We start from the raw sequence: 57671 nt of genomic DNA on the forward strand, positions 1-57671 counted from the left end.
CTCTCTACACTTCCCACTGATATACTGGTGAACACCGGTTTTTCGGCGGAATGCAAGCGAAAAGTGGCGGTTTCATACTCGTAAAAGTGAGTGGTGAGCCGCCCTTTTTCATGCCCGTGCGGGGCTCCGATTCAAAAACTGGCGCACAACCACACGACCCGCTCAACTTTCGCGCCTCCGACTCACGCGTTTTTTGTTCCAGCCGCACGACTTTCCACACTGTCCTGCTGGGGCGCTCCACTCTCAAGCGCGGCGGTCGTGGACTGGCTTCCGGTGCCGGTCAACCCAACCGTGTTCGTCTTAGCCGCAGGGACTTTCGCCCTGGCCTGCTGGGACGCTCCGCTCTCAAGCGCGGCGGTCATGGACTGACTGCGAGTGCCGCCAGCCAGCGACCTTCGCCTTATCGCCTACTCGGGTTCTGGCTCACTCAACTTTCGTGCTGGTCAACCCGAGCGTTTTGTTCCAGCCGCAACTGGTAGTTCCATGAGTTCTTTTCAGCCACGCAAACCAGCCGGATCCACCCAGGGTGGCCAGTTCGACACCAAGCCCCACGCTGCGATCGACATGGGGGATGTCATCAGTGATGCCCGCCCCATCATAGCCGGACAGTGCTTTGACAATAGCGAAGTCGGGAACTGGAGCTACGAGCCGTCCATCGTCCACATCTGCTCCATGCGCGACTCAAAACTCGCAGGCGGGTGGGGAGGAAGCACCTTCATCGAATGCGACATGAACGGCGCGCAATGCACGCAAACCGACTTCAGTGACAGTGAAATCAGCGGAACGTCCCTCATGAACACCTCTTTCACGCGCGGCCAGTCGAAAAAACTGGCACTCACCAACACGCACGCTGACGGGATGAGGTTCACCAGGATGACCAGCCCCGACATGCAGTGGACCAGTGTGAAGGGCGGCTACATCACGATCCGCGGTTGCGAAATGTACGGCCTGAAAGCGCTCTCGTGCGACCTGGCTAACATGGACATCGCTGACACCATGATGGATCACGCCGGTTTTGATGACACGATTATTGCCTGCGCAACCATTCATAACGTTTCGATGCAGGACGCTGAAGTCCGTGGCGGAAGCGCGAACGCCATGAAAGTGTCCGACTCGGACATCAGCCAGTTCGCCCTCATGGACACGACGGCGTGTGACTGTACGTTCACCAACACGAACGTGCAGAACATGTACGTGAAAAACACTGACATGCGTCGTACCACTTTTGAGGGCGAGTGCCCAGCGGCGGGAGCACAGTTCGTTGGCAGTGACCTGCGCGGGTCGAACATGCACGGAATGCTGTTCGAAGAAGACGATCATGCACACATTCGTGACTGCAACGTGGATGGTTTAAGGCTGCGCCGCGACCAGGAGGAGCGCTTCACATTCACGAACTGCACGGGGTACATCATTTGGAGTTAGCCGCACGGTGCGCGACCAGGCGACCAGTCCCACAAGGAGGGTCATGAGGTTTGCAAACGGGTTGAAATGGATCGTGTCGGCACTGATCGTGCTCGGCATGGCTATTTATCTCACGCATACGGGAGTGTGGCGCGACGTGTCCACGGCTCTCGGTTTCGGTAACCCTGATGCCATTGTTGACCCGCCTGTCGTGACTGCACCCAAGACGGGTGGGGCGCCCGACGTGGACTGGGATGAGGCGAAAAAGAAGGCCGAGGAGGCTGGCACCAGTATTATCACGCAGGTTCAGCAAGCTCTGGATGACGTGGATGTGAAGGGGAAAGCTCCGAAAACCGGGTATGAGCGGGACGCGTTTGGCCCCGCGTGGTCGGACGTTGACCATAATGGGTGCGATACGCGTAACGATATTTTGGCGCGCGACCTGACCGGAGTGACGTTCAAGCCTGGGACGCATGACTGTGTGGTGACCAGTGGAGTGCTGGATGACCCGTACACGGGTAAGACGATCCGATTTACGCGCGGGAATAAGACGTCGAGCGCGGTGCAGATTGACCACGTGGTGGCGTTGTCGAACGCGTGGGTGTCGGGGGCGAACGCGTGGGACGATGCGAAACGGCTCCAATTTGCGAACGACCCGGTGAACCTTTTGGCTGTAGATGGTCCCGCGAACATGGCGAAAAAGGATGGGGATGCTGCCACGTGGCTCCCGTCGAACAAGTCTTTCCGCTGCGAGTATGTTTCTCGTCAAGTGGAGGTCAAAACTAAGTATGGCTTGTCGATGACGCGCGCCGAAAAACGTGCCATCGACCGCGAACTGGACAAGTGCGCAGGCTGATCGGATGCACACCGCACTGTTTGTCGCATTACGTCAAGTAGGGAAATGAGTTGGAGGCTTTATCGTGAGAAAAACTGGTTTTGGTAAAATCCTTGCGGCCTTGCTTGCCACGTCCATGGTCGGAACCATGCTCGCCAGCGTGACACCGACCGCCCAAGCGGCTCAGCAGTCGTACGCGTTCAGTACGATCCAGAAGATTTACGACGGGACAGGCCACGGTACCCCCGCTCAAACGTTCATTCAGACAAAAAACGGGTTCAGCCCGGCTGATGACACTCCCACTGATGGGGTAGTGGCAACGAATGACTTTGTGCAATACGAGGTGACCACGCAGTTTGCCGCAGGACCCGAGAGGGAAGTGGTCGTCGACTTTCAAGCCCCCGAATTTCTAACATTTTCCCAGAAGGATAATTCGAGCCTGTGCGCGTCCAACCAGTTCGTGTCCTCCCGATATACGGGAAGCAGTACGCACGGGCAGTGCACGTATTCGCTCAAGCGCGGTGTGCCGATCACTGTGAAAGTGCCGCTGACCATGAGAGGTGGAGACACTGCCGGTGTGGCGGTATCTGGTCAGTCTATGGGCGTGAAGACAGGCGACGAGCTTGCTGAAGCCCCGTCAGTGACCGTGGTGAGCGCCCCCAGCGCCGACATGGTGGTATCCACAGATACATGCAACCGCGCCATGTGTACATCCAAAGAAGCAAGCCAAACCAGAGGCTCGGTCATCCTCACCCCCGAAGAACTGAGAAGAGCTGGATCCACAAAAGGCTCGACAGCTTCCACACCGTGGTCAGGAACACTTGACACGGGCGGAATGCCGGAAGCCACATGGACACTCGACGGTAAAACACTTGAAGTTCGTGACGGGAAAGTTATTGTCCCTACCCACAAGGGGGAAGCCCGGCTTGAATACTCGGTGAAATCATGGGGCGACCTCGCTGACGGAGAATCGAAAGTTTTTACCCCCCACTTCCAGTTGGATAAAAACGCGTTCGCGACTGACATATACCGCAACAACGGGGACGGGTGGCAGCCTGGAGATGGGCTTGGAGTGAAGGATTCCACCGCGAACCTGCGGGGGACAAATTCCATACAAGGCTTCGGTGTTGGAAACAACGACTATGTGAGACTGGCCGTCTACAAGCCGCTGCCGCCACCACCGGGGAGAATTTTCGGCAAGGAGCTCTACCGGCCATTCGACATGGGGGAAACACTATGGGACCCCGGCAACAAGGTGATGAATAATCATCCGACACTCGTTCGCAACCACGCAACCAGCCTGGTTGCCGAAGGAACGGAATTCAACACTGTTCTTAAAGTCTACCCAACCCAGGGGACACACACCTATACGGTGACCGACCAGTGGGACCCGCGACACGTGTCAAGCCGTGGAGAATCCACCATATACTGGGGTGGCCGGACCCCATCCGGCGTGAAGGTCGAATGGTCACTGTCAGCCACCGGAAGGCAAGTGACATCCGGCTCAGGCGAATGGGTCGAGTCCATGGAAGCCCCCAAGGGTGCCAGAGCTGTCCGCGTCACATTCACGAACGTTTCTGGCGGGTCTGCGAACCCACTCTCGTTCACGATGCCTCAGGTCGTCAACACGTTCACCGAACCAATACCCGCAGCAATACCAGATACTGCCACAGGACTGGTAGACGGGAAGACTGATAACAGGGTAAACCAGCGGGAATTGGTCCCAGCATTGCCATCCCCCATGGGTATTGACCTTCATGTCGGATCCAACAGAGTGAGCAAAGTGGATCCTGTCGACAGGACTGTTACCTACACTGTTGAGTCTGTCATCAAGAACCAGGCGACCGTCAAACAGCTTTTCGGTCCTTCAGTCATGCGACTGGCAACAGACCCATGCCTTCTCAACATTCGCGACATTCAAGAACCGTGGACTGTTGTCGAAAAGACCGACGGAACAGGATGCGGAACGCCTAACGCGAAGCCCGGAAGCCTCGTCCTCTCGATCGATGACCCCATTCAGGTGAAATCTTTCTACCAATACAATGGTGAAAGCATGGGAAGCCTTCCGAAAGTCCGACTGACAGGCGACGTGTCCCTGATAGCGGCAGACTCAGTGTCACTGTCGGCTACGGTCACGACGAACGGGCACCTTCCCAATGGAAAAACACACCCCCTGACAGCCAGAGGAGAACACTCCCTGATAGTTGACCGGATTGCCACCGTCAGCGAGTACTTACAGCAAAAGGTTAAGGAAGTCGAAATCGGTGACCTGCTGTCATGGGATGTCACCATTTCCGGCGCGCACGAAACAGGCGCTTACAAGACAGACACCGTGGTCGTCCTGCCAGGCAAAGGTAATGACAGCCAGTTCATGGAAACGCTTCGCCAGTCGGGCAGTACAGGCTACGACGGTCCGGTCAAGTCCAACTTTCATGGAACCTATGTCCTGAAGAAAGCCAGTATAGACCGTGGCAATTCGGACGCATCGTCAACACTCATGTGCACTAACACGCCTAACCCTTCGCTTGATCCAACTGACTCACGCACACGGTGGTCAACAACGTGTGACGCAGATACTACTGCCGTGAGAATCCATCAAGATGGCGGAAACGGCAAAGTTGGCGTGACCCGCGTCAATATCGACCTGGAGCCGGAGGGGAATAAGACTGGCGACGAGTATCTTATGTGGGTGGGTCCGGTCCATGCCACCGGCATTGGTAATAACAAGGTCATGGCATGGCCAGCCGACATCAAAGTTGTCTCCTCGTCAGTGTCCGGGCACGTCTTCTGGAACAACAAGGAGGACGGATCTGGCGTTTACAGTGCGGGCGAACCTATCAGTGGTGTGACAGTTGAACTCCTGGACAAGGATGGGGCAGCTGTTGGAAAGACGACAACAGACAGTGATGGTTTCTACGAGTTTTCCGAGCTCCGCTCAGGCATGTACGTAACGAAGATCAGCGATTATCCAACTGACCGTGAATCCGATGCCCAAAAGGGGGTGAAAAACCCGTCCTCAATCGTGTCGTCACCTCCACGGGTTCGGGGCATTTTCGCGTCAAATAGGTCAATGAATCTGAACGTCGCCAAAAATTCCCGCGTCGACTCCATGGATTTCTCGTTGTTTGCTGCTGATCCCTACGCTGACGTGAGGAAAAACCCGGCAGAAGCAGTATGTTCCGGCAGGCAGACGGAGTGCGCGGTGGAGTGGAATGTCACCGTCAAGAACGGTGGAAACGTTCCGTTAGTGAACGGTGTCTTCTCGGACGCGACGTCCAGTAACGTTGCAGGGATTACCGCCTCAACGGGAGTAAAGGTCGTGGAGTCTCTTGACTCCAATGGCGCCTATTACCGCAGGAGCGACGGAGTTATACTCTATCGGCCTCATGGTCTAGAAGGCGAAGTCACAGCCGTGACGACTGTGGACGGGGTGCCGATCCACTCGATGGGGGTCGTGGTGGATCCGTACAGTGGTTGGAGTGGCCAGATGATAAAAAACTCCGAAATCTATGTGGTTTCCGGCGGGATCCCGTACCTCGTGAAGGACGGTGTGGCCAGGGTCGCCAAAGTACACCAACTGTATGCAGGCACCGACGCACAAGCTGTCAGGCTTGTTAAATCCAACATTGATAAAGAAGTTCCTGTTGTCATTTACGACAACGGGGATATTCGTCCTGTGAATGCTGACTCTAAATCCTGGAAGATGAGAGGGCAGGACTATTGGGATGCCAACTGGGGTAGGACCAGGGTGAGCCTCGACAATGGTGTTGCGTACTTGATATCTAAGTCCAATCCGAAGCTTCGAGCCATTGTCAAGGAAGACGGCGGCCTTGCTCGACCTCAAGATATTATCGGCGAAGGTCCCGAGGGGCCTGTCATGAGTATTCGTAATGGTCTCATTGTGACAGCCGGTGGGCGTGCCTTTGCCCCGGACGATTCGCTTTCTATGGAAATAAGGAACAGCCCGCCTCTTGGTTACAGCATGTACTGCGACAAGACGAACGTGTGGAAAGCCATGGAGCCAAAAACGTATATAGGCACTGACGGGCGACTCTATACACGTCGTTCTAGCAGCTCAGCTTCTGGCTGTGATTTCGATGTGGTTAAAATATGGTCCGACACTCTTGGTAAGACAGCTGGTCCCCTGGACAACGTGGTGGACTTTGATCCCTACAACAGCGCTATCATAACGGGCGACGGGAAGGCATATACATTAGACGGAAGAGGTGCCCGCGAAAGCTTTGTCGAAAAGCAGGAAGGTGTGTCTAGCACTCTCGTAGGCTTTGAGAAAAAAGACGACAAGCTTTACGCACGGGCATCTGACGGCACACTGTATCAGTATCAGATGAAAGGTTGGTACACGAGATTCCCCGATTGGGCACCTGTACCGCCCGAAGGGGAAAGAACCGTTTCCGTATCCCAAGGGACGGACACCGTTGCCGAGTACTACTATTACGTCACCGACAAGGGAAACGTGTACGAGTTCACCAGTTCGGGCATCTATCGTCAGGTTGATGGTTTTGTGAATAGTGTTCAGTCAATCACCCCCTCCTCCACGGTGAACGACGGAAAGAACACGACCCGCACGTACAACGTGCCGCTGTTGAAGCCCGGCGAATCCATAACATACACGGTGCGTGGAACCGTGAACCGGAAGGACGCGGGGCAGGTGGTCACAAACCAGGCGTTCTACACGCAGGCCCGCACTCCGCGCGATACGCCTACAGCGGCGAGCACGCCTGCCTTCGACGCGAAAAACCCCACCGGGTTCGGCAAGCTGACGGGCAACCGGTCGTGTACTGCAACCAGTGACTGGGAAACACCGGGTGATGCGTGCGATCAGGTGTACGCGCAGGTTCCGAAAGCTGAAGTCCCCGTGGGCAGTATTACCGGCAACGTGTTCTGGGATCAGAACCGTGACGGTCGCTACACCAATGGTGAGGGGCGCGTCGCGGGCTCAACTGTCACACTCATGCAGGGCGACACCCCCGTGTCCACGCAGGTGACGGACCCGAACGGGCGGTACACGTTTGACGGCCTGCCTATGGGGACGTACCGTGTGGTGTTTAACGCGGGTGATAATCCTGATCCTGAAAAGTCGTGGGCGTTCACCACGAGGGCACAGTCATGTTCGGCTAACGTGTCGTGTGCCGATACGGCGAGCGGCGCCAGCTATGACATTACGCTGACATCTTCTGCTCGTACGAAGACAGACGTGAATGCGGGCCTGGTGACGTATGATGCGGCGATCAGTGTTCATAAGGGTGTGGCGCTCAACGACACGGAGACCGACCTGGCGAAACTTTCTCAGGACTCGGTGGTCGAGGATACTGACAAGCCGTTCCAGACGATCGTGGTGACGAACACGGGTGAAGAACCGGTCGGCTCACTGTCGTTCAGTGACGTGCTGGAGAAGGGTCCTGCCGCTGATTATGCGGGCGCGACCACTGCTCAGTGCGCGATCGGCAATCTGAAGACGGCAGACCAGACGGCAACGTTCACGGATGCGAGTAAGACCGTGTTGAAGCCGGGTGGCACACTCACGTGCCGTATCCCTCTGGCCTTGTCCCACAAGGAAGGTCAGGACGAGCACCGCGACACGGTAACCGTGACGGGAACGTCAACTATTACGAAGACTCCGGTCAGTGATTCGTCATCGATGCGGGTGCGCCTGCGCGAATTGCCCGCCCCGATGCTCACGGTTCAGAAGGGCCGCCTGGTTGATGGCGTGTTCGAGACGAACATTCCGGCTAATGATGGGCAGGACGTGGCTGTGACCGTGCGTATCACGAACAGTGGTGGCGAAGACCTGAAGAGCGTGGACTGGTCGGATCACACGATCGTGGGTCGTGACCAGGTGCGGGACTTCACGTGCCAGTGGCCTGGCGTGGAGGGCGAGTTGAAGAAGGGTGAGCACGTGGATTGCGTGGGCACGCTGACGGTGACGGCGCCTTCGAAGCATGTGGATCAGGTGTTTGCCGTTGGTGTGGGCGTGACGAGCGGGAAGCTGGCGCAAGATGATGCGGAGTTCAGCGCGTATGCGAATGTGGTGTTCCCTGCTTCGGGTGCGCCCGGCTACGTGGCACTCATCATGCTGGGTGTCCTGATCGGCGCAGCGTCCCTGCTGGTGGTGCGTAGAAGGTCGTGAGTTGGTTGTTGAGTAGTGGAGAGGTTGGTGGTGCGTGGCGCGGATAGTGTTTCCCGCCAGGTGTTCTGGCGGCTGCCCGTGGCGTGGCGCTGTGGGCAGACTTCAACAAGGTAAGGAGTTTTCTCGTGAAACACTTCTGGAGGAGTAAGCCTCTGGCGGTAGGTGCCGCGTGCGTGATCGCGATGACCGGCCTGGCGGGTGGTGCCGGTGGCGCAATGGCCGCTGACCACCCGAGCATTGACAAGGATACGGGTTCGCTGACGGTTCATAAACTGGCTCAGCCGAACACTCAGCCGGAGCATGGTACGGGTCTTGAGGATAAGTCCATTCAGGGTGATCCGATTGACGGGATCGAGTTTGATGTGATTCCGCTCAACGGTATCGACTTGAAGACGAACGCGGGGTGGACTGATCTTGAGGGCGCGGTGAAGGCCGTGGAGGACGGTTCTGCACTGCCCGGTACGATTACTGAGGGTACACCGGTCAAGCAGACTACTGCGTCGGACGGTATTGCCAAGTTCGCTGATCTGCCGGTTGGTGCCTACAAGGTGGAAGAAAAGCTGACCACCGAGCAGATGCAGAAGTACACGGGTGTCGCCCCGTTCGTCGTGACGATCCCGATGACGCACCCGACCGACCTGAACAAGTGGGTTTACGACGTTCACGTCTACCCGAAGAACGATGTGCGTTCGGCTGAAAAGGACGTGAAGGATGCGGCTGCGAACTTCATGGGTTCGTCTGATGTTGTGTGGAACGTGACCACATCTATTCCTGGCGGTGAGGCGACCGACCTGTACCGCGTGACTGACCAGTTGGATCCGAAGCTGACCTACCAGAAAGCCACCGTGACTATCGGTGGAAAATCGGCAGAGCAGGCTGACTACACGGTGAAGGCTGAGGGTCAGGCTTTCACTATGGAGCTGACTGAGGCTGGTCGCGCCAAGGCTCTGGAAGCCATCAAGGCTGACAAGGATGCGAAGGTTGTCACCACGATCGTCACCCGCGTGAATGCTGCGGGCGAGATCAACAACCAGGCAATGTTCTACCCGAATGCTGCGTCCGTGGAGAACGGTGGAACCCCGACTGATATTCCGCAGACCAAGTTCGGTGGCGTGAAGCTGCACAAGACGGGCCAGGAGAACAAGCCTCTTGAGGGTGCTGAGTTCGCGGTGTACGCGTCGTCCACCAACGATTTCAAGACCGCAACCGAGATCATTAAAGCCAAGGCTACCGACCAGGACGGTTCTGTGACGTTCGACGGCCTGCGCTACTCGAACTTCGCTGATGGCGCGGCAGTCGAGAAGGGTGCTACTGGCTACATGTACTACTGGCTGGTTGAGACCAAGGCTCCGACCGGTTACGAACTGCTCGCCGAGCCGATCCAGTTCGATGTGGCCGGACAGCTTGCTTCCGCCACTGCGATCGAAGTGAAGAACGTTCCGGCCCACGGTGGCGGGTTCCTGCCCCGTACCGGTTCGACCGGCTTCTACGTTCTGATCGTTGCCGGAATCCTGGTTGCTGCTGGTGGCGCACTTGTCGCCGCCCGTTCAGCCAGGAAAGCCGACTGACCTATATTCCCTAGCGTGGTGGGGGTGGTTCGCCTGTGCGGGCTGCCCCCACCATTGTGTTGCCGACCCGCGCGGGAGTCGCCTTGGCGTTCCAGGTGCGTGGTGTGTGTCCCACAAGGATGGGTGTGAGCGTGAAAGCAGGGCCGAGACATGTGCGGCGCGCCGCGTCCCACCGGCCCGTCATCGTGGGAATCGTGGGGATGCTGATAGGCGTGTGCCTCGCGTTCTACCCGTTTGTGGGCGGCTGGGTGGCCAGCATCGTCCAGTCTGACCAGATCGCGTCCTACTCGCAGGAGTCGACCACTGTGGGGTGGGAGAAAGTTGTGGAGGCTGCGCGCGCCTACAACGCGTCGAAAACAGTGATGCCGTCGGCTGGTGGCGGGGATGAGGAGTATCGCAGCCAACTGGTGTTTGGTGTTTCGGACGTGATGAGCCGCGTGGTGGTGCCCACCGTGGGTATTGACTTGCCGGTCTATCACGGGACGGAGGCTGGCACGTTGGAGCGGGGTGCGGGGCATTTGTTCGGCTCTGACCTTCCGGTGGGTGGGGTGGATCGCAACAGTGTGGTCACGGCTCACACGGGGTTGCGCGCGTCCCGCATGTTCGACCGGCTCAAAGACGTGGCGGTGGGTGACGTGTTTTATGTGCGGACCGGTGGGTGGACGGGTGCGTACAGGGTCACGATGAAAGAGGTGAAGACTCCTGAAGAGGCGTCGCTCATGTCGCAGCGCGTGGCTGGCCGTGACCTGGTGACGCTGGTGACGTGCACGCCGTACAGTGTGAATACTCACCGCCTGGTGGTGGTGGGGGAGCGCACGTGGTTTGACGAGTCGCATGACCCGATTCCGATTGAGGGGCGTCGGGAGAGTGTGTGGCCGGTGTGGGCTGCTGGCGCGACTGTCCTGGTGGTGCTGGGTGTGGGCGTGTGGTCATGGAGACGCGTGTCCCACAAGGAGGAGCATGAGTGAACATGTGAGGTTTGTGACCGACGAGCAGGTGGAGTCTCGGATGCGTGAGATTCTGGAGCGCTTGAACATGAGCGAAGCTGAAATGTTCAGGCGGGCTGACGCGTATCTGCTGGACCGCGAGGAGCGGCACCTGTTTGACCAGTACGTGGCGTTGCGGTGGTTGGCGGGCGGAGACTAGCAGGAGCCTTGATGTGTGGCGTTGCGCTCCACCCGCTGAGTGTAGTCGTAGCGCCATTGGAGGTACGTGTTCGTCTAACGTGTTCTTGTGGGACGGGGCGCGTCGTCGGGCTACGTGTCCCACAAGCAGGGGTATGAGTGAGACAACAAGCACGGTTCGCGCACTTCTGTCAGGTATTCGCAGTGGGCGCGGGCATGTGGAATTGTGGGCGTTGCTGACCCCGCTGAACGTGGACGAGGTGGCTGAACGCATGTGGGTTCGCGTCTTGTCGTGCGTGGAGTTTGTTGGCCCTGTCCGACTGTTGCGGGCTTTGCCACCGTGGTACCGGATGATGTTGCGCATGGTGTTGTCATCGAATGTGGATGCGATGGTGCGCGAGTTGGGCGTGGAGGATCCGCGCGCGTTGGTGTGGAGGCTGACGGAACTGTCGATCCTGTGTGAGCGGGAAGTGATGCGCGCAAGGGTGCGTGCGGCATGAGAACTGTTGCGTCATGTGCGGGATGAGGATTGACCGTGACTTGATTCCTCCCCACGCCTGAAGGCGGAGACTTCCCGCGCTACCCGGTGATGCGGATGGCGCGTGTTAGAGTGGGTGTAGCTCGTCGGCCATGTTGCCGGAGGGGGTATCTGGTGCCGTCAGGGCAGCGTACCTGCCCGGCCCCGCGTACATGACGATGGTTTGTTCGCATGGTGGTGCGAGAATCAAGCACTGCGTTAAGGGGGCGGGTTCCTACCGTGGCGGTTCCTGCTTGACCAGCCCATGACCAGTGCTTGAACTGTGTTTGACGCTGCGATATGGCGGCACGTTGACCGTTTCTTGACGCACGTTTACCCAGGCGTGGCTGAAGTATTACCGGTCTTTGGAGCGCTTTTGACTGTACGGAACCCGGTTTGACTCGAGCGTGACCGTATCGTGGTGCTTAAAGAATTCCGAGGCCGCGCAGCACCCACCAGATCAGGCCGATACCCACGACAGTTCCCACAATGGACAGTGTGGTTCTGACTCCAGCGCCGAGCAGCTTGCCTAGCATGGACCCGATGGACGCGACGAGCGCGATCACGAACACCCACATGAGGATTTCGTTCGACCAGATCAGATCCCACACGCTCCAGAACGCGTTTGTGAGCGCCTGCCAGGATCCTTCAGCTCCGTCACGACCGTTCATCGTGCCATACTCCATTCACATTCATCCACTACCAGCGTGCCCGTGCGGGCTAGATTCTCTAGTTGCGGCTGGAGGCTGCGGTCAAGGCGGCAGGACACAAACCTGACACCATTTAGAGCCTCCACGTCTACTCTCGCTGTTAAGGCTGTACAGGGGGGTCGGCGTTGAACGTGCAGCCTTCCATCTGGATACGTCCGGCGGCTTCAAGGTCGGTCAAGTAGTCCTTGTCGGCAATGTTGAACCTGGTGCCGGAGAACGTGGAACCATCCAGCGTGACATGTTCAAGCGTGCTGCGGGAGAAATTGCAGTAGGTGAATGAGCAGTCGGTCATGCGGGTTGTGTTCAAGTTGGCGTGGTTGAACGGCGTGTTGGTGAATGTGCAGCCGGTGATGGTGGTGTTATTCATGTTGGTGTAGTTGAAGTTTGACGCGATGAATGTGCAGTCGGTCATGGTGGTGTTGGTCAGGTCGGCGGAGTGGAGCCAGGAGTCCTCGAATACACTGCCGTTGAGGTGAGAGTCCGTGACCGTGGAGCTGATGAATTGTGTGTTCTCGAAATTACCGCCGGTGACGGTCAGGTTGTCGGCCTGGAGAGCGTGGGCGTCAACGCTAGTGAAAATACTCTTGTTCAGGGCGACGTTGGTGAGCTGGTTTTTCGTCAGGCTCGTGTGCGCGACGTAGGCGTTATTGGCGGTCAGGTTGGCGGCGGTGGAGTTGCAGATGAAACTGTCGTGGATATCGACCTTGTTGAACGTTGACCCCTCGACGTGGGTGTTGTTGGTGCTGAATTCACGGAGTTCAACTTCGGTGAGGGTGGCGTCGTGGAGATTAATGTCGCCGGTGACGTTCATGACCGACTGGTGGTTGATGTCGAGGTCGTGGTAGTGGCCGCTGATGTCCTTGTTACGGATGTCAGTGCTGGTGTTGTTTACTGGGTCGGGGAGCGTGGCGTGGGTCTTGGAATCGAACTGGCCGCCCTGGGGTGAACCGGCGGGCTTGCGAGGTTGGAATGTGCTCATGGGGGACTTAGTTGCGGCTGAAAGTCGCCCAGCACATTTAAGGCACAGCCCCAAAGATTTTTGTTCGCTTTCCACCCGCATGTTGCTGGTCGGGCGTGGGGTCATCTTGAGCGCGAACACTTACCCAATCACTGCGCTTGAGTGGAGCGGCGCGAAAGTTAGGCGGGAGAACGTCCGAACGCTCGCAGGTGTGTGACAGGTTACGGTTCGGGCTGTGCTGTGAGGGTTGGCGACACACCGGGAAACCATATATAGCCGTGTATCAATATGGTTGAAAGGCGTTTTTCGCAGGTGGGGGGCAAAACGGCTTAAATGGGCGGAAAACCCCTCGATTACGTTTAGTAAGCAGTTCGGTATTGCACGTAGATTGCACGAAAACGGCCTGCTTTCGGCTCGACACCAACTTTTCGTTGATATTCCGCCACAGTAATTTGTACCCCGGGTGGGATTCGAACCCACAACAAGCCGGGTTTGAGCCGACCGCCTCTGCCAATTGGGCTACCAGGGCACACGCGAACGTGCTCATCAAGGATAAGATATTTATTGATCAGACACCAATTGAAGGAATTTCAGATGAGCACAGACGAAAACAAGCCGCGAAAAGTGTTAGTAGCTGAAGACGAATCCCTGATCCGCCTTGATATTGTCGAGACGCTGACCGCAGCAGGTTTCGACGTCGTCGCAGAGGCAAGTGACGGAGAAGAGGCTGTTCGGCTGGCACTGGAGCCCGACAACGAGGATGACACTCCTGATCTGTGTGTGATGGATGTCAAGATGCCCAAAATGGATGGCATCACAGCTGCAGAGAAGATTCTGCGAGAGCTCTCCTGCGCTGTTGTCATGCTGACTGCCTTTTCACAAAAAGAACTGGTCGAACGTGCGCGCGACGCAGGAGCTATGGCGTACGTTGTGAAGCCTTTCAGCCCTGCCGACCTGATTCCCGCAGTTGAAATCGCCCTGTCCCGTCACCGTGAAATCGAGTCACTGGAAGAAGAAATCTCCGACATGTCGGAGCGTTTCGAGACGCGCAAGCGCGTTGACCGCGCCAAGGGACTCCTGATGGAAAAGATGGACATGACTGAGCCTGAGGCGTTCCGATGGATCCAGAAGACGTCCATGGATCGTCGCCTGTCCATGCGTGAGGTCGCAGACGCAGTGATCGATCAGGTGGATGACTGAGACTGCTTGAGATATGTGTATGCGGGTCTTGCACGAAGTTGCAAGACCCGCATTGTTGAGTGAGCCTCGCGCTCAATCAGTCGAGACGCTCTTCGCCGTCGACGTTGCTTTCAATGCGCTCCTTCTTGAGGTCTTCAGACACGGTCTGCGTGTCCTGAACGGTTTGCGTCTCGAGTGACACGCGCTCAACAGGCACGCTCTCCTTGGAGACAACGACACGGTCCTCATGCAGGGTCACGGAAGCAGCACCCTCGGAGATGTCCTGGCCATCCAGGTTCTTTGCCTCTTCCTCACTGATGGGGGTGCGAACCACACGTACTTCCTCGCGCTCGACGGGAACCTCGACAGTCTCGGTTTCGGTGACGACCGTCTTGCGGAGCTGAGCTTCACCAGTCGCGACGCGTTCCTTGGCAACGTTGAGCTGTTCTTCGGAACGAATGATTTCGCCTTGGTCTGCTTCGTCGTGGATCGGCTCCTGGTCAGCCAGGTGACGCGCCTCAGCGGCGCGATCCTCCTCGTGAACTTCCTCGTCGGCCACAGGCGCAACGGGGGCGGCGGCAGGAACGTCTGATTCCGGTGCAGTGCGCGGAGCTTGGTCCTCGATCGGTGCTGCACCATCGGCCAGAGAACCGACACCGTAGTGGCGGTACAGTGTGTCCTGATCCTCAGGAGTCAGGTGACCTTCATCAGCGAGGTCAGGCGCATCCTTGATGCGATCCTTTTCAAACGCGAGGTGCAGGCCTTCCTCGTCGAGGCGGTATCCACGCAGTGGGACAAGGCTGGAGCCCATGCCAAAGAGGCCGTGAGCAACTTCGATGAAATCGGGCTCACCCGTCGCATCGTTGGTAAATACCTGCTTCACGTCGCCCAGCTTGTCGCCGTTGGAGTCGAAAGCTATTGCGTTGGCAAGTTCTTCGATTGAGTGTGTGGTCATGACAATGTCCTCTCAATTGGAGTTTAGGTAGGTGTGACGTAAGTCCCTATCCCAAAAATGAGATTAACAGTGTCTGTGGCATTCGTCTCAGTGAACTCAAGAGGTGTAGACCGCGTATTTTCGTCGCCCTTGTCAGTCTCGCTCAAGACCGAGATCAGCGTCGCTTCAGCACACGATTGGAAATACGTGCGGTTCCAATGAGGCGTTCATCTCCATCGGTGATCGAGACCAGATGAACCGTTGATGAGCCACCCAGATGGGCCGCACGGGTCGTCGCCGTAATCGGCCCCTTGGTGCCTGCTCGAAGATGCGAGATGGACAGTTCCACGCCCACCACGTAGGCATCCGGGCCGCCCACACTGTAGGCGTGTGCTCCCGCCGCAAGCGATCCGGCTGTCTCAGCCAGAGCCGCCGATGCGCCGCCATGCAGAATTCCAATTCGCTGCGTATTGCCCTCAAGCGGCATTGTGATCGACGTGCAGTCAGGGCCATACTGTGTCACTTCCATGCCCATCGCGTCCATCAGCGTCCCTGGCCAATGCTGACCCACCATCGTCGGCCCATAGTCACTGTGAGATTCCTGATGGTCATCAGATTGATGTGAATGTGTGTCATTGGCGTGATTCGTCTCGCTCATACCTCTAGGGTGTCATGTGTGGACGGAAAACTGCTGATTATTGATGGACATTCGATGGCCTACCGCGCGTTTTACGCGATGCGTTCGGGTAATTTCCAGACCTCGACCGGTCAGGACACCAGTGCTGTGTTCGGATTTATCCGCATGCTCACGAAGATCCTCAAGGATGAGAATCCGACACGTGTCGCTGTTGCCTTCGACGTCTCGCGTCATTCGTTCCGCACGGATAAGTACCCGGAGTACAAAGGCACGCGCGATGAGACTCCTCCTGAATTCCACGGACAGGTTGATCTGATCGACGCGTTCCTGGAAGCCATGGGTATCTGCCGTCTGCGCAAGGAGAATATAGAGGCTGACGACATTCTGGCCACCCTTGCACATACTGCGTCTCAACAGGGGCTGGATGTTGTCGTGGCATCAGGTGACCGCGACGCCTTCCAGATGGCGAACGAACACGTCACGATTCTGTACCCCGGTCAGTCGATGTCGGACCTGCGTCGCATGACACCGGAAGCCATTGAGGAGAAGTACGGCGTGCCGCCTCAGCGTTACCCGGAGCTTGCCGCGCTGGTGGGGGAGACCGCCGACAATCTGCCAGGAGTGCCTGGCGTCGGCCCCAAGACCGCTGCCACGTGGATTAACAGATTCGACGGACTGGAAAATGTCCTGGCTCGCGCAGATGAGATCGGTGGCAAACGCGGAACAGATCTGCGCGCCCATATCGATGACGTGCGCCGCAACCGCTCGCTGAACCGCCTGCTCACTGACGTTGATCTGGGAATCACCCTCGATGACCTTTACCGTCGTCCCACCGAACATTCAGAGGCGATGAGTCTGTGCGACAGCCTTGAATTCGGACCCGGCACGCGCCGCGAGATCGTCTCGGTCGCATCGATCGCACTCAACCCCTCTGCTCCGGACGCCCTCGTCAATTCCGGGGGCAGCACGGCCGACGAGGGTGGCGCGGAAGAATCACTCATCCTTGATGACGTGGAAATTATCCGAGCCGATGCGAACACGAATGTCCAGCAGGTCCTTGCAACCTTTGAGGCAGAGACGTCAGTGGGAATCTGGTGCGAAGGCGTCGCGAACCCGCCCCTGCCTGACCTGGAACATCTTGCGATCGCGAGCGGCATGAAGGTACTCCTCATTGATGCTCGAGAGGCCACCACCGAGCAGACGGCTCAGTGCACGCAATGGCTGGCGCACCTGACACGACCCCTGATTGCCCATGACCTCAAAACACTGGTGCATATGATGCGCGCCTGGGACGTGGAGACCCTGCCGGTGACCTTCGACGTTGCATTGGGCGCCTACCTGCTGCGGCCCGAGCAGCGCTCCTACGCGATCGACGATCTGGCTGAGCAGTATCTGGGCGTGCACATCACGGCCCTGGAAGAGGAAGAATCCGGTCAGCAGATGCTGGATCTGGACGGTGAATCGGAGGAGAAACAGGCTGCGGCGCGTAGACAGATGGCGCAGCGCGCAGCCGTCCTGCCGTATGTGGCTGATGCTCTCAGGCGGGCGATGAATGATGATGAACGAACATTGCTTGACGATGTGGAACAGCCTGTCGCGCGCATGCTGGAACGCATGGAACACGTGGGGATCGCGATTGACAGTGAGGAACTCGACCTGCAACGTCAGGAGCTGTCGAAAGCTGTTGAAGGTGCTGCGCAACGCGCCTATGACGCAATCGGCCACACGGTGAACCTGTCGAGCCCCAAGCAGCTCCAGCAGGTCCTGTTTGATGAACTCGATATGCCCAGGACCAAGAAGACGAAGACGGGGTACACGACGAATGCGGAAGCGCTGGAGACACTGTTCGCGAAGACGCGCCACCCGTTCCTGGAGCATTTGCTCACGCACCGCGACCGCATCAAGCTGTCCCAGATGACGCAGTCCCTGCACAGCGCGATTGCTGATGACGGCAGGATTCACACGACGTTTTCTCAGATTGCGACTGCCACGGGGCGGCTCGCCTCGTCGGAACCGAACCTGCAGAATATCCCCGCGCGCACACCCGACGGCATGCGCATCCGGCACGCGTTCGTTGCAGGGGAGGGGTGGCAGTCCCTGATGAGCGTGGACTATTCGCAGATCGAGATGCGCATCATGGCGCACCTGTCCAACGATGAAGGACTGATTGACGCCTTCAACTCGGGTGAGGATTTGCACCGCACGATGGCGTCGATGGTGTTCGACACGCCTGTCGATCAGGTGACATCCGAGCAGCGTTCGCGCATCAAGGCCACGTCCTACGGTCTGGCCTACGGGTTGTCATCGTACGGTCTGTCTGCGCAGCTCGGAATCGGTGTGCCGGAGGCGGCGGAGCTGCGCGAACGCTACTTTGAGCGTTTCGGCGGCGTGCGTGACTACCTGGACGGCATCGTGGAGCAGGCCCAGAAGGATGGCTTTACCCAGACAATGTTCGGTCGTCGCCGCTACCTGCCCGATCTCATCTCCGACAACCGTCAGCGCCGTGAAATAGCCAAGCGTGCCGCACTGAACGCGCCGATCCAGGGATCGGCAGCCGACATCATCAAGATCGCGATGGTTGGAGTCGACAGTGCCTTGCGCGACGAGAAACTACGCTCGCGCATACTGCTGCAGATTCACGATGAATTGATTCTTGAAATAGCCGAGGGAGAAGCTGTGCACGTGGAAGAGCTGGTACGTGAGAACATGGCCTATCCTCCATTGCCGCATGGCCTGCAGACTGCTCGCGCCCCGCAATCCGATGACGATGGCGATGTGGAACCCACCGGCCAGGAGGAAGCCACCGACCATACGCGCGCCGAACACCCGGTGCTGGCGCTGCGCGTGCCGCTGGATGTAGCGGTGGGGATCGGCCATTCATGGAAAGAAGCTGCTCACTAAGTGCACCAGTTGTGAGATTGGTCAAATATGTCACTGCTCACACATCTTTTCAGGAGCTGAGGGTAGATCTTTGATCCTGAACTGGTAAACTTTCTCGGGTGTGTGTCAGTTGCCTTCGCGGTGACTGACGGACACACTCAATTTTGTCCATCTACTAGATCGTCCGTTTCGGAGTACATAACTACATGACCACCAGCACCGAGCAGCCGAGCATCTCTACGCCTCAGGTTGCAGTGAACGACATTGGGTCTGAAGAAGACCTGCTCGCCGCCATCGACAAGACCATCAAATACTTCAACGATGGGGACATTGTCGAGGGAACAGTCGTCAAGATTGACCACGATGAGGTCCTCCTCGACATCGGCTACAAGACCGAAGGAGTCATCCTTTCACGCGAATTATCCATCAAGCATGACGTCGATCCTGATGACGTCGTCGCGGTGGGTGATCAGATCGAAGCTTTGGTACTCCAGAAGGAAGACAAGGATGGCCGCCTGCTTCTGTCGAAGAAGCGCGCACAGTACGAACGCGCATGGGGCCAGATCGAAAAGGTCAAGGAGGAAGAAGGTGTTGTCACCGGCACTGTCATCGAGGTCGTCAAGGGCGGCCTGATCCTCGACATCGGCCTGCGCGGCTTCCTGCCCGCATCCCTGGTTGAGATGCGTCGCGTGCGTGACCTGCAGCCCTACATCGGCCGCGAGCTTGAAGCCAAGATCATCGAGCTCGACAAGAACCGCAACAACGTGGTCCTGTCGCGCCGCGCATGGCTCGAGCAGACGCAGTCCGAGGTTCGCACCAACTTCCTCAACACCCTGCAGAAGGGACAGGTCCGCAACGGCACCGTCTCCTCGATCGTCAACTTCGGCGCATTCGTCGACCTGGGTGGCGTGGACGGCCTGGTGCACGTCTCCGAACTGTCCTGGAAGCACATCGATCACCCGTCAGAGGTTGTCGAGGTCGGCCAGGAAGTCACCGTCGAGGTCCTCGACGTCGACATGGACCGCGAACGCGTCTCCCTGTCCCTGAAGGCCACCCAGGAAGATCCGTGGCAGGCATTCGCCCGTACCCACGCAATCGGCCAGGTTGTGCCCGGTAAGGTCACCAAGCTCGTTCCGTTCGGTGCGTTTGTGCGCGTCGAGGACGGAATCGAAGGCCTTGTCCATATCTCCGAGCTCGCCCAGCGCCACGTTGAGATGCCGGAGCAGGTCGTCAAGGTCGGTGAAGAGGTCTTCGTCAAGGTCATCGATATTGACCTGGAACGTCGCCGCATCTCGCTGTCGCTTAAGCAGGCCAACGAGGGCGTCGACCCGAAATCGGAAGACTTCGATCCGTCACTGTACGGAATGGCTGCCGAATACGACGAAAACGGCAACTACAAGTACCCTGAAGGCTTCGATCCGGAAACCCAGGAATGGATGGAAGGATACGACGAGCAGCGCGAGGCCTGGGAAGCCCAGTACGCCGAAGCGCACGCCCGTTGGGAAGCCCACCGTGCCCAGGTTGCCAAGGCGCTGGAAGAAGACGCAGAGGCTGCTCCGTCAGTCGAGGAACAGGCGTCCTACTCCTCGCCGGTTGACAACTCCGGCACGTTGGCATCGGATGAGGCACTCGCCGCTCTGCGCGAGAAGCTGACGAACAACTGATGCTGATGCGGTAAGAAGCTGCACGAAAGATCCCGACTCGCGAAGCGAGTCGGGATCTTTCTATATGACAGCGACGGTGGTGCCTACTTCATGCGCACTGCGCACACCGCGAGGGAACCTGAACGTAGGCTGTCCGGAATCTGTACCGCGAGGCCGTTGCGCTCAGCCGGTGACGAATTACCGAGCCAGCGAACAGACGCATCGCTCGGGCACCCTGACGGAATCTCAACGTCGCTGCGCTGAGAAGGATCCACGAAGATGAAGAGTTCACCATCATTGCGCGTGTAGCGTTGCGAGGCTTTCCTACTGTCAGCATCGATAAAGACGCGCGTGCCGTAGATCGCCTCGCCGTTCGTCTTCAACCACTGTCCCAGGCCGCGCAGCGAGTTTTGCTGGAGCTCCGGGATCGTGCCATCGGCGCGTGGTCCGACATTGATGAGCAGATTGCCGTTCTTGGAGACAGTGTCGACGAGAAGATCAATCAGGGCTGGTGCCGACAGGGTGTTGTTCTCGTCTTCATTGGTGTTGTAGCCGAATGAATGCCCCAGACCACGTGTTGCTTCCCACGGCTCGGGGATCACTGAGTCGATGATGCTGTACTCGCGCGTCAGGTAGCCATGGTAGGGAATACCCCAACGATCGTTCACGACACCATCGGGAACAGTCGAGAAGTATTTGCGGAAAAGCGAGGCCAGAGCGTAATCCTCATTCGATTTTCCGCTGTCGGGCCATTCGATGTCGTTCCAGAGAATGTCGGGATGGAAGCGGTCAATCAGCTCGCGCAGCTGATCGGCCGCGTAGCGCGCAAATTCAGGGTCATTGCGACGGTAGACGAACAGATCTCTGTCCGATTCGATCGGCGGGAAATGCGCAACGTGCCAGTCATGGGCGCCCGAGAAGTAAACGCCGAACTTGAGTTTCGCCTCGCGCGCACTGTCATGAAACTCCTGAATGATGTCGCGCTGGGGGCCTCGCTGCGCGGCTGAGAAGTTCGTGGTGTCCGTGTTCCACAGGCAGAAACCGTCGTGGTGCTTGGTTGTGGGAACGAGGTAGCGCGCACCTGCCTCAACGAAAAGGTCCACCATCGCGCGCGGATCGAACTTCTCCGCGTGCCACATGTGCGCAAAATCCTCGTAGGAGGTTCCGATTCCGTACTTCTTGTTGTGGCGAATATGCGCCGGGCTGTGCGGAATCCGCACTGTATTGGCATACCACTCGGCGTAGGAATGCATTGCGTATTCGTCATCGGGCTGTACGCCTTCTTCAGGCAGCGATGCCCAGGCGGGAACAGAGTAGAGACCCCAGTGAACGAAAATGCCGAGTTTGGCATCCTGGAACCAGTCGGGCACATCGCGTTGTGGGTAGGTTGGCTCAGGAGAGAAAACCGGGCCGGTGCGATGTTCGAAATTAATCATGGACACTATCCTTTGTCATTTGTTGATTTCTTCGGTGGTCTTAATGAATGAGGTCAGGAAGATGAAAGACGGTATCTCGAATCAGCTCAAAGCCGCCGTAGATACCGGCGTCAGCGCCCAGAGTTGCCTGCGATATCAGCAAGTTGCGAGTGACGAGGGGGTGGCATCCGCCGTACAGCTCACTGCGTATGGAGGCGATGAAGATCTCCAGCGTGGAAAGCCTGCCGCCGACAAACAGTGCATTAGGATTGGCAAAACCGACCACGCTGCACAGAACTTCACCGAGCGCGCGACCGGCATCGCGTATCAAAGTGGTCGCCGCTGAATCACCCTCGTGCGCACGCGCGACAAGTTCGGGTAGCGAGGTGATCGACATCCCGTTGGCGCGTGCACGCTCCACGAGGGCGACTCCAGAGGCGATCGTTTCGAGGCACCCGATATTTCCGCATCCACACGGCCGGTCAGTACTGCGATGGGAGCGCACGTGTGAAATGTCACCTGCCATGCCGGAGGCGCCGTGATAGATCTTTCCGTCCACCACGATGCCGCTGCCGATGGCGGCACCAGCTTTAACGGTAATGGAGCGCTCGATTTCCGGATGGTGACGGGCTTCGCCCAATGCCATGAGGTTCGCGTCGTTCTCGACCGCGACGGGCACATCGATGTGAGATTCCATCCATTCGCGAATAGGGAAGTGAGTCCACCCTGCCATGCGTGCCCCCACGTCGATGCGTTGGAGTTCCTGGTTCACAGGTGCCGGAACGCCAAGGCTGATGCCACGAAGCGTCGCGTCAAGGTCGACGTCCAGATCGGCCCCTGTAAGTGAGTCAAGGGCGCTGGACAGAACATCCCGGGGCGGTAAAGACAGGTCAAGAGACGCTTCCCACGAGGCCAGAAGGTTCCCTTGCGTGTCGAACACTCCGAAGCGAACATGGGCGCCGCCCATGTCAATGGCGGCGAACGTGCTGGGGGTGCCAGCCGTCTCAAGAACCTGAGGACGCCTGCCACCTTTGGACTTACCCGCTCCGGCCTCACGTAACACGTTGTTCTCGAGAAGTGCCTGCACTCGCACCGAAACGGTAGAAGGCGATAACTTAAGGAGAGTCGAGAGGTCTGAACGTGTCGTCGCAGAACCACTTGCAACCGCTTCGATAATCATCGCATCAGTTGTGCTTGTCTCCTGTGGAGTAAATGTCTGGTTCGTCAAGAGGACGCTTCTTTCGGTTTGAAGGATCGGACAGCGGGACTACGTCATCGATTTGTTACCTGTCTGGTTCGAATTTTACTAGAAAGTCATATATAGTTCTATTGGAAACGATGATAGTTTCTTCGATGCCGTTAAAAGAAGGCTGAAGTATCGTTGACGACGCGAAGACTTCTTGGAATCAGCATCTCGATACACAGGTCAAGTCCTATGTGGGACTCACCGAAGAAAGGTCTCTTAATGCAATCTCTACAGAAAAAAGCAGCAGCGGCGCTACTTGCTACAGGTATGACATGTTCCCTCGTTGCATGTTCTGGGGGCGGTGACAACGCATCGGCATCTGGGAATGGATCAGGCGGATCGATCACATGGGATATGTGGGGCGGCTCCGACGATGATCTGGACTGGATTAGCCAAACTGCCGACATCGTCCGCAAACAGAATCCGGATATTGAGCTGAAAACACAGACCGCTTCATGGGGCGACTACTTCACCAAGCTCACCTCGAACATGTCGTCAGGAAACCTGGCGTGCATCACCTCAATGAACGGGCAGAAGCTGTCGGGCTTCTATCAGGCACTGTCACCGCTGACAGATGAAGACCTTGAAAAAGCAGGTATCAAGAAAGAGGACTTCACCGACGGAGCCCTCGACATCATGACCTTCAACGACAACCTGTACGGCATTCCCTACGACGTGTCAGCGATGATGGTCTTCTACAACAAGGACATGTTCGCTGAAACCGGTGCGAAGGAACCGACCCTGGACTGGACCTTCGACGACTTCAATGAAGCTGCGAAGAAAACCACGACCGACCAGCACAAGGGCTTCGGTATCGGCATGGGTGAATTCCAATGGATGGCACTGCCGATCGCACTGTCCGGCACCCAGCCTGTGACCGCTGATGGCAACATCGACCTGACGAACCCTGACTTCGTCAAGGCCGCTGAATGGTATGCCGACCTTGTTCTGACGGAAAAGGTTGCCGATCCGGTCCCGTCAGCATCTGAAGCTGGCTGGGGCGAAGAACAGTACCAGAACGGCAACGTTGCAATGGCTGTGGACGGCACCTGGAACGCCTACGGCTACTTCAACAACGAAGCAGGCTTCAAGGCCGGCGCAACACGTCTTCCTCAGGGAGACAACGGATCTCTGGGCCTTATCCTTGGCTCCGGTTTCGGTATCTCGGCCAACTGTGACAACCGTGACGCCGCACTGAAGGTACTGGGCTCACTGGTGTCGAAGGAAGCACAGGACCTCCTGAGCTCCTCGGGCCGTTCTTACCCCTCACGTATCGAATCTCAGGCGCAGTACTTCGATTCCTTCGATGAAGCTGTCCGGGAAGAAGTGAAGGCCGCATTCGACGCTGCATTCAAGGATCAGCAGGGTCAGAACTCCACCCCTGTGTGGTCGCAGGTTAACAACTACATTCAGCCCAACCTCGTGTCGGTCTACACTGGCCAGACGCCAATGTCTCAGATGCTTGAGCAAGCTCAGGCACAATTTGGCAATAAGTGAGGTTGACCGCAATGACCGCACAACCTGCCGTCACGAATCGGCGGAGTTCACTGCGGAAGATTGAGTCCCGTCAAGCGCTGGGCTTTGTCAGCCCAGCGCTTGCGGGCCTCTGCCTCTTCACAGTCGTTCCCGTCGTCCTGTCGGTCGTGATGAGTCTGTTCAACTGGCCAGCCTTTGGCGAACGGGCCTTCATTGGCCTTGAGAATTATCGCAACCTGCTGTCAGGTCAAAATCCTGACTTCTATCCTGCTCTGCGAAATTCCATCATCTTCACGGTTACCTACGTACCTGTCAACATCGTTGTCGCACTGACGCTGTCACTGCTCCTCGGCCCGAGAATCAAGGGACGCAACGCTTTCCGCGTTCTCTTCTTCATTCCGGTCGTCACGCCAATGGTTGCCAACGTCCTGGTCTGGAAGATGCTGCTCCAGCCTCAGGGTCTCTTCAACGGCATAGCGGTATCAGTATTCGGTTTCCAACTGCCGAACTTCCTTGCTGATCCCGTATGGGCAATGGTCATGATCGTTGTCATGTCGGTATGGCAGGGCGTGGGCTACAACATGCTGATCTTCTCAGCAGCACTCGAGCAGCTTCCCGAACCCGTTATCGAGGCAGCACGCCTCGACGGAGCCAAGGGAGCGCAGATGCTCTTCCGCGTCATCCTTCCCATGATGTCGCCGTCAATTTTCTTCGCTGCAGTCATGACGATCATCACCTCACTTCAGGTCTTCGTCCAGCCGCAGATGCTCACCGGTGGTGGGCCTGGAAACGCAACGCTGCCGCTGGTCATGTTCATCTACAACCAGGGCTTCAAGTTCCAGCAGCTCGGTGTTGCAGCTGCCGGCGCATGGATTCTGTTCATTCTGGTCATCCTGGTCACAGCTTTCCAGTTCAAGGCTCAAAAGAGGTGGGTCCACTATGAGTACTGATGTCGCAACAACCACGGCACCCCAGAAGGGGACACAGAAAAAGCAGGTTGCCAACAGGCACAGTCAGCCCGGACTTCTGGGCGGTGAACCCTCGCGCGTCAAGGACATCGTGGCAAATGCGACCGTATGGCTCGCAGCCATCCTCTTTGCGTCCCCACTGATCTACGCATTCTTCTCATCACTGAAGTCGAAGGACGAGATTTTCTCGATGCCCCCGACTTTGGTTGGTGAGAAGCTGCGGTGGAGCAATTACCTCGAAGTTTTCACCTATGGCCCGTTCCTGACCTACATTAAGAACTCCTTCATCGTCTCAATCGCAGGAACGCTGCTGGTGCTGTTCGTATCCGCGACAGCCGGTTACGCATTCAGTCGACTGCGCTGGCGCGGGCGAGAACTCGTCTTCGTCCTGTTCCTTGGAACCATGATGGTTCCGCAGGAAGTTCTGGTCGTTCCGATGTTCACCGTGATGAAATGGTTTGGCTGGGTTGACACCTATCAGGCATTGATCTTCCCATTCGCATTCGGCGCATTTGGCACATTCCTGATGCGTCAGTTCATGCGCGGTATCCCATTCGAACTGGAAGAAGCGGCACGTGTTGATGGTGCCGGTCCGATCCGCACGTTCGTTCAGATCATTCTTCCTTTGACCAAGTCGGCAATCGCCGTGCTGGCGGTCTTCACATTTATGTCTTTCTGGAACTCATACCTGTGGCCGCTGATTGTGACCGTCGACTACTCGCGCTTGGGAACTTTGCCAATTGGTCTTGCCTCGTTCTCAAGCCAGACCGGGACGCGATGGGATCTGCAGATTGCTGCAGCGATTATTTCAATGATCCCGACAACAGTCCTGGTCATGATTCTTCAGAAACACCTGATTAAAGGTATCGCCATGTCCGGCATGGGTGGTCGCTAAACAGAACTGGTGAAATAGGAAAAAACATGACTCTTCCGCGAATAGCAATTTGTGGGCTCCACATCGAGTCCTCGACTTTTACCCCATACGTTTCAACTGAAAAGGATTTCCAGGTCAGCCGTGGTGACGAGCTGCTCGCACGTTACACGTGGATGGACGAGGACTGGGCGCGCCAGGTCGAATGGATCCCGATCCTTCACGCCCGCGCACTGCCGGGCGGCCAGGTGCTGCGCTCAGACTACGAAGCCTGGCGGCAGGAAATAGTTGACGGCTTAACCGCCGTTGCACCTGTCGACGCAGTCTTCTTCGACATCCACGGCGCCATGACCGCTCAGGGATACGACGATACCGAGGGTGACCTGATCACAGCCGTCCGTGCAGTTGTCGGAGATAAACCCCTGATCTCGACCTCCATGGATCTGCACGGAAACGTGTCCCGAGCCCTGTTCGCAGGATGCGATCTGCTCACCTGCTACAGGATGGCACCCCATGAGGATGCGTTCGAATCGCGCAAGCGAGCAGCGGTGAACCTAGTGGAACGACTGGTCAGTGGCAAAGGCAGGCCGGCTAAGGCACTGGTTCACGTGCCGGTGCTGCTGCCTGGTGAGAAGACATCGACACGTATTGAACCAGCCAAGTCGCTGTATGCCATGGTTCCGGAGGTTGAAAAGCGTCCCGGTATTCTTGACGCGGCAATCTGGGTCGGATTCGCATGGGCGGATCAGCCACGCTGCCAGGGGGCCGTTGTGGTCACAGGCGATGACGCTGAGGACGTGAAAGCTCAGGCTCTGCGTCTGGCTCAGCATTTCTGGGATGTACGCGATCAGTTCGAATTCGTTGCACCCGTGGGGACCATGAGCGAGTGCCTTGAGCACGCCCTCGACGCTCCGCGTCCGTTCTTCATTTCGGATTCCGGAGACAACCCCGGTGCTGGCGGTGCTGACGACTGCACGGCCGCGCTGTCGGAGCTCCTGGAGTGGGCACCGGTAAAGGATGAGGCGCTCAACGTTCTGTACGCATCGCTGGTTGATCCGAATGCCGTGAAGGTGGCGGATCAGGCCGGTGAAGGGGCACAGGTCGATGTTGAGCTGGGCGCGCACATCGATACGCGTGAACCTGGACCGCAAAAGGTCCACGCGACAGTGCTCCGAGTAATCGATGATCCTGAGGGTGGTCGCACCTGTGCGTTGAAGATCAATAGCCTGACTGTCATTGTGACCTCTCAGCGCATGCAATACCATTCCCGCGTGCAGTATGAGCGACTGGGGCTGTCGATCGATGATCCCGATGTCGTGGTAGTCAAGATCGGCTACCTGGAACCGGATCTGTACAAGGCGCAGGCCGACTGGATGATGGCACTGACTCCAGGCGGAGTTGATCAGGATCTGATTCGTCTGGGACATCGCCGCATTGACCGACCGATGTTCCCATTCGATGAGGATGTGACCGACGCCAAACTGGACGTAGAGGTGTTTATCTCTTGAACACCGTGGTTGCGGGGGTTGATGTTGGCGGTACGTCCATCAAGTCATTCCTGGTGGACTCAGCTGGACACGTCACCGATGCTGTACACCTGGACACGCGTCCGGGCAACGTGGTCGAACAAGCGTGCCACGTCGCCCGGACCATCGTGGACAAGTGGCCAGAGGTCGCCGGAATCGGTGTCATCACACCTGGTGTGGTGGACGAAGAGGCCGGCGTTATCAAGTATGCGTCTAACCTCGAACTGAAGAACGTGAACCTTGCCCAGCGCATGCAGGAAGCATGCTTACGGCCGGTGCGCCTCGGACATGACGGGCGGGCAGCAGGATTGGCTGAAGGTCTCCTGGGCGCTGGCCAGGGCGCACCCACCTTCATCATGGTTCCCATCGGCACCGGCATTTCGGCAGCCATCTGCCACGGTAACCGACCGTGGGCAGGTGATGCCTTCAGCGCCGGAGAAGTTGGCCACACGCCGGTCATTCCGAATGGTGAAACATGCACGTGCGGACAGCGAGGCTGCACGGAGGTGTACGCATCAGCAAAAGCCATCGCGCGACGCTTCACGCAGAAGACCGGCAAAGAGGCAACAGCTCGCACGGTAGAGGATCTGCTGGGAATCGACCCCATTGCAGATGAGGTATGGGATACCGCCACTTACGCGTTGGCCCTGTGTTTCGCGCACCTCACCTTCGCCCTCGACCCCACCCGCTTCGTTGTCGGCGGGGGCCTGTCCAACGCCGGTGAGACGTTGCTGGAACCGGTGCGCCGTCACCTGCGTGACCTGATGGCGTGGCGAACACCTCCCGAAATTGTGACGGCCCGCCTGGGCGCAGAGGCAGGGAAGTGGGGAGCCGCGATCCTGGGTGCCCAGGCTGCGAACCGGCAGATATGGAACGACTGGAAGATCAATGACGGTTATCGAGCTATGTGTTGAAGACACTGAGGGAGTGCAGATTGCCTCACAGATGGGCATCGACAGAGTCGAACTGTGCGATGACCTGAGCTGCGGAGGCCTGACTCCTTCTGATCGAGTGGTGGACAGCGCGCTCAGCGTCGCACCGTCAGGCGGGATGCAGGTGCTGATCCGCCCCCGTCCCGGCACATTCGTGATGCCCTCCGGTGAGGAACGCGACATAGCCGAGGCGATGCGACGCTTGCGTGAACGCACCGACCACACCGACATACCGGTGGGTTTTGTCGTCGGTGGACTGACCAGTGACCACGAGATCGATCAGGATGTGCTGTCACTGTGGCGCGACGCGGCCGGGGAGAGACCACTGACTTTCCACCGTGCCTTCGACACCGTGCAGAATATGGACCGAAGCCTCGACCAGCTTATTCGTGCGGGATTCGATCGAGTGCTTACCACCGGCGGTGATGCGTCTGTGGTCAACGTGGAGAATATTCGCCACCTGACAGACCGCGCAGCTGGAGAGATGATCATCCTCGTGTCGGGCGGTTTGCGCTCGCACAATGTCGCCGCCGTGATCCATAACACCGGAGCGACCGAAGTGCATATGCGTGCTCCGGCACAGCAGCCAGGACGCACCGATCCTGACGAAGCGCAGCGAATCGTCGCTGTGGTTCGCGGGCAGAATTTGTAAAATCACCTCATGTTGTGGTTTTTCGTCGTCCTTTTTGGCGCCCTTGGCCTCCTGATGGTCATCCGCCCGCAGATCATCTGGAAGCTTCTGGTACGCGGCACGCAAGCATCGGAACAGCCCGCCCCCTCGCGAGCACTGATCTCTCAGCGCATCGCCGGGGTCGGGCTGATTCTCGTGGCCGTTTACCTGGGCAGCACCCTGGTCGGGTGAGCACTTAAGCTGGGTGGATCACCCACCGGACTTCCCACGGGGCCAGAGCCGCGTACTCCCACTCGTCACCATTGTCGTGACGACGGTTCGACAAGATCACGTCGCCGTCGGGGACAGCGCAGGCAATGGAATGCGAGGACATATTCGCCACCGCATCGAGCACCTGGTCGCCCAGGGTGCGCCGCACCCACCACATCGATGGATCATCTGGCTCGACCAGCTCGAAGTCACCCTCGACCAGAATCGGATACTCCTTGCGCAGCGCGATCATCGCGCGGTAGAACTCGAACGTGGAGCCTGTCTGGTCAACCTGTGCCTGCGCGTTGACCGTCTCATAATTCGGGTTCACCGGCAGCCACGGTTCACCGGTCGTGAATCCGGCGTTCTCGGTCGCATCCCACTGCATCGGGGTGCGGGCATTGTCGCGGCTCATCTTCACGATCGCCGGCCACACAGCCTGAGGATCCTGCCCGTCGAGGGTGACTGACTGGCGCCACTGACCAATCGTTTCCACATCCTTGAACTGGTCGATACCGGACCACGGGTAGTTCGACATGCCGATCTCTTCGCCTTCGAACACGAACGGTGTGCCCGGGTGAGCGTGCAGCATCGCGCCCCATGCGGTGGCTGAATGGTAGCGGTGATTCTCCTCATCGCCATAGCGCGACAGGGGACGCGGCTGATCGTGGTTCGACAGGTACAGGGAGTTCCAGCCCTTTCCAGCCAGTTCCTGCGACCAGCGCGCAAGGTTGCGCTTCATGTCAGGCAAATGCAGATCGCGAATGTGGTACTTGTCCCCGTCAGCACTGTCCAGCCCCATGTGCTCGAACTGGAAGATCATATCCAACTCGCGGCGCGCCGGATCAGAGGTCAAAATCGCATCATGGGGTGTGGCACCCGGTGTCTCACCGACGGTGAAGAACACGCGGTCGGGATAGCGGTCGAACACCTCGCGGTGCATTTGCTGGATGTACTCGTGGAAGTGCGGGCCGAAAGCGGCCGATGTGATAGAGCCTTCGCCAGGCTGGTCGAATCCTTCAGGCTTGGAAATCAGGTTGATGACGTCCATGCGGAAGCCGTCAACGCCTCGGTCAAGCCACCAGCGCATCATCTCGAAGATCGCCTGGCGCAGCTGAGGGTTGTCCCAGTTCAAATCCGGCTGCTCAGGCGCAAACAGGTGCAGGTAGTATTGCTGGGAGGCTTCGTGCCACGTCCATGACGGGCCGTTAAATGCCGCAGTCCAGTCGTTAGGCTCATCACCGCGGCGCTGCCCTGCCGGCACCTCGTGGGCGGTTGCTCCCGGGCGCGGGTCGCGCCAGATGTACCAGTCGCGCTTGTCTGATGCGGGGTCGAGCGCCTCCTGGAACCAGGGATGCCGGTTGGAGGTGTGATTAACTACAAGATCCATGATCAGGCGCATGTCGTGTGCGTGCAGCTGCGTGATCAGCTCATCAAGATCATCGAGGGTACCGAACATCGGATCAACATCCTGATAATCCGCAATATCGTATCCCATGTCGGCCATAGGGGAGCGGTACAGGGGAGACAGCCACACGATGTCAACACCGAGTTTCTTCAGATACGGCACCCGCGATGTAATGCCGGGAATGTCACCAATGCCGTCACCGTTGGAGTCTTGAAAAGACCGAGGATAGATCTGGTAAACAGTCGAGGACTTCCACCATTGGGGCTGATCAGCAGTATGTGTCACGGTAATCCACCTTCATCGAAGACAACTCTGGTCTTATGGCGCATGCAGGCACTCATATAGATACGAGTCTAGGACACTTGCTCCATGGGCGGGAAGCGGTAGCAGTTAGCAGCGACTACGGTGGGACGTATGAGCGGGCAACGAATCTTACGCCAGGAACATCCTTTCGAAGTGATCGCAGAGTATTCCCCTTCAGGCGACCAGCCACACGCGATTCGTGAGCTTGCCGAACGCATCAACGGTGGGGAACAACATGTCGTGCTGTTGGGCGCGACCGGCACCGGCAAGACGGCAACAGCCGCGTGGCTCATCGAACAGATTCAGCGTCCCGCCCTAATCATGGAGCCGAACAAGACGCTGGCCGCTCAGCTCACCGCCGAGTTCCGCGAATTCCTGCCCAGGAACGCGGTCGAATACTTCGTGTCGTACTACGACTACTACCAGCCTGAAGCATACGTGCCTCAGACAGACACCTATATTGAAAAAGACTCCTCCATTAATGACGAGGTTGAACGCCTGCGACATTCGGCAACCAACTCATTGCTGACGCGTCGGGACACGGTTGTGGTCTCGTCGGTGTCCTGCATTTACGGCCTGGGCACGCCTGAAGAATACGTGGCACGTATGGTGGATTTGCAGCGAGGAATGGTCATTGACCGCGACGATTTGCTGCACGCCTTCGTGGATATGCAGTACGTGCGCAACGACATGTCATTCACCCGCGGCACGTTCCGTGTGCGCGGGGACACCATCGAGATCATCCCGGTGTACGAGGAACTCGCCATCCGCATCGAAATGTTCGGTGATGAAATCGACCAGCTCGCCGTATTGCACCCGCTGACAGGTGACGTAATACGTGACGTTGACCAGGTCTACCTATTTCCGGCCTCTCACTATGTCGCTGGCGAAGAGCGTATGAAGCGTGCGATCAAGTCGATTGAGGATGAACTGGCCGAACGCCTCGAATGGTTCGAATCTCAGGGCAAACTTCTCGAAGCGCAGCGACTGCGCATGCGCACAACCTATGATCTGGAAATGCTCAAGGAAGTCGGCACTTGCTCGGGTGTGGAGAACTATTCACGCCATATTGACGGTCGCGGCCCCGGCACGCCGCCGCACACTCTCCTGGATTATTTCCCGGACGATTTCCTGCTCATTATCGATGAATCTCACGTCACGGTTCCGCAGATCGGTGCCATGTTCGAGGGCGACATGTCGCGTAAGCGCACCCTCGTCGATCATGGTTTCCGTCTTCCCTCGGCAATGGACAACCGGCCACTGAAGTGGGATGAATTTGTTGAGCGCATCGGGCAGACCATGTATCTGTCGGCCACACCCGGCCCCTACGAGCTCGAGCGTTGCGACGGAGTTGTTGAACAGATCATTCGCCCAACTGGCCTGGTCGATCCGAAGGTGATTGTGAAGCCTACCTCGGGACAGATTGATGACCTGCTCGAAGAAGTCCGGGTGCGTGTGGAACGCAATGAGCGCGTCCTCGTCACCACATTGACCAAAAAAATGGCAGAAGACCTCACCACGTATCTGGCCGAACGCTCCGTTCGCGTCGAATATCTGCACTCGGATGTCGACACGTTGCGCCGCGTGGAACTGTTGCGGGAACTGCGTCAGGGCAAGTTCGACGTCCTTGTCGGAATCAACCTGCTTCGAGAAGGCCTCGACCTGCCCGAAGTATCGCTCGTGTCCATTCTGGATGCGGACAAGGAAGGGTTCCTGCGCTCAACGCGTTCCCTCATTCAGACGATTGGCCGCGCAGCCCGTAACGTGTCGGGCGAGGTTCACATGTACGCCGACAACATCACCGATTCGATGCGTGCGGCGATTGAGGAAACCGAAAGGCGCAGAGCCAAGCAGATTGCCTATAACGAAAAACATCACATTGATCCGACACCTCTGCGCAAGAAGATCGCTGACGTGACAGACATGCTCGCACGCGAGGACATTGACACGGAATCACTGCTGGAAGGTGGGTACCGTCAGGAACGCTCCGGCAAGCCCATCGGACATGCCCGAGCCAGCGACGACGTGTTGCGCCACGCCAGGGATACCCGTGAACGACTGGGACTTCAGGCTGAAGCTGAACTGGCGCAGCTCATTGACGACCTGTCAGCGCAGATGCATGTGGCGGCAGGCGATCTTCAGTTCGAGCTGGCCGCCCGGTTGCGTGACGAGGTGGCGGATCTCAAACGTGAGCTTCGACAGATGAAGGAAGCAAACTGATTCCGGGGCGTCTGAACGCGGTAGTATGAGATCCACGAGGGGAGTAATCCTTTAACCCGGTATCGTCATCTCGGGACGCTACGTGCGCGCAGCGAACCCGGTACCGAGGCCTGTCGCAGACAGGCGGACCAGACCTCGGCTGTATCACCCCGAACACGGAAGGTTTTACGTGGACGTTCACGCGCTCGGCTGGGTCGGCCTAGGCCTCGTCGTCATTGTGCTTATTTCTATCGACATCATCGGTCATGTCCGTACACCGCACGCCCCCACCATGAAAGAGGCGGCATTGTGGACTGTGGGCTACGTTTCTCTCGCGATGCTATTCGGAATCGGGATCTGGGCGATTTATGGCGGCCAGTATGCCGGAGAGTTCTACGGCGGCTGGATCACCGAATGGTCCCTGTCGCTCGACAACTTGTTCGTCTTTGTCATCATTATGAATTCGTTCAGAGTGCCGCGAGAATATCAGCAAAAAGCGCTGCTCAGCGGCATCATCATTGCGCTCGTCATGCGCCTGATCTTCATCCTGATCGGCGCCGCACTGATTGAGCGCTTCTCCTGGGTCTTCTTTATCTTCGGTGCATGGCTGCTATGGACGGCATACTCTCAGGCACGCCAAGGGACCGGCGGAGACGAGAAAGAATCCGAACAGGGTGAAAACGGGTTCATCCGCCTCGTGCGCCGCATCGTTCCCGTCACCGACGGGTATTACTCGGACCGGTTCCTCTATCGCCATGGCGGAAAGACTGCTGTGACACCGCTGCTGCTGGTGGTCCTCGCTCTGGGGTCAGCCGACCTCATGTTTGCGTTCGACTCCATTCCGGCAATCTTCGGCCTCACGAAAGAGCCGTACCTGGTCTTCGCGTGCAACGCCTTCGCCCTGCTGGGCCTGCGTCAGCTCTACTTCCTGATCGACGGACTGCTTGATCGTCTCGTGTACCTTCACTACGGCCTGGCCGTCATTCTTGGCTTCATCGGCGTGAAGCTCATTTTGCACGCCCTGCATGAGAACACGTTGCCGTTCATTAACGGTGGACAGGGCTTCGAAAGCGTCCCCGAGGTGGGCACACCGCTCTCACTGGCCGTCATCGCCGGAACGCTGATCATCACGGTGATCGCCTCGATCCTGAAGTCACGCCACTCAAAGGCCCTGCGGGCACCTCAGCCGATTAATCGCAGTGCCAAGGCCGAGCAGGATGCGGCACGCTCCTCGGTGCGTGAGGTCGCTGACTCCGACGAGCAGCATACTGAGCCGCGTCCGTCAGTGGACTGATGCCAGCACCCGGGCCATCCGGCCTCACGGCCGCGCAAGTGGAAGAACGCACCCGTCAGGGTGAGGTCAACCATCACCATACGAAGACGTCCCGCTCGCTCGGATCAATAGCGCGAGCGAATGTTTTCACCCTGTTCAACACGATCCTTACCACCGCAATTGTTGTGGTACTGATTGTGGGGGACTGGCGGGACGCAGTGTTCGGCGGCGTGATGGTACTCAACGCCATCATCGGTATCGCGGCGGAATACCGCGCGAAGAAAACGCTCGATTCCCTGGCGATTGTCGACGCGCCGCATTCGCTGGTGTGGCGGGACGGTGAAGAGCGCGAGGTCCTGTCGGAAGACGTGGTACGCGGCGACATTATCGAGCTGCGCCTGGGGGACCAGGTTCCCGTCGATGGAATCGTGCAGACTTCCCACAGCCTCGACATTGACGAATCTTTGTTGACGGGCGAATCCGTACCGATCAGAAAAAAGCAGGGTGACCGCGTCCTGGCCGGCACCGCTGTCGTCTCAGGTGACGGCCTTATCGAAGCCACTGTTGTCGGAAACGCCGTCTATGCCCATACGCTCACAGAGCAGGTCCGCCGGTTCACGCGCACCACTTCCGAGATTCAGCAGGGCATTAACCGCGTCCTGCGGGTCATTTCGTGGCTGATTGTGCCCGTCACCGCGCTGATCGTATGGTCGCAGATCCGCCTCGATCCGCTCAGCGGTGGATGGCGGCACGCACTCGTCCTGGCGATCGCGGCAGTTGTCGGTATGATCCCGCAGGGCCTGGTTCTGCTGACCTCCATGAACTTCGCCCTCGGCGCGGCAGCACTGGCACGGCGCAAAGTCCTCGTCAATGAGCTTCCCGCGGTGGAAGTCCTCGCGCGTGTGGATGCCCTTTGCGTTGACAAAACGGGAACGCTGACTACCGGCGGAGTGAGCGTCGATTCTATGATTCCCCTAGGCGCGGGTGACAGCGGTGACCGAATTGACGAGGGTGCCGCCCGCGCACTGTTGACACTCAATGCTTCCACACACAACGCAACTGCGGAAGCGATCGTTGCTCATCTGAAGGCTCAGGCACTCGAGGTGGAGCCAGCTGACCTGTCTGATAACTGGAGTGTCCCATTCAATTCGACACGCAAATGGTCGGGATTCAGTGATGGAGAGCAGGCCTGGGTACTGGGCGCTCCGGAAATGACGGTGACTGACGCGAACGTGCTGGATCACGTCACGCGCGTTGCCGACCAGGGACTTCGCGTTGTGGTGCTCAGCTGCGCGCCGGCAGCTCCCTCGTCAATGGAGGAGGAACTGCCGCAGGGACTTCAGCCGAACACGCTGATCGTCCTGCGCGAACAGATCCGCCCCGACGCTGCTGACACAATGGAGTATTTCCGCCGGCAGGGCGTGCGGGTACGTGTGATATCAGGTGACAATCCCGCGACTGTGCAGGCTATTGCGAATGTGGCCTCATTGCGTGAGGACCAAGCGACGATTCGCGGGATGGATGCGCGCACCCTGCCTGAGGACATGGACAGCGACGCGTTCGTGCAGGCCGTGATGGATCATGATGTGTTCGGACGTGTCACTCCGGAGCAGAAACGCGCAATGGTGCGGGCATTACAGTCTCGCGGGCATACTGTCGCGATGACGGGTGACGGCGTCAATGACGCACTTGCCCTGAAAGATGCTGACCTGGGGATCGCGGTGGGCAGCGGTGCCCGCGCCACGAAAGCGGTGGCGCAGATCGTGCTGGTCGATGGAGCGTTTGCAGCTCTGCCGGGCGTTGTCGCAGAAGGGCGGCGCATTATGGCGAATATGGAACGTGTCTCCGCACTCTTCCTGGCCAAGACGGTCTATGCCAGCCTCATAGCCGTGATCTGCGCGCTTGCCGCCTGGCACTACCCGTTCCTGCCCCGTCACTTCACCTACATTGATGCGCTGACCATCGGAATCCCGGCATTCTTCATCGCGCTGGGCCCGAACAGGCGACGATACGTCAGCGGATATTTGAAGCGCGTGCTCGGCCTGGCCGTTCCATCAGGGTGCGTGTTGGCTGCAGCTGCGTTGACTGCGTACTGGATGGTGGGCGTAGGACAAGTGGAGGGCCAAACCGCTGCCGCGTTGTCGTTGATGTGTGGTGCACTGTGGCTCCTGTCCATTACCGCACGCCCGGTGAATTCGTGGAGGGCGGGACTGATCGCCCTCATGCTGATCTGTGCCATCGCGGGAGTATTCATTCCACTCATCCGCGACTTCTTTGCGCTGGAGTGGCCGGCAGCGCACGACGGATGGGTGATCCTCGCATGCGGCCTCACCGCCTGTATCCTCATCGAAGCGGCGCATCGCGCATACTCATTGCGCCACCAGCGAAAGGCTGAAACGGACGGTGCGCCACTAGACTGACAGTGCGGAGATACCGCGTGAAGGAGTTGAAGATGACTGCATGGAAGCTGCCGCTGACGATCCTGGGAAACGAGGATGCTCCGGCGTTGGTGCTGGGACATTCACTGGGATCAAGCCACGACATGTGGGAGAGCGTCATCCCCTTGATTCGCGACGATTTTTATATTGTCCTCTACGATCTGCCCGGGCACGGGGGAACACCGATTGCTCCGGTCGACCGTGGACTGAAGATGACCGACGTTGTGGAAGCATTGCTTGGCGCGTTGGATGATCACGGCGTCGATACGTTTCATTGCGCCGGACTGTCACTGGGTGGCATGGTCGCCATGGCTACTGCAATCACACATCCTCAGCGGGTGCGCAGCCTCACCGTCATGAGTGCCGGGCCGATCAATGGTCAGCCTGATCAGTGGTACGACAAAGCTGGGGCTGTGCGTCGCGACGGCACAGCAAGCCTGGTGGACGCAACGTTCGAGCGCTGGTTCATGCCTGAATTTGCTTCGGGGGAGGGTGCTGACCGCGTTGAGGCGATTCGCAGGATCTTCGAAAACTGTGATGACGAGGGATACGCGCAGTGCTGCGAGGTCCTCGCCAGTACGGACATGCGTGGCGACGTTGCGAGCATCCACACTCCAACCCTCCTGATCAGCGCTGAAGAGGACGGTTCACTGAACTGGGCGGGCGCTGACGAACTGGCCCGCACTATCCGTAGTGGAGGGGCGACTGTGCAGGTGGCACGCATCCCTCAGGCGCGGCATATGAGCGCCGTTGAGAAGCCGGAGCTGGTGGCTCGGGCTCTCAAAGGGCTGGTCGACTAGAGGCAGCCGAAATCTACGAGTACGGGAACTTCGTGTCGAATTCTTCGGCCAGGCTGCCGATGGTCGGTTCCCACTGCATGATGCGCCGATCAATGATGAACCCCTGAACGTAGAACGGATCATCCTCGAGGATCTTCAGCGCCACATTGGCGGACTCTGCCTTCAAGATGATGAGGGCACCCTCATGCATCGCATCGCGGAGCCAACCTGAGGACAGCAGAACATCTTTCGTATACAGATCCCGCAGGAAACGGCGGTGCGCCGGGCGGAAATCCTGCGTCAGAGAATTCAACTTGGTGTCATACGTGTACTCAACGACATAGATACGCATAGGTCAATTATCCCAGCATTGCGATCGCGGCGCGCCTGAATGCATGAACAGATCCTGCGCACCCACCCCACATGGAACAGATGTGCGAGAATCGCGCCGGAGCCGTAGGATCGAGGGGTGTCAGACCAGTTGATCGTGCGCGGAGCGCGCCAGCACAACCTCAAAAGCGTCAACCTCGAGTTACCTCGTGACGCGATGATCGTCTTTTCCGGCCTGTCCGGCTCCGGAAAGTCATCCCTCGCATTCGATACCATTTTTGCCGAGGGGCAGCGCCGCTACGTTGAATCCCTGTCGTCATATGCGCGCCAGTTCCTCGGTCAGATGGACAAACCTGACGTTGACTTCATCGAAGGCCTCTCTCCGGCAGTGTCTATCGATCAGAAATCCACCTCACGTAACCCGCGATCAACGGTAGGCACGATCACTGAAATCCACGACTACCTGCGTCTTTTGTTCGCACGGGCGGGCACTGCGCACTGTCCGACGTGTGGCGCTGAAATCACCGCCCAGACCCCGCAGCAGATCGTGGACAGTGTGCGCTCGATGGAGGAGGGCACCCGCTTCCAGGTCCTCGCACCCGTCGTGCGTGGCCGCAAGGGTGAGTACCGCGAATTACTTGACGATCTGCGCGCTGCCGGCTATTCACGCGCATTGATTGACGGTGAAGTGGTGCGTTTGGAGAACGCGCCGACCCTTGAGAAGAAGCTGAAACACACCATCGAAGTCGTCATCGACCGACTGGTGGTGCGCGACGGTATGAAGCAGCGTCTGACTGACTCGGTGGAAACAGCGCTGGGGCTGTCGGAAGGCCTGGTTGTCATTGACGTCGTGGATCTGGACGCGGACGATCCGAACAGGCGGCGCCGCTACTCTGAAAAGCGCGCCTGCCCGAACGACCATCCACTTGCACTTGAAGAGATCGAGCCTCGCACATTCTCATTCAACGCTCCTTACGGTGCATGTCCTGAATGTATGGGAATCGGCTCGCGGCTGGAAGTCGACCCTGACCTCGTCGTTCCCGACGAAGAACTGTCTCTTGAGGATGGGGCTGTCGCACCGTGGAGCCGGAACGTTAAGTACCACGTACGCTTGCTGAAATCCCTCGGTAAGGAGCTCGGCTTTTCGACCAGGACTGCGTGGAAGGAGCTGCCCAGTCAGGCGCGCCAGGCGATCCTGTACGGCAAAGACTACGAAGTGAAAGTCAAGTTCCGTAACAGGTGGGGGCGCGAGCGTTCCTACACGACTGGCTTCGAAGGCGCTGTCAACTACATCGAACGCAAGCGTGAGGAAACTGAGTCGGATCGAACGTTGGAACGCCTGGAAGCGTACATGCGTGAGGTGCCATGTCCCGTGTGTCAGGGTGCCCGCCTGAAGCCGGAAGTGCTGGCTGTGCGCATCGGTGGCCTGAACATTGCCGAGGTGTCGAACCTGTCGATTGCTGATCTCGAGCGTTTCATGAGTGAGCTCGAGCTCGACCAGCGACAGCAGTTCATTGCGCGCCCCATTTTGCAGGAAATCATCGCCCGCTTGAAGTTTCTCAACGATGTGGGGTTGACGTACCTGACATTGTCAAGGGCGGCCGGAACCCTTTCCGGTGGTGAAGCTCAGCGTATCCGGCTGGCCACCCAGATCGGGTCGGGACTGGTCGGGGTTCTCTACGTCTTGGATGAGCCATCTATCGGCCTGCATCAACGTGATAACCAGCGCCTGATCGCCACCCTGAAGCGCCTTCGCGACCTCGGCAACACGCTGATCGTTGTCGAACATGACGAAGAAACGATTGAATCGGCCGACTGGGTCGTGGACATTGGACCGGGTGCCGGAGAAAACGGCGGATGGGTCGTGTACTCCGGAAGCGTGGAGGAGTTGAAGAAGAATCGGAACTCGTTGACAGGGGAGTACCTGTCGGGGCGCCGGTCCATTGCCATTCCAACCGAACGCAGGCCGGTGGACCGCTCCCGCGTCATCACGGTGAAAGGCGCGCGTGAAAACAACCTCGATAACCTCACCGTGTCATTCCCTCTCGGAGTGTTCATCGCCGTGACGGGCGTGTCAGGATCGGGCAAATCCACTCTGGTTAACCAGATTCTGTATCGGTCCCTCGCATCCCGCCTCAATGGGGCGCGCATGGTTCCGGGACGCCACCGCGCGATCACCGGTCTGGATCACCTCGACAAGGTGATTCATGTGGATCAGTCACCCATTGGACGCACCCCGCGTTCGAACCCAGCTACCTACACCGGGGTGTGGGATCTGATTCGCCAGCTTTTCGCACAAACGCATGAAGCCAAGGTTCGCGGCTACATGCCGGGACGTTTCTCCTTCAATGTCAAGGGCGGCAGGTGCGAAGCCTGCAAGGGCGACGGCACGATTCGCATTGAAATGAACTTCCTGCCCGACGTGTATGTGCCGTGCGAGGTGTGTCACGGCAAGCGGTACAACAGGGAGACACTGGAAGTCCACTACAAGGGCAAGACAGTGGCAGATGTTCTGGATATGTCCATCTCGGAAGCGGCGGAGTTCTTCCAGTCGCTGCCGCGTATCGCTCGTCATCTCAACACGCTCGTCGAGGTTGGCCTGGGGTACGTGCGGCTGGGACAGGCCGCCACGACACTGTCCGGTGGCGAAGCTCAGCGTGTAAAACTGGCGTCCGAACTGCAGCGACGCTCCTCAGGACGATCAGTGTATGTTCTGGACGAGCCGACGACGGGTCTGCATAGCGAAGACATTCGCAAGCTCTTGATGGTGTTGCAGACACTGGTTGATAAAGGCAATACGGTCATCGTGATTGAGCACAACCTGGATGTCATCAAGTGCGCGGATTGGATCATTGACATGGGCCCTGAAGGGGGATCCGGCGGTGGCCAGGTCGTGGCTGAGGGCACACCTGAAGATGTTGCCGCCGTCGACGAATCATTCACTGGTCAGTATTTAAGAAAAATTCTCGACTTCAGCGTAGAGTAGATCTATGAGTGGTGACCGGCGCATAACAGTAGGTTTGGTCGGAGCTGGCGGCATTGCGCGATCCCACATGTCAGCGTGGCGGTCACTGGGCGTTGACATCCTCGTCTATTCGAAGGAAGACGCCAACGAGCTGTGCGCGGAGTTCTCCACCGGACGCGTCGTTGACACGCTCGAGAACCTGGTCGCACAATCCCAGGTGATCGATGTCCTGACACCAACATACGCACACGAGGAAGCTGTGCGCGCCGGACTGGACGCCGGGCGCCAGGTCATCTGTGAAAAACCGCTGGCACTGGACGCGCCGACAGCACAGCAGCTGCTTGAATTGTCACGCGCACGCGACAACGCACTGTACGTCGCGCATGTCGTGCGGTATTTCCCGGAATATGCCACCCTCCACGATGCCGTCTCCAGCGGATATATCGGCCGCCCGGCGGTAGCACGTCTGAACCGGACCGGCACGTTCCCGCAATGGGCCTCGTGGTTCGCTGACGAGGAAAAATCCGGTGGAATTGTCGATGATCTCATGATCCATGACCTTGATATTGCCCGATGGGTGCTGGGAGAGGTACGCAGCGTGTATGCAACACTGCGCCATGCCACTGCTCCCGATGGGCGGCGCGTGAGCGTTGCTCAGGCGACATTGCGTCATGAGGACGAAGCGATCTCGAATGTGCGCGCGACGTGGGGGCCGGTGGGCACACCATTTCGCACTTCATTCTATGTTGCGGGAACCGACGGGTGTCTGGAGCACGATTCAACAGCTCACCCACCTCTGCAGGTCCGCAGCGACGCACCAACTGACGCATCAATGCTGCCGACCACATCAGGATCCCCGGCCGACGCCTACTACGCAGAACTGAGCGACTTCATGGAGTCCATGTCCACCGGCTCAACGCCGAGGGTGAGTGCAGAAGACGCGGTCGAAGCGCTGAAGCTGGCAGACGCGGTTCGCCTGTCAGCCCATCGCGATGCGGTAGTGGAGTTGTGAGATGAAAACCATTCGTATCGGACTGTTGTCGTTCGCACACATGCATGCCGAGGGATACGCCACAGCCCTCATGGGCATGGACGGCGTCGAATTGATGTGCACCGACCCGGATTCACACAGGGCAGGACGCCCCAGCCCTGCATGGCGCGGCAGAAAAGGAGCCCGCGCGCTCGGTGTGCCCTACGTCGACACTTGTGAGGAGTTAGAGCAATGGGGGCCGGACGCAGTGATCGTCTGCTCCGAAAATACCGAACACAGGCGCATGGTCGAATGGGCGGCTGAGCGTGGATATCACGTCCTGTGTGAGAAACCGATCGCCACCAGTCATGACGATGCTGTCGCCATGTGGGATGCATGCCGTCAGGCAGGAGTCTTCCTGATGACCGCTTATCCGGTGCGTTTTTCAACAGCGTGCCGAGAACTCAAGACGCGAGTTGATCACGGCCAGCTGGGCGATCTGGTGGGCTTCGCTGGCTCGAATAACGGGAAAATCCCCAGTGGTGGCCGCACCTGGTTCACTGATCCGGATCAGGCCGGTGGCGGTGCCCTCGTCGACCATGTCGTCCACATCGCTGACATTCTGGACATGCTGCTCGACGGTGAACAGGCATCATCCGTGTGGGCTGCCGATAACCGGATTCTGGGCGCAGATAATCCCGACGTTCACGTGGAGACCAGCGGACTCGTCACGGTGCGCTATCCGTCAGGTCTGGTCGGCACAATTGACTGTTCATGGAGCATGCCGGAAGCGGCGCCAACATGGGGTGGCCTTACCCTCGACATTATCGGCACAAGAGGTACCGCGCGTTTCGCCCCCTTTGATGCGCGGGTGTCTGGTGCCGTCTGTGGGCAAGCCGCATGGCTGGGATACGGTGAAGATATGGATGGCGTCATGCTGCGCACGTTCACTGACGCTGTGCGCACCGGTCACACACCTCAGCCGGACGCAGCATCGGCTATCCGGTCACTGGACATCATGCTGGCAGCACAGCAATCGGCACGCAGTGGCGCGGTAGTCCACCTGAATTAGCGCCGCAGCCAGGACCGCAGTTTCCTGCTCATCGTGGACGCAGGCCTCGCGTGCGGCTGACGTGCACGCACGGTCGCATTGCGCTCGGCCAGGCCTTCCTCGTACAGGGCATCCACTTCCCGCGCGTAATCCTTCAGCACTTTCGAGCGACGAAGTTTCAACGAGGGGGTCAGGTACCCGTTCTCAACAGTAAAGACGGTGTCGACGAGGCGGAAACGACGAATCGACTCAGCTCGCGAAACAGCGCGGTTGGCGCGGTCGATGGCCCGCTGCAAAGAACGCTGGACTTCCGGCATGCGCATTGCAACCGAGGGATCAACAACTGGCAGATTATGCGCGACCAGCCAGTTGGCGAGCATATCTGAATCGAGGGTGATGAGTGCACCAATGTAGGGCCGATTATCGCCCACCACGATCACATGTCCGATCAGCGGATGTGTCTGAAGCTGTTCTTCGAGTACCTCGGGCGACACGTTCTTGCCACCGGCGGTTACCAGGAGTTCCTTGCGGCGCCCTGTAATCGACAGGTGACCATTGCGCGGGTCGATCGTTCCTAGATCGCCCGTATGGAACCAGCCGTCCTCGAACGAGTCAGCGGTCTCGTCAGGCAAGCTGTGATAGCCAGTTGAAACAGATACGCCGCGCACCAGAATTTCACCGTGCTCGGAGATTTTCATTTCATTTCCGGGAACAACACTGCCAACCGTGTTGAACGGCGTGTAATCGGCATGCTGCACGGCGATCGGGCCGGTTGTCTCGGTCAGCCCGTAGCCTTGAATCAACGTGAGATCGAGGCCTGAGAAGAACTCAGCAAGTTCCGGTGCCAGGGGCGCGCCACCGGAAATAATCAGCTCGATATTGGGACCGAGTGCCGCCTGGATCTTGCGTAACGCCAGAGCCGTCGCGATCCCATGATTGACTTTCAGCGTCAGGGGAGTGCTGGTTTCGGAGCGCTCTGCGCGTGCATACAGGCGGGACTGTCTGGCTGACCACTGGAAGATGCGCAGCTTTGTGCCCTTCCCCGCTTTTGCTGACGCCGCGCTGTAAACTTTTTCAAGGACGCGAGGCACCGCCAGCAGAATCGATGGTTTAAAGGCCTGAATATCGGGAAGCAGGTTCTTAATGTCCGGTGAGAAAGCAAGTCGCCCTCGGCCGCTCACGAAGGCATGCATGACCAGGCGCGCCAGGACGTGCGCGACCGGGAGGAACAGCAAGAGGCGTGAGTTCTCGTTGTACAGGTACTGCGGCAGGACTTGCCCCAGACCCAGCGTCGTGCCCACAAAGTTGTGATGCGTCAGCTCGACACCTTTCGGGGTGCCGGTCGTGCCCGACGTGTAGACCAGAGTGGCCAGAGAATCACCACGTACATCGCGGAAACGCTCCTCAACCTTGTCCGGCACGATGCGGCCCGCCGCGCGCGCCAGGTTACGCATTGCTCCGCGATCGAGGGAATGGATCGACTCGACGCATTCGGGGCGAACAGTTTCCACCAGATCTGCCTGCTGCACGGTTGCCGTGATGACGTGTCGGATGTGCGCGTCGGTCAAAATATGATCGATCTGTGCGGTTGAATCCGATTCGTAGATGGGCACAACTACGCCGCCAACGGTCATTACTGCCAGGTCAAGGACCAGCCAGTCAAAACTGGTGGGCGACAAGATTGCCACCCGCTCACCGGCTTCCAGACCCCACGCAAGAAAACCTCGTGCGATCACCTCGACGCGATCCAGCAGGTCAGACGCGGTGATGGGAAGCGTTGCGCCCACCGAGGAGCGATCTTCAACCACGACATCAAAGGGAAACTCGTCGGCGCGCTTGCGCAGCATTGCTGGAATCGTCATCGATGGATCCACCGGCTGGGAGAGGTCAGCTCGATATACGGTCTGATCTCGGTCAGGCATTGTGATTCCCTTTCATGTGGACAGTCATGATGGACGACGGGGCGGCCATCATCTATGTTTCAGACAAGCTTACCGCAGGCGGGCGAGCACCTTACACGTTGAAGTACATGTCGAACTCTGCTGGGTGCGGGTAGGCACGCATCGGCGCGATCTCGTTGGCGATCTTGTACTCAATCCACGTGTCAATCAAATCCTGCGTAAAGACGTCGTTTTCTGTCAGGAAGTCTGAATCGGCACGCAGGTGATCCAACGCCGCTTCAAGAGAGTGAGGCAGCTTGGCGATATCGGTGTATTCCTGCGGAGGCAGGTCGTACAGATCCTTATCGATGGGGGCGGCAGGCTCCACGCGGTTGCGAATACCGTCCAGGCCGGCCATCAGGCACGCCGAGAAGGACAGGTACGGGTTCGCTGACGGGTCAGGTACGCGGTACTCGACACGCTTGGCCTTTGGTGAGGTTCCTGACACCGGAATGCGGATACACGCTGACCTGTTGCGCGCCGAATAAACGAGGTTGACCGGCGCTTCGAAGCCCGGCATGAGTCGACGGTAGGAGTTAATCGACGGGTTCGTAAAGGCGAGCAGGGCGGGCGCGTGCTCCAACAGGCCTCCGATGAACCAGCGCGCCAGGTCGGACAGGGAACCATATCCTCGTTCGTCATAGAACAGCGGGTCGCCGTCTTTCCACAGGGACAGGTGGGTGTGCATACCAGAGCCGTTGTCACCGAAGAGTGGCTTAGGCATGAACGTGGCGGTCTTGCCGCATTCCCACGCGGAGTTGCGCACAATGTACTTGAACTTCATCATGTCGTCGGCGGCCTGGCACAGAGGTGCAAAACGGTAGTTGATCTCATGCTGGCCGCCTGCACCGACCTCGTGGTGCGCACGCTCAATGACGAGGCCCGCTTCAGCAAGATTGTGTGTCATGTGGTCACGAACGTCAGCAAACATATCTATCGGGGAAACCGGCGCGTACCCGCCTTTCAGTGGCGTCTTGTAGCCCAGGTTCATGCCGTCCTCGTTGCGCGCGGTGTTCCAGTAGGCATCATCGCTGTCTAGACGGAACATGCTGTGGTGAGGCTCGACTTTGTACTGCACGCTGTCAAACATGTAGAACTCGGCTTCAGCGCCGATGAAGCACGTATCGGCAATGCCGGTCGACTTCAGATAGGCCTCAGCTTTTTGCGCCACCTGCCGCGGATCACGGGAGAACGGTTCAGAGGTGAACGGATCAACGACCGAAAAGACGACGACCAGTGTCTTGGCAGCGCGGAAAGGGTCGACGTAGGCGGTGGTGATGTCGGGGACGAGCTTCATATCGGACTCGTGAATCGCGGAAAAGCCGCGCACAGATGAACCGTCGAACATCAGGCCGTCTGACAACGCGCCGTCGATGAACTCATTGGGAGGAACAATCATGTGCTGCTGAATGCCGAAAAGATCGCAGTAGCGTACATCGATGAATTCAATCTCTTCACGTGTGATGAAGTCGACTATTTCTTTCTCGCTGGTGAACATTCGTGTGTCCCTTCCGGGTCGATTCATGAGATCACGGCAGTCGCCATGTCTGAGTGTACTCATTTGAACGCCCGCACTCACATCGCGTCCGTCCTGCGTGGTGCCGTTCAATTGGCGCCGTCGCTGCCGGAAGCTAGGCTAAAGGAATGGCGAAGTTGGATCAGTGGCGCCCTCGGACGAGCGACATTCCCACGCAGCCGGGAGTGTACCGATTTCGTGACGACCAGGGCCGCGTCATCTATGTCGGTAAAGCGAAAAACCTTCGCAACCGGCTGACCAACTATTTTCAGGATCCTCAGGTTCTGCATCCGCGCACCCGCCACATGGTTGCAACAGCTGCCAGCGTGCAGTGGACAGTTGTGTCCAACGAGATCGAAGCGCTCTCCCTGGAATTCACGTGGATCAAGGAATTCGACCCGCGATTCAACGTGATGTATCGCGATGACAAGTCCTATCCGTACCTTGCGGTGACGATGTCAGAAAAGTTTCCGCGCGTCCATATCACGCGGCAGTCACGCAGAAAAGGCACACGCTATTTTGGCCCCTACACGCAAGTGTGGGCGATCCGCGAAACCATCGACATGCTGCTGCGAGTTTTCCCTGTCAGAACATGTTCACCTGGTGTCTTCAAACGCTACCAGGCGCAGTGCAGGCCGTGTCTGCTGGGCGATATTGGCAAATGCTCTGCGCCGTGTGCCGGGCGCATCAGTGCCGACGCTCATCGTGAACTTGCGCAGAACCTGTGTGAGTTCATGCAGGGCAAGGCTGCGCCGGTTATTCGCTCCCTTGAGGAACAGATGAAGCAGGCTGCCGCCGAACTCGACTTTGAGAAAGCCGCCAGGCTGCGTGACGATCTGAAAGCCATGACGACGGTGCTGGAGCGTAACACGATGGTCCTGGAGGACGGAACTGACGCTGACGTATTCGCCCTGGCGTGTGATGAACTGGACGCTGCCGTGTATGTCTTCCACGTGCGGGGAGGTCGCGTACGAGGCACACGCGGCTGGGTAGTAGACCGCGTTGACGATGCGAATGAGGCAGATCTGATGAGCGCTCTGCTCGAGCAAGTTTACGGAGACGTTCCTGCCGCCGAACAACCTTTACGAGGGCGGCCGCGCGGCCAGGCTGAAGCCCGGTCGGTCGACGATGTGGCACATACGCCCACATCAGCGCTTCCCCGGGAAGTTCTGGTGTCAGTGGAGCCTGCGGATCGCGACGCCCTGGAGAAGTGGCTCACCACGTTGCGCGGTGCGCGTGTGCGTGTGCGTGTGCCTCAGCGCGGAACCGCGGCTTCCTTGATGAAAACGGTGCAGGAAAACGCGCAGCAGTCGCTGGTTCTTCACCGCACGAAACGTGCCAGTGACCTCACCCAGCGGTCTCGGGCGCTCGAAGAACTGGCTGAGAACCTCGGCCTGGAAGCAGCACCGCTGCGTATCGAGTGCTACGACATTTCCCACACAGCCGGCCAGCAGCAGGTTGCTTCGATGGTGGTATTTGAAGATGGTGCCCCGCGTAAGTCGGACTACCGCACGTTCAATATCCGACCGCGCTCCGACGGCACACCGCCTGACGATACGGCGGCAATGACGCAGGTATTGCAGCGGCGCTTCACCCGCCTGCTGGCGGAAGAGGCCGGCATTGAAGGTGAAGACGATGATGGTGTGGAGTTCGCTACTGGACCGATCGATCCGCACACGGGACGCCCTCGTCGATTTTCCTACCGGCCGGATCTTGTGGTGGTTGACGGCGCACTGGCGCAGGTGAATGCGGCCGAAAAGGCTTTAACGGGGGTGGGGGTTGACCTGCCGGTTGTAGGACTGGCCAAACGTCTGGAGGAAGTGTGGGTGCCTGGTGATGAGTTTCCACTGATTTTGCCTCGCACCTCGGCTGCTCTGTATTTGCTGCAGTATTTGCGCGATGAATCTCACCGTTTTGCGATTACGCACCATCGGCGTCGACGCACGAAAGCACAGACGCGGTCTGTCCTGGACGGAATTGAGGGACTGGGGCCCGTACGTCAAAAAGCGTTGCTGGCTCATTTCGGCTCGGTGAAGCGCCTGCGGGCTGCCAGCGCTGAGCAGATTGAACACGTCCAGGGTATCGGACCAGCATTGGCCGCTATTATTGTGGAATCGCTTGGCACTGACCGTGAGGAGACTCGCAATGACTGAATCGACGTGGCCCGTTCCAACACCGCTTCCGGCGCGGGTCTTGTTGCTGGGATCGGGGGAACTGGGGCGTGAACTGACGATTTCGCTCAAGCGCCTGGGCGCCCATGTCACTGCGGTCGATGCCTATGCGCATGCTCCCGCGATGCAGGTTGCGGATGACTATCGTGTGATCGACATGAGCGATCCGGACTCTTTGCGTGACGTGCTCAGCAGCGTGCACGTTGACCTGATTGTGCCCGAACTGGAAGCAATTGCCACGCACGTGCTGGCCGAATTTGAACAGGCTGGGAGCGCACGCGTCGTTCCGAACGCGTTCGCGGTGCAGGCAACGATGGATCGCGAACGCATACGTAGCGTGGCGAGTGCTGTTCCAGGGGTGCGCACATCGAAGTTTCGCTTCGCATCCAGTGTCGACGAGGTGCGCAGCGCGCTGGAATATACGGGCGTACCGGCCTTCATTAAACCCACGATGTCCTCGTCGGGACATGGACAGTCGCGAGTTGAATCCGTTGACGAGGCTGAATCGGCGTGGACATGTGCCCAGGACGATGCGCGGGCCACCACAGGGCGCGTCATCGTCGAGGAGGGCGTGACATTCGACTGTGAAATCACTCTGCTCACCGTGCGGTGGTGGGACGACGAGGCAGGCGAGGTTCGAACCAGCGTGTGTGAACCGATCGGTCACCGGCAGGTCAGCGGTGACTACGTTGAATCGTGGCAAAGCGCCGACATTTCACCGCGTGCACGTGAGCGAGCCGAGGAGATGGCTGTTGCCGTCACCGGCGCTCTGGCAGAGCACGGGGCGGAGCCATGTCTGGGACTGTTTGGAGTGGAGTTCTTCATTCAGGGCGACGACGTGTGGTTCTCCGAGTTGTCACCGCGCCCACATGACACCGGCATGGTGACCATGATGACGCAGGACCAATCTGAATTCGACATTCATGCTCGCGCGATCCTTGGCCTGCCCGTCGACACGACGATGCGCCGCACTGGAGCATCTGCAGTTGTGAAGGCGCCACGAGCGTTCTCCCTTGCCGGTTACGAGGGTGTCGCCCGCGCGCTACGTGACGGAGGAGATTTGAGAATCTTCTCGAAATCCGCCACGCGTGCCGGCCGCAGGCTGGCGGTGGCGCTGGCATGGGGCGACTCGGTGCCGGAAGCACGTGAACGTGCTCAGGCGATTGCGAGCGAAGTGACGGTAGTCGAACGTGATGACTCAGCACAAAATACCGATGAAGATGGCATCCTAGTTTCATGACGACAACGCACAACAGTGACGACGTGGATCCGCTGACAGTTCCTCAGGGCATTCCACTGCTAGATCGTGACACGCCTCCGCCGGAAGAAGCGGAGGAGGACACGAACGAAGTCCTCATTATCACCGGCCGTTCAGGTGCTGGCCGCTCTCAGGCTGCGCGTGCGTTAGAGGACCTCGACTGGTACGTGGTCGATAATCTGCCTCCCTCGATGCTGCCGGCACTGGTCGGCATGATGTCTCCACGCGGAGGTGCGGGCGTACACCGCCTGGCCGCCGTGGTAGATGTGCGCTCAGGCGCCTTTTTCGCTGACTTGACATCCACACTGGAAAAGATGCGCGACAGCGGAATCATGTACCGCCTCATTTTCCTGGAAGCCAACGAACCGACACTGGTGCGCCGATATGAGTCGAACAGGCGGCCGCACCCTCTTCAGGGGGACGGGACACTACTGGACGGCATCACACGTGAAATGGAGTTGTTGGCACCGCTGCGCGAACACGCGGATGAAGTGATCGATACGTCCGCTATGTCAGTGCATGACCTGTCGCGACACATCCGCGACGTCATTGCAGGGGAAGGAGAGCGTCCCCTGCAGCTCACAGTTGAATCTTTCGGATTCAAGTACGGACTGCCGCTGGATGCCGACCATGTCGTGGACGTCCGCTTCCTGAAGAACCCGTACTGGGTGGGGGAGCTGCGCCACTTGACGGGGCGCGACGAACCGGTCGCACAGTATGTGCTCGATCAGCCCGGAGCTCGCGAATTTGCCGAGAATTATGTTGACCTGCTGCTGCCCATCATGGAGGGCTATGTCAGTGAGCTGAAGCCTTTCGTGACGATTGCCGTCGGATGCACAGGTGGTCGGCACCGGTCGGTCGCGATCGCAGAACTGATCGCTCAGCGTTTCCGTAGCCACCAATTGACGGTGCGAGTCCTTCACCGCGACATAGGCAGGGACTGATTATGGCGGGATATCTGGATGCAGAAGGATGGGCACAGCGCGGTGAATCCGGCTCACGTGTCGTTGCTTTGGGGGGTGGACACGGGCTGTCCGCAACCCTGCGGGCTCTGCGACACATCACGCATCAGCTCACAGCGATCGTCACAGTAGCCGACGATGGGGGATCCTCAGGACGTCTGCGTTCTGAAACAGATCTTCTACCTCCAGGAGATCTGCGAATGGCTCTGGCCAGTTTGTGCGAGGAAACCGAATGGGGACTGACCTGGCGCGATGTGATGCAGCTGCGTCTGCGTACCAACGGGCCATTGAATGGCCATGCCCTTGGGAACCTGCTGATCTCCGGCCTGTGGCAGCTTCTGGGCGACCCCGTTGAGGGTTTGGAATGGGTCGGCCGGCTCCTGGGCGCTCAGGGCCGGGTCCTGCCGATGGCATCAGTTCCACTGGACATTGAAGCCGATATGGAAAACGAAGGCGAGCTGTACACGGTACGGGGCCAGTCACGCGTCGCCGTCGCGCCCGGACGTGTGCGCCACGTGCGCCTTATCCCTGAGGATCCGCCCGTCCCAGAGGCTGCAATGCACGCCATCCAGGAAGCTGAATGGGTCGTGCTCGGTCCAGGGTCGTGGTACACCTCGTTAATTCCGCACCTGCTGGTTTCACAGTTGCACCGGGCACTGGTCACAACAGATGCCCACAGGGCACTGGTCCTGAATCTGGCCCGCCAGCGTGGTGAAACAGACACGATGAGCGCTGCCGATCACGTGCGCGTCCTACGCGACCATGCACCTGATCTCAAGCTGGACGTTGTCATTGCCGACCCGACTGCCACGGATGATATTGATACGCTCATTCAGGCAGCGCAGGACGTGGGCGCTCGAGTCATGTTGCGCCAGGTGCGAACGGGCGACGGGAAGCCCCATCATGATCCGTTGCGTCTGGCTGCGGCTCTGCGAGATGCATTCGATGGATTCATGGGAGAGGTGGGACGATCGGAACCGTGGTTAGCATGAGCAGTTGTCATCAAGGCGCTCTACACGACACGAGGAGGCGATCATGTCTTTAACGATGGACATGAAAGAGGAGCTTGCTCACCTGGTTCCTGCACGTCAATCGACAATGGCGGCCGAGGCTGCTGTGATGCTCCGATTTGCCGGAGGTCTGCACCTCGTGTCTGGTCGAATTATCATCGAGGCTGAACTGGATTCCCCACTTGTCGCTCGACGCCTGCGAGCCTTCCTCACCTCGCTGTACGGTACGGAATCATCTGTCGTTGTCGTGTCAGGTGGTGCGCTGCGTCGCGGTGACCGATACGTGGTGCGCGTCGTCAAGGAAGCAGACGCCCTGGCACGCGTGACAGGACTGGTCGATCAACTGGGACGCCCGGTCAGAGGCTTGGCGCCGCACCTGGTCAGCGCCGGAAAAGACGAAGCAGCAGCAGGATGGCGAGGAGCCTTTCTGGCACGAGGATCCCTGCTGGAACCGGGTCGATCAACGTCGATGGAAGTGACCTGTCCCGGCCCTGAAGCGGCAATGGCCCTTGTCGGGTGTGCACGACGACTGGGAGCGACGGGGAAGTCGCGCGAAATCCGCGGAGCTGATCGGGTTGTCATCCGGGAGGCGGACTCGATTTCCACGCTCATCAATGCGATGGGTGCCGTCAAGACGTTTGAGGTGTGGAAAGAACGCCGCGAACGTCGCGAAGCGCGAGGCAGCGCCAACCGCCTGGCCAACTTTGATGATGCGAACCTTCGGCGCTCGGCTCGTGCGGCAGTAGCCGCAGGTGCCAGGGTTCGACGTGCCTTTGAGATTCTGGGCGACTCCGTGCCGCCGCATCTGCGTGAGGCGGGCGAACTGCGCATCCAATACCGCCAGGCTTCATTGGAAGAACTGGGTAAGCACATTGATCCACCCTTGACTAAGGACGCCGTGGCGGGGCGCATCCGTAGACTGCTGGCAATGGCCGATAAGGCTGCACACGAGCAGGGGATACCCGACACTGAGTCTGCACTCACGCTCGAAATGTTCGATGATTAGAAGTGTCACGAACAGCCTGTTCGCTTGACGCAAACTTCTTGTAGGCCATTCGACCCTGACTAAATGGCCTATGGGGTGTACATTGAAGAGTGCTTGAACCGCAGAAGTCTGCGGGCTGGATTGTGGTACCGAGCCCTATCCGGTTGCACGAAATACGTGCCCCTTTATGGGGTACAAGCAGGAGGACTATAGTGACCATCCGCGTTGGAATCAACGGCTTCGGCCGCATCGGCCGCAACTTCTTCCGTGCCGCTCGTCAGCAGGGTGCGGATTTTGAAATCGTGGCAGTAAACGATCTGACCGATAACAAGACCCTCGCTCACTTGCTCAAGTTTGACTCCATCACGGGTCGTCTTGACGCAGAGGTGACCTACGACGAGGAGTCAATCTCCGTCGATGGAAAGAAGATTGTTGCTCTCGAAGAGCGCGATCCGGCCAACCTGCCGTGGAAGGACCTCGGCGTAGATGTCGTCGTCGAGTCCACCGGATTCTTTACAGACGGTGAGAAGGCAAAGGCCCACATCGAAGCCGGTGCCAAGAAGGTAATCATCTCCGCGCCTGGCAAGAACGTTGACGCCACATTCGTCATGGGCGTGAACAGCGACGACTACGACAACGAGAAGCACAACATCGTGTCGAACGCCTCGTGCACCACCAACTGCCTTGCTCCTCTGGCCAAGGTTCTCGATGAGGCTTTCGGAATCGATAGCGGCCTCATGGTGACCGTGCACGCCTACACCGGCGATCAGCGCATCCACGACGCACCGCACAAGGATCTGCGTCGCGCCCGCGCAGCAGCTCTGAACATCGTCCCGACCTCGACCGGTGCAGCCCGCGCCGTGTCCCTGGTTCTTCCTCAGCTGAAGGGCCGTCTGGACGGCTACGCAATGCGCGTCCCGGTTCCGACCGGCTCCGTCGTCGACCTCACCTTCATCCCGAAGAAGGAAGGCGTCACCGCCGAAGACGTGAACGCAGCATGCAAGGCAGCCTCGACCGGCGAATTTGCCGAAGCGTTCAAGTACTCCGAGGATGAACTGGTTTCGACCGACATCACCGGCGATCCCCACACCTCCATCTTCGACTCGAAGCTGACCAAGGTCATTGACAACCAGATCAAGGTTGTCTCCTGGTACGACAACGAATGGGGCTACTCCAACAGCCTCGTTCGCCTGACCTCGAAGGTCGCGGCCGCGCTCTGAGCACGACGTTAGAATGAGGAGAGGCGCCCGCATGCATATCTCTGCGTGCGGGCGCCTTTTCCATGGTGGCTCAACGAGCCGCCCCCATCGACGAATTTGACATACCCTGCACTGCACAATCAAGGGAGGTTCAATGAGGACCATAGAAACATTGGGTGACCTGCGCGGCAAGCGCGTCCTCGTCCGCTCGGACTTCAATGTCCCGATCAAGGACGGCGAAATCACCGACGACGGACGTATCCGGGCAGCTCTACCGACACTGAACAAGCTTGTTGACGAAGGAGCACGCATCCTCGTCATGACACACATGGGTCGACCGAAAGGCGAAGTGAAGCCTGAATTCTCACTCAAGCCCGTTGCCGCACGTCTGGCAGAGCTGATCGATGCCCCCGTCAGCCTCGCAGAGGACACAACGGGCCCCTCGGCACACGAGGCGGCAGAAAAGATCAAGGACGGCGAGATCGTCCTGCTGGAGAATGTTCGATTCGACCCCCGCGAAACCTCGAAGGATGACGCGGAGCGTGAAGCCTTCGCCAAGGAAATGGCTGAACTGGCCGACGCATTCGTCTCCGACGGATTCGGCGTAGTCCACCGCAAGCAGGCATCCGTATACGACATCGCCAAGCTCCTGCCCTCCGCAGCCGGCCTCCTGGTCGTCAAGGAAATTGAATCCCTGTCACGCGTGACAGGCGATCCTGAGCGTCCCTACGCCGTTGTGCTGGGAGGCTCGAAAGTCTCCGACAAGCTCGGCGTCATCGAGAATCTGCTGACCAAGGCCGATATGCTGCTCATCGGCGGTGGCATGTCGTTCACCTTCCTGGCCGCGAAAGGCTACGAGGTGGGCAAGTCCCTGCTCGAGGAAGATCAGATCGATACAGTCAAGGAATACATCGACGAGGCCGACAAGCGCGGCGTCAAGCTGGTTCTCCCAGTCGACGTCGTTGCGGCGCCCGAATTCAAGGCTGACGCGCCGGCAACGGTTGTTGACGCCGACAAGATGCCCGCTGACCAGATGGGTCTGGACATCGGACCGAAGTCCGGCGAATTGTTCGCACAGACACTGGCCGAGGCCAAGACTGTGGCGTGGAACGGCCCGATGGGCGTATTCGAGTTCGAGGCATTCGCAGAGGGCACCCGCGCCGTGGCGCAGGCACTGTCATCAGGCTCAATGTTCTCGGTGGTCGGTGGCGGCGACTCGGCAGCAGCCATTCGTCAACTCGGATTCGACGAATCCACTTTCTCTCACATTTCCACAGGCGGTGGAGCGTCCCTCGAACTCCTCGAAGGCAAGACTCTGCCCGGTATCGCAGTTCTGGAGGACTGAAACATGGCACGTACACCTTTGATGGCCGGAAACTGGAAGATGAACCTCAACCACCTTGAGGCTGTTCATTTGGTCCAGGGCCTCGCAATGGCGTTGGATGACGCGAATTTCACCTATGACGACGTTGAAGTTGTGGTCATCCCACCGTTTACCGATATCCGCTCCGTTCAGACTGTCGTTGAGGGTGACAACCTCAAGATCAAGTACGGCGCGCAGGACATCTCAACGCACGAATCCGGCGCATACACCGGTGAAGTGTCAGCTGAAATGCTCGCCAAGCTGGGTGTCAGCTATGTTGTCGTCGGCCACTCCGAACGTCGCGAATACCACGGCGAAAGCGATGCATTGGTGGGCGAGAAGGCCCGCGTTGCACTGGCAGCCGGGATGACCCCGATCATCTGCTGCGGTGAGGGCCTCGAGGTCCGCAAGGAAGGCCGTCACGTCGAGCACGTCCTGGCTCAGATCGACGGTGCACTCGATGGGATGGACGCCGAGCAGGCTGCCAAGATCGTCATTGCCTACGAGCCCATCTGGGCGATCGGCACCGGCGAGGTTGCGACACCTGAAGATGCCCAGGAGGTGTGCGGTGCGATCCGCGCACGTCTGGCAGAGCTGTACACACCGGAACTGGCTGACAGCGTCCGCGTTCTGTACGGCGGCTCCGTGAAGTCGACGAACGTTGCTGACATTATGGCTCAGCCTGATGTTGACGGCGGACTGGTCGGCGGCGCCTCTCTGAAGGCGGAGGAGTTCTCGAAGATCGCTCTGTACAAGAACGCCTGATCGGCTCGCGCCGGTCTTCTGACAGTTCGCCTGGCGCGCCCTACTCAGGACGGCCAGGCGAACTGCGGCAGAGATGTGAGGTAACGCGCCGCGTGCCCAACTGGTGTTGGACGGCCTTATACCACTACACTGCCTACTGTTATCCCCAGCATGTGAATGGAAAACCAGTGACTGCTCTGAAAATAATCCTTGTCGTACTGACCGTTTTGGCCAGCATCCTGCTTGTATTGACAGTGCTGATGCACAAAGGGCGCGGCGGCGGCCTGTCAGATATGTTCGGCGGCGGCATTTCCACTACTGCGGGATCATCAGGCGTGGCAGAACGTAACCTGAATCGCATTACCTTGGCAATTCTGATCGTGTGGGTGGTGTGCATCGTAGCCTACGCGCTCCTGACCAAGATCACGGTCGCCAGCTAAGATACGGCCTTACGCTCAAGCTTTCGGTAATCGCACGTGAGACGTGAACGTCCCACGTGCGATTTCTCTATTGACTGTGCGCGCAGTGGGCTGAGACCACGACCCGGTGATTCAGCGAACTTCCAGGCCGCGCGCCGAATCCGTATCAAGCCAGAACGTGGTTCGATCGCGTGGAAGACCGGCAATCGGTCGATCCTGCTCATGCGCGCCCAACACCAGTGCCTCCGCCAGTGCGTCAGCCTTCGAATCACCGGGCGCGACAACCCAGATATCACGGGCACTGGCAATAGTCGACATCGGCAGCGACAGCCTCAACGGCGGCATTTTCGGTGAATCGCGCACTACCAGAACAGGCGCGCCATCAGCTTCGTGCGCGCGGCCCGGGAAGAGGGAGGCAATGTGCCCATCCGGTCCCATCCCGATCAGCGCAAAGTCAAGCACCCCGTCACCGATATCTGAGCGCCACAGATCTGCATAGTCCTCAGCCGCCTGATCGAGTCCCTGACCGCGGTCGGAGGG

The 57671-nt window shown here is 58.6% G+C and carries 44 protein-coding genes, 1 tRNA gene and 1 pseudogene (1 of these 46 running past the window's edge); 33 read left to right on the forward strand and 13 right to left on the reverse strand.

Going from position 1 to position 57671, the window contains the following annotated elements; translation table 11 throughout:
• Positions 1 to 483: 483 nt before the first annotated feature.
• The 7 genes from HMPREF2975_RS08630 to HMPREF2975_RS08660 all read left to right on the forward strand — a co-directional run bounded on the left by HMPREF2975_RS08630 (position 484) and on the right by HMPREF2975_RS08660 (position 11576).
• Entirely contained in the window at positions 484 to 1422 is a 939-nt protein-coding gene (locus tag HMPREF2975_RS08630) for a pentapeptide repeat-containing protein (protein WP_070727104.1), read from the forward strand.
• A gap of 43 nt (positions 1423 to 1465) precedes the next feature.
• The gene (locus HMPREF2975_RS08635) at positions 1466 to 2257 is read left to right on the forward strand and encodes an HNH endonuclease family protein (RefSeq protein WP_227469352.1); all 792 of its coding nucleotides are present in this window, start codon (positions 1466 to 1468) and stop codon (positions 2255 to 2257) included.
• A 64-nt stretch (positions 2258 to 2321) separates the two neighbouring features.
• Positions 2322 to 8384 carry an SdrD B-like domain-containing protein gene (locus HMPREF2975_RS08640; RefSeq protein WP_141757388.1) on the forward strand — a complete coding sequence of 2021 codons (6063 nt, stop codon included), beginning with the start codon at positions 2322 to 2324 and terminating at the stop codon, positions 8382 to 8384.
• Between the two features lie 125 nt (positions 8385 to 8509).
• Positions 8510 to 9952 carry a SpaH/EbpB family LPXTG-anchored major pilin gene (locus HMPREF2975_RS08645; RefSeq protein WP_141757390.1) on the forward strand — a complete coding sequence of 481 codons (1443 nt, stop codon included), beginning with the start codon at positions 8510 to 8512 and terminating at the stop codon, positions 9950 to 9952.
• A gap of 125 nt (positions 9953 to 10077) precedes the next feature.
• Positions 10078 to 10920 (forward strand): class C sortase, encoded by an 843-nt coding sequence (locus HMPREF2975_RS08650; protein ID WP_193600037.1) that lies wholly within the window; start codon positions 10078 to 10080, stop codon positions 10918 to 10920.
• Positions 10913 to 11098, forward strand: a complete 186-nt coding sequence (locus HMPREF2975_RS08655) for a hypothetical protein (protein ID WP_070727112.1) — start codon at positions 10913 to 10915, stop codon at positions 11096 to 11098. Before HMPREF2975_RS08650 ends, HMPREF2975_RS08655 begins: the two co-directional genes overlap by 8 nt.
• Before the next feature lie 133 nt (positions 11099 to 11231).
• The gene (locus HMPREF2975_RS08660) at positions 11232 to 11576 is read left to right on the forward strand and encodes a hypothetical protein (protein WP_070727115.1); all 345 of its coding nucleotides are present in this window, start codon (positions 11232 to 11234) and stop codon (positions 11574 to 11576) included.
• Positions 11577 to 12018: 442 nt separating this feature from the next.
• Here the strand turns inward: HMPREF2975_RS08660 and HMPREF2975_RS08665 are convergent, their stop codons facing one another.
• The 3 genes from HMPREF2975_RS08665 to HMPREF2975_RS08675 form a co-directional block, all read right to left on the reverse strand.
• Positions 12019 to 12264, reverse strand: coding sequence for a hypothetical protein (locus HMPREF2975_RS08665; protein ID WP_141757394.1), 246 nt, complete (start codon positions 12262 to 12264; stop codon positions 12019 to 12021).
• A 139-nt stretch (positions 12265 to 12403) separates the two neighbouring features.
• Positions 12404 to 13402 (reverse strand): pentapeptide repeat-containing protein, encoded by a 999-nt coding sequence (locus tag HMPREF2975_RS08670; protein ID WP_083314498.1) that lies wholly within the window; start codon positions 13400 to 13402, stop codon positions 12404 to 12406.
• Positions 13403 to 13716: 314 nt separating this feature from the next.
• Positions 13717 to 13790 (reverse strand) — tRNA-Leu (locus tag HMPREF2975_RS08675).
• Between the two features lie 65 nt (positions 13791 to 13855).
• Between HMPREF2975_RS08675 and HMPREF2975_RS08680 the strand changes: the two genes are divergently transcribed.
• Positions 13856 to 14461 carry an ANTAR domain-containing response regulator gene (locus tag HMPREF2975_RS08680; protein ID WP_058236643.1) on the forward strand — a complete coding sequence of 202 codons (606 nt, stop codon included), beginning with the start codon at positions 13856 to 13858 and terminating at the stop codon, positions 14459 to 14461.
• Positions 14462 to 14537: 76 nt separating this feature from the next.
• Here the strand turns inward: HMPREF2975_RS08680 and HMPREF2975_RS08685 are convergent, their stop codons facing one another.
• The gene (locus HMPREF2975_RS08685) at positions 14538 to 15395 is read right to left on the reverse strand and encodes a YsnF/AvaK domain-containing protein (protein ID WP_058236644.1); all 858 of its coding nucleotides are present in this window, start codon (positions 15393 to 15395) and stop codon (positions 14538 to 14540) included.
• 154 nt (positions 15396 to 15549) lie between these two features.
• Complete coding sequence (locus tag HMPREF2975_RS08690) at positions 15550 to 16032, reverse strand: PaaI family thioesterase (protein WP_227469353.1); 483 nt, start codon at positions 16030 to 16032, stop codon at positions 15550 to 15552.
• Positions 16033 to 16050: 18 nt separating this feature from the next.
• Between HMPREF2975_RS08690 and polA the strand changes: the two genes are divergently transcribed.
• Positions 16051 to 18912: a DNA polymerase I gene (gene polA / locus HMPREF2975_RS08695; RefSeq protein WP_227469354.1), complete on the forward strand. Its 2862-nt coding sequence runs from the start codon at positions 16051 to 16053 to the stop codon at positions 18910 to 18912.
• A 185-nt stretch (positions 18913 to 19097) separates the two neighbouring features.
• The gene (rpsA, locus tag HMPREF2975_RS08700; protein ID WP_058236645.1) at positions 19098 to 20555 is read left to right on the forward strand and encodes a 30S ribosomal protein S1; all 1458 of its coding nucleotides are present in this window, start codon (positions 19098 to 19100) and stop codon (positions 20553 to 20555) included.
• 83 nt (positions 20556 to 20638) lie between these two features.
• Here the strand turns inward: rpsA and HMPREF2975_RS08705 are convergent, their stop codons facing one another.
• From HMPREF2975_RS08705 to HMPREF2975_RS13135, 3 genes and pseudogenes are all read right to left on the reverse strand, one after another.
• The gene (locus tag HMPREF2975_RS08705; protein WP_058236646.1) at positions 20639 to 21970 is read right to left on the reverse strand and encodes an alpha-L-fucosidase; all 1332 of its coding nucleotides are present in this window, start codon (positions 21968 to 21970) and stop codon (positions 20639 to 20641) included.
• A 40-nt stretch (positions 21971 to 22010) separates the two neighbouring features.
• Entirely contained in the window at positions 22011 to 23012 is a 1002-nt protein-coding gene (locus HMPREF2975_RS08710) for an ROK family protein (protein ID WP_264673894.1), read from the reverse strand.
• A 6-nt stretch (positions 23013 to 23018) separates the two neighbouring features.
• A pseudogene (locus tag HMPREF2975_RS13135) lies at positions 23019 to 23129 on the reverse strand (winged helix-turn-helix transcriptional regulator); the annotation flags it as partial.
• A 285-nt stretch (positions 23130 to 23414) separates the two neighbouring features.
• Here HMPREF2975_RS13135 and HMPREF2975_RS08715 point away from each other — a divergent pair.
• Genes HMPREF2975_RS08715 through HMPREF2975_RS08745 form a run of 7 tightly spaced genes read left to right on the forward strand, consistent with a single transcriptional unit; the run spans position 23415 to position 29830 of the window.
• Positions 23415 to 24692: an ABC transporter substrate-binding protein gene (locus HMPREF2975_RS08715; protein WP_070727121.1), complete on the forward strand. Its 1278-nt coding sequence runs from the start codon at positions 23415 to 23417 to the stop codon at positions 24690 to 24692.
• A gap of 11 nt (positions 24693 to 24703) precedes the next feature.
• Entirely contained in the window at positions 24704 to 25621 is a 918-nt protein-coding gene (locus tag HMPREF2975_RS08720; protein ID WP_070727123.1) for a carbohydrate ABC transporter permease, read from the forward strand.
• On the forward strand, positions 25611 to 26534 hold the full coding sequence (locus tag HMPREF2975_RS08725) for a carbohydrate ABC transporter permease (protein ID WP_058236650.1): 924 nt from the start codon (positions 25611 to 25613) through the stop codon (positions 26532 to 26534). The genes HMPREF2975_RS08720 and HMPREF2975_RS08725 overlap by 11 nt, the downstream gene beginning before the upstream one ends.
• 26 nt (positions 26535 to 26560) lie before the next feature.
• Positions 26561 to 28018 (forward strand): M81 family metallopeptidase, encoded by a 1458-nt coding sequence (locus tag HMPREF2975_RS08730; protein WP_070727125.1) that lies wholly within the window; start codon positions 26561 to 26563, stop codon positions 28016 to 28018.
• A 5-nt stretch (positions 28019 to 28023) separates the two neighbouring features.
• The gene (locus tag HMPREF2975_RS08735; RefSeq protein WP_227469362.1) at positions 28024 to 28950 is read left to right on the forward strand and encodes an ROK family protein; all 927 of its coding nucleotides are present in this window, start codon (positions 28024 to 28026) and stop codon (positions 28948 to 28950) included.
• Positions 28925 to 29620 carry a copper homeostasis protein CutC gene (locus HMPREF2975_RS08740; protein ID WP_070727129.1) on the forward strand — a complete coding sequence of 232 codons (696 nt, stop codon included), beginning with the start codon at positions 28925 to 28927 and terminating at the stop codon, positions 29618 to 29620. Before HMPREF2975_RS08735 ends, HMPREF2975_RS08740 begins: the two co-directional genes overlap by 26 nt.
• Before the next feature lie 9 nt (positions 29621 to 29629).
• On the forward strand, positions 29630 to 29830 hold the full coding sequence (locus tag HMPREF2975_RS08745; RefSeq protein WP_058236654.1) for a DUF6199 family natural product biosynthesis protein: 201 nt from the start codon (positions 29630 to 29632) through the stop codon (positions 29828 to 29830).
• 4 nt (positions 29831 to 29834) lie between these two features.
• Here the strand turns inward: HMPREF2975_RS08745 and HMPREF2975_RS08750 are convergent, their stop codons facing one another.
• On the reverse strand, positions 29835 to 31541 hold the full coding sequence (locus HMPREF2975_RS08750) for an alpha-glucosidase (RefSeq protein WP_070727131.1): 1707 nt from the start codon (positions 31539 to 31541) through the stop codon (positions 29835 to 29837).
• Between the two features lie 129 nt (positions 31542 to 31670).
• Here HMPREF2975_RS08750 and uvrB point away from each other — a divergent pair, with 129 nt between their 5' ends.
• The 4 genes from uvrB to HMPREF2975_RS08770 all read left to right on the forward strand — a co-directional run bounded on the left by uvrB (position 31671) and on the right by HMPREF2975_RS08770 (position 38269).
• Entirely contained in the window at positions 31671 to 33779 is a 2109-nt protein-coding gene (uvrB, locus tag HMPREF2975_RS08755; RefSeq protein WP_070727132.1) for an excinuclease ABC subunit UvrB, read from the forward strand.
• 169 nt (positions 33780 to 33948) lie between these two features.
• Positions 33949 to 35052, forward strand: a complete 1104-nt coding sequence (locus tag HMPREF2975_RS08760) for a TerC family protein (protein ID WP_070727134.1) — start codon at positions 33949 to 33951, stop codon at positions 35050 to 35052.
• On the forward strand, positions 35052 to 37451 hold the full coding sequence (locus tag HMPREF2975_RS08765) for an HAD-IC family P-type ATPase (RefSeq protein WP_070727135.1): 2400 nt from the start codon (positions 35052 to 35054) through the stop codon (positions 37449 to 37451). Before HMPREF2975_RS08760 ends, HMPREF2975_RS08765 begins: the two co-directional genes overlap by 1 nt.
• A gap of 32 nt (positions 37452 to 37483) precedes the next feature.
• Positions 37484 to 38269 carry an alpha/beta fold hydrolase gene (locus tag HMPREF2975_RS08770; RefSeq protein WP_141757398.1) on the forward strand — a complete coding sequence of 262 codons (786 nt, stop codon included), beginning with the start codon at positions 37484 to 37486 and terminating at the stop codon, positions 38267 to 38269.
• A 13-nt stretch (positions 38270 to 38282) separates the two neighbouring features.
• On the opposite strand, the gene HMPREF2975_RS08775 is transcribed toward HMPREF2975_RS08770, so the two are convergent.
• Positions 38283 to 38600, reverse strand: coding sequence for a YciI family protein (locus tag HMPREF2975_RS08775; protein WP_070727138.1), 318 nt, complete (start codon positions 38598 to 38600; stop codon positions 38283 to 38285).
• Positions 38601 to 38717: 117 nt separating this feature from the next.
• Here HMPREF2975_RS08775 and uvrA point away from each other — a divergent pair, with 117 nt between their 5' ends.
• The 3 genes from uvrA to HMPREF2975_RS08790 are packed head-to-tail and all read left to right on the forward strand — an operon-like array spanning position 38718 to position 43585.
• Positions 38718 to 41564, forward strand: a complete 2847-nt coding sequence (gene uvrA, locus HMPREF2975_RS08780; RefSeq protein ID WP_070727140.1) for an excinuclease ABC subunit UvrA — start codon at positions 38718 to 38720, stop codon at positions 41562 to 41564.
• Between the two features lie 4 nt (positions 41565 to 41568).
• Positions 41569 to 42555, forward strand: coding sequence for a Gfo/Idh/MocA family protein (locus HMPREF2975_RS08785; protein ID WP_070727142.1), 987 nt, complete (start codon positions 41569 to 41571; stop codon positions 42553 to 42555).
• Between the two features lies 1 nt (position 42556).
• On the forward strand, positions 42557 to 43585 hold the full coding sequence (locus HMPREF2975_RS08790; RefSeq protein ID WP_070727143.1) for a Gfo/Idh/MocA family protein: 1029 nt from the start codon (positions 42557 to 42559) through the stop codon (positions 43583 to 43585).
• On the opposite strand, the gene HMPREF2975_RS08795 is transcribed toward HMPREF2975_RS08790, so the two are convergent.
• Both HMPREF2975_RS08795 and glnA read right to left on the reverse strand, forming a co-directional pair.
• The gene (locus HMPREF2975_RS08795) at positions 43582 to 45426 is read right to left on the reverse strand and encodes an AMP-dependent synthetase/ligase (protein WP_227469363.1); all 1845 of its coding nucleotides are present in this window, start codon (positions 45424 to 45426) and stop codon (positions 43582 to 43584) included. The genes HMPREF2975_RS08790 and HMPREF2975_RS08795 overlap by 4 nt on opposite strands.
• Before the next feature lie 151 nt (positions 45427 to 45577).
• On the reverse strand, positions 45578 to 47002 hold the full coding sequence (gene glnA, locus HMPREF2975_RS08800) for a type I glutamate--ammonia ligase (RefSeq protein WP_070727148.1): 1425 nt from the start codon (positions 47000 to 47002) through the stop codon (positions 45578 to 45580).
• A gap of 146 nt (positions 47003 to 47148) precedes the next feature.
• Between glnA and uvrC the strand changes: the two genes are divergently transcribed.
• The 9 genes from uvrC to secG all read left to right on the forward strand — a co-directional run bounded on the left by uvrC (position 47149) and on the right by secG (position 57152).
• Positions 47149 to 49173 carry an excinuclease ABC subunit UvrC gene (gene uvrC / locus HMPREF2975_RS08805; RefSeq protein WP_070727150.1) on the forward strand — a complete coding sequence of 675 codons (2025 nt, stop codon included), beginning with the start codon at positions 47149 to 47151 and terminating at the stop codon, positions 49171 to 49173.
• Positions 49166 to 50431 (forward strand): formate-dependent phosphoribosylglycinamide formyltransferase, encoded by a 1266-nt coding sequence (gene purT, locus HMPREF2975_RS08810; protein ID WP_070727153.1) that lies wholly within the window; start codon positions 49166 to 49168, stop codon positions 50429 to 50431. Before uvrC ends, purT begins: the two co-directional genes overlap by 8 nt.
• Positions 50428 to 51393, forward strand: coding sequence for an RNase adapter RapZ (rapZ, locus tag HMPREF2975_RS08815; protein ID WP_058236666.1), 966 nt, complete (start codon positions 50428 to 50430; stop codon positions 51391 to 51393). The genes purT and rapZ overlap by 4 nt, the downstream gene beginning before the upstream one ends.
• 2 nt (positions 51394 to 51395) lie before the next feature.
• A complete protein-coding gene (locus tag HMPREF2975_RS08820; RefSeq protein ID WP_070727155.1) occupies positions 51396 to 52403 on the forward strand; it encodes a gluconeogenesis factor YvcK family protein in 1008 nt (335 codons plus the stop codon).
• A gap of 43 nt (positions 52404 to 52446) precedes the next feature.
• On the forward strand, positions 52447 to 53427 hold the full coding sequence (gene whiA, locus HMPREF2975_RS08825; protein WP_058236668.1) for a DNA-binding protein WhiA: 981 nt from the start codon (positions 52447 to 52449) through the stop codon (positions 53425 to 53427).
• 191 nt (positions 53428 to 53618) lie between these two features.
• Positions 53619 to 54626, forward strand: a complete 1008-nt coding sequence (gap, locus tag HMPREF2975_RS08830; protein ID WP_058236669.1) for a type I glyceraldehyde-3-phosphate dehydrogenase — start codon at positions 53619 to 53621, stop codon at positions 54624 to 54626.
• Between the two features lie 133 nt (positions 54627 to 54759).
• Complete coding sequence (locus HMPREF2975_RS08835; RefSeq protein WP_070727156.1) at positions 54760 to 55950, forward strand: phosphoglycerate kinase; 1191 nt, start codon at positions 54760 to 54762, stop codon at positions 55948 to 55950.
• 3 nt (positions 55951 to 55953) lie between these two features.
• On the forward strand, positions 55954 to 56733 hold the full coding sequence (gene tpiA / locus HMPREF2975_RS08840; protein WP_058236671.1) for a triose-phosphate isomerase: 780 nt from the start codon (positions 55954 to 55956) through the stop codon (positions 56731 to 56733).
• 167 nt (positions 56734 to 56900) lie between these two features.
• Entirely contained in the window at positions 56901 to 57152 is a 252-nt protein-coding gene (gene secG, locus HMPREF2975_RS08845; protein WP_058236672.1) for a preprotein translocase subunit SecG, read from the forward strand.
• Between the two features lie 111 nt (positions 57153 to 57263).
• On the opposite strand, the gene pgl is transcribed toward secG, so the two are convergent.
• On the reverse strand, positions 57264 to 57671 hold the 3' portion of the coding sequence (gene pgl / locus HMPREF2975_RS08850) for a 6-phosphogluconolactonase (RefSeq protein ID WP_070727158.1). It continues 342 nt past the right edge of the window; only the last 408 of its 750 coding nucleotides appear in the window; its start codon lies off the right edge, out of view; the stop codon is at positions 57264 to 57266.

Origin of the sequence: Actinomyces sp. HMSC065F12, from assembly GCF_001814535.1 — a bacterium.
Taxonomy (GTDB): Bacteria; Actinomycetota; Actinomycetes; order Actinomycetales; family Actinomycetaceae; genus Pauljensenia; species Pauljensenia radingae_A.

What these genes read in the sequence shown, in the direction of transcription:
- HMPREF2975_RS08630 (WP_070727104.1), top strand. Translation starts at nt 484, where the DNA reads ATGAGTTCTTTTCAGCCACGCAAACCAGCCGGATCCACCCAGGGTGGC.
- HMPREF2975_RS08635 (WP_227469352.1), top strand. Translation starts at nt 1,466, where the DNA reads ATGAGGTTTGCAAACGGGTTGAAATGGATCGTGTCGGCACTGATCGTG.
- HMPREF2975_RS08655 (WP_070727112.1), top strand. Translation starts at nt 10,913, where the DNA reads ATGAGTGAACATGTGAGGTTTGTGACCGACGAGCAGGTGGAGTCTCGG.
- HMPREF2975_RS08660 (WP_070727115.1), top strand. Translation starts at nt 11,232, where the DNA reads ATGAGTGAGACAACAAGCACGGTTCGCGCACTTCTGTCAGGTATTCGC.
- HMPREF2975_RS08665 (WP_141757394.1), bottom strand. Translation starts at nt 12,264, where the DNA reads ATGAACGGTCGTGACGGAGCTGAAGGATCCTGGCAGGCGCTCACAAAC.
- HMPREF2975_RS08680 (WP_058236643.1), top strand. Translation starts at nt 13,856, where the DNA reads ATGAGCACAGACGAAAACAAGCCGCGAAAAGTGTTAGTAGCTGAAGAC.
- HMPREF2975_RS08685 (WP_058236644.1), bottom strand. Translation starts at nt 15,395, where the DNA reads ATGACCACACACTCAATCGAAGAACTTGCCAACGCAATAGCTTTCGAC.
- HMPREF2975_RS08690 (WP_227469353.1), bottom strand. Translation starts at nt 16,032, where the DNA reads ATGAGCGAGACGAATCACGCCAATGACACACATTCACATCAATCTGAT.
- rpsA (WP_058236645.1), top strand. Translation starts at nt 19,098, where the DNA reads ATGACCACCAGCACCGAGCAGCCGAGCATCTCTACGCCTCAGGTTGCA.
- HMPREF2975_RS08705 (WP_058236646.1), bottom strand. Translation starts at nt 21,970, where the DNA reads ATGATTAATTTCGAACATCGCACCGGCCCGGTTTTCTCTCCTGAGCCA.
- HMPREF2975_RS08715 (WP_070727121.1), top strand. Translation starts at nt 23,415, where the DNA reads ATGCAATCTCTACAGAAAAAAGCAGCAGCGGCGCTACTTGCTACAGGT.
- HMPREF2975_RS08720 (WP_070727123.1), top strand. Translation starts at nt 24,704, where the DNA reads ATGACCGCACAACCTGCCGTCACGAATCGGCGGAGTTCACTGCGGAAG.
- HMPREF2975_RS08725 (WP_058236650.1), top strand. Translation starts at nt 25,611, where the DNA reads ATGAGTACTGATGTCGCAACAACCACGGCACCCCAGAAGGGGACACAG.
- HMPREF2975_RS08730 (WP_070727125.1), top strand. Translation starts at nt 26,561, where the DNA reads ATGACTCTTCCGCGAATAGCAATTTGTGGGCTCCACATCGAGTCCTCG.
- HMPREF2975_RS08740 (WP_070727129.1), top strand. Translation starts at nt 28,925, where the DNA reads ATGACGGTTATCGAGCTATGTGTTGAAGACACTGAGGGAGTGCAGATT.
- HMPREF2975_RS08745 (WP_058236654.1), top strand. Translation starts at nt 29,630, where the DNA reads ATGTTGTGGTTTTTCGTCGTCCTTTTTGGCGCCCTTGGCCTCCTGATG.
- uvrB (WP_070727132.1), top strand. Translation starts at nt 31,671, where the DNA reads ATGAGCGGGCAACGAATCTTACGCCAGGAACATCCTTTCGAAGTGATC.
- HMPREF2975_RS08765 (WP_070727135.1), top strand. Translation starts at nt 35,052, where the DNA reads ATGCCAGCACCCGGGCCATCCGGCCTCACGGCCGCGCAAGTGGAAGAA.
- HMPREF2975_RS08770 (WP_141757398.1), top strand. Translation starts at nt 37,484, where the DNA reads ATGACTGCATGGAAGCTGCCGCTGACGATCCTGGGAAACGAGGATGCT.
- HMPREF2975_RS08775 (WP_070727138.1), bottom strand. Translation starts at nt 38,600, where the DNA reads ATGCGTATCTATGTCGTTGAGTACACGTATGACACCAAGTTGAATTCT.
- HMPREF2975_RS08785 (WP_070727142.1), top strand. Translation starts at nt 41,569, where the DNA reads ATGAGTGGTGACCGGCGCATAACAGTAGGTTTGGTCGGAGCTGGCGGC.
- HMPREF2975_RS08790 (WP_070727143.1), top strand. Translation starts at nt 42,557, where the DNA reads ATGAAAACCATTCGTATCGGACTGTTGTCGTTCGCACACATGCATGCC.
- HMPREF2975_RS08795 (WP_227469363.1), bottom strand. Translation starts at nt 45,426, where the DNA reads ATGACGATTCCAGCAATGCTGCGCAAGCGCGCCGACGAGTTTCCCTTT.
- glnA (WP_070727148.1), bottom strand. Translation starts at nt 47,002, where the DNA reads ATGTTCACCAGCGAGAAAGAAATAGTCGACTTCATCACACGTGAAGAG.
- uvrC (WP_070727150.1), top strand. Translation starts at nt 47,149, where the DNA reads ATGGCGAAGTTGGATCAGTGGCGCCCTCGGACGAGCGACATTCCCACG.
- purT (WP_070727153.1), top strand. Translation starts at nt 49,166, where the DNA reads ATGACTGAATCGACGTGGCCCGTTCCAACACCGCTTCCGGCGCGGGTC.
- rapZ (WP_058236666.1), top strand. Translation starts at nt 50,428, where the DNA reads ATGACGACAACGCACAACAGTGACGACGTGGATCCGCTGACAGTTCCT.
- HMPREF2975_RS08820 (WP_070727155.1), top strand. Translation starts at nt 51,396, where the DNA reads ATGGCGGGATATCTGGATGCAGAAGGATGGGCACAGCGCGGTGAATCC.
- whiA (WP_058236668.1), top strand. Translation starts at nt 52,447, where the DNA reads ATGTCTTTAACGATGGACATGAAAGAGGAGCTTGCTCACCTGGTTCCT.
- HMPREF2975_RS08835 (WP_070727156.1), top strand. Translation starts at nt 54,760, where the DNA reads ATGAGGACCATAGAAACATTGGGTGACCTGCGCGGCAAGCGCGTCCTC.
- tpiA (WP_058236671.1), top strand. Translation starts at nt 55,954, where the DNA reads ATGGCACGTACACCTTTGATGGCCGGAAACTGGAAGATGAACCTCAAC.